We start from the raw sequence: 57671 nt of genomic DNA on the forward strand, positions 1-57671 counted from the left end.
TACATAGGGCTTATAGCCCTAGAGCAAACCACCCGTTTGACGGGTGGTTATGATTGTTTTAATCGTTCGAAAGAATTTATGAATAAGGCAAGGAGTGGCATGATGGATTTTAAAAAACAAGTAGTAAGTAGTCTTCAACAAGTATTACCAATTGAGTTAACAGCTGAACAACTGACCGCTTTACTGGAAATACCTAAGAACGACCAAATGGGAGATTTGGCTTTTCCTACCTTTATCTTAGCGAAGTCACTGCATCAGTCGCCGGTCAAAATTGCAACTGATTTGGCAGAAAAAATTGATCAGTCTAAGTTTGAAAAAGTACAAGCTGTTGGTCCTTATTTGAATTTCTTTTTAAATAAACAGCAATTAGGTGAGCAGATTTTAAAAACGGTTTTACAGCAACAAGCAGCTTATGGTGAACAAGATTTAGGGCATGGTGGTAATGTTCCGATTGATATGTCATCACCTAATATTGCTAAACCAATGTCGATGGGACATTTACGTTCAACAGTGATTGGTAATTCTTTAGCTTATTTGTTAACTAAAGTAAATTATCATCCGATTAAGATTAATCATTTAGGTGATTGGGGAACACAATTTGGTAAGTTGATTACAGCTTACCAAAAATGGGGTTCCGAAGCTGAGGTCAAAGCTGATCCGATCAATAAATTATTGGCTTATTATGTTCGTTTTCATCAAGAAGATGTCGATCATCCTGAATTAGATGATGAGGCTCGGGCTTGGTTCAGACGACTAGAAGCTGGAGATCCGGAAGCAATTAAGTTATGGAAATGGTTCCGTGAGGTTTCATTACAAACTTTTATGAAAGTTTATCAACGGCTGCATGTCGAATTTGATTCTTATAATGGCGAAGCTTTTTATAATGATAAAATGGCAGAAATTGTTGAAATTTTAGAAAAAAAGCAGTTGCTTAAGGAAAGTCAAGGAGCCCAAATTGTTGATTTAAGCAAATATGATTTGAATCCAGCATTAATCAAAAAAACAGATGGAGCAACACTTTACATTACTCGTGATTTAGCAGCAGCTTTATATCGCAAGCGGACTTATAATTTTGTTCAGTCACTTTATGTTGTTGGCAATGAACAAACCAATCATTTTAAACAATTAAAAGCAGTTTTAAAAGAAATGGGTGAAGATTGGGCTGATCAAGTACATCACATTCCATTTGGTTTAATTACCCAAGGAGGTCATAAGCTTTCAACTCGAGCTGGCAGGGTAATTTTATTAGAAAAAGTACTGGATGATGCTGTGGAATTAGCACAGCAGCAGATCGAACAAAAAAATCCATCACTTAAAAACAAGGCAGCGGTTGCCGAAGAAGTTGGTGTGGGTGCGGTTATTTTCCATGATCTTAAAAATGAACGTTTAAATAATTTCGATTTTAACTTGGATGAGGTTGTTCGTTTTGAAGGAGAAACTGGTCCTTATGTTCAGTATTCGCATGCACGTGCGCAAAGTATTTTACGTAAAGCACAAGCGTTAGATGCCAAACCAGCCGCTGCAACTGCCAACATAGCCATCGCACCAACTGCTGACACTTGGAGTGTGCTTAAACAACTGAATGATTTTCCGATGATTATTCAACGAGCAGTTAAAGAATACGAACCATCAGTGGTTGCTAAATATGCACTTCATTTGGCAAAGGCTTTTAATCAGTATTATGCACATACTAGAGTTTTGGAGCAAGATGATCAATTAACCAGTCGTTTAGCATTGGTTAAAAGTGTTGCAATTGTATTGCAGGAAGCGTTACGGTTATTAGGTGTAGCAGCTCCTGACGAAATGTAATAACAACTTTTAGAATGTTTTCTTAAAAGCAGCTTTTCAAGCTGCTTTTTTTGGTAATTATATTTAAAAAGGATGGTGATTGAGTAATTAGCCTTAATTTATTTGAAAAAATATTAGTAAAATTATGAAAAGGGTTTCCAAGTGGCCTGCTTTTTGATAATATTTTATATATAAAAGGGCTGGAGGAACATTTTATGATAAATAACACTGAAAATCGACTTACAGTTGAAAAATTGGAATTTTTTAACTTGCTTGATAAAAAAATGCAGCAAGAGTTTATTAAAAATGCTCGTTTACAAAGTTTTAAAAAGGGAGAATGTATTAATAATAAGCTTGATTTAGGCAAAAATGTCATTATTGTTTTAGAAGGAAAATTAGTCTGCAAAAGATTTCATGCTAATGGCGAGGGTTACTCAGTGTTTTTCTTAAAAGAAGAAGAACACTATCCTTTCATTGATAAAAACCTAAGTGAATATTTAGATGTTTATTTAATTGGCAAAACTAGTGGCAAGTCTTTGATTTTGACGACTGAAATGTTTGAGCAGCTTAGAATAAATCATGTTCAAATCGACGAAATATTGTTAAGCAAAATTAATTGGCATTTTTATTTTGCAGTTTCAATGCGATGTGTATTTCCAGTAACTAATGCCTGCGAAAGAGCCAAACGAGTAATATATTTGTTTAACCGTGAATTTGGTGATCGCCAAGCTGATGGGTCATCTTTTTTCCCAAGATGGATAAATCATTATGAAATTGCTTTGTCAGCTGCAACGACTCGTGAAAGAGTTAGTCAAACGATCAGTCAGTTACGGCGAGAGGGTATGGTTGAAAATCGTGGGCATTTGTTGATTTTAAAACCAGCATTTTTAGAACAATTAAAACAAGAAATTAATTTGGAACCGCATAGAATTACTTGAATAATAAATAATTTTTAATTATTGTGCTAATTCAAGTCGGTGGTTCGAAAGCTGTTGCTTTTTTTGTTATAATTAGAAAAAAATACGAGGGATGAAAATGAAAAAAGAAATTAGGCAGGCAACAATCGAACAATTGATTTCACAACAGGAGATTTCAAACCAGGAAGAATTGATGCAAGCTTTAAAACAGAAAGGAATTAAAGCAACCCAAGCAACTATTTCACGAGATATTCGTGAGTTGCGAATCGTCAAAGAACAGGGAATTAGTGGTAAATTGCATTATGCTGTTTTTAAAGATGATCCCGTTTCAGAAAAAGAACAGCTTTACGCGAATATTACCGAAATGGTAATTGAAGCGACCCAAGTGCAATTTTTAAATGTTGTTAAGACACTGCCACATAGTGCTAATGTTTTGACGGCAATTATTGATGATTTAGAATTGCCGGAAGTTGTTGGAACAATGGCTGGGTATGATACGATTATTATTATTAGTCGAGATGAACAAGCAGCAGCTCAAGTAAATCAAATATTTTTAAATCATATGCAGCAATCTGAATAGTGGTTTTATTCTTACTGATTGTAATTAAGGATTGATATAACAGAAATGAAAGAAAATTCCGTATTGAAAAAGGGCTGGAGAGCATTTAAGCGCTGGTTGCACCCATTGCTAAGTTGGTTACACAAACAATGCAAGCAATATTGTGTAGGGCGCATAATTTTAATTTGTTTTTTAAGCTTGTTTTTAATTGCCAGTTGTTATTTAGTTTATGTGGCTAAGACTGCCAAAGTTGGAAATTTAAAAGCAGAATTGGAACAGTCTACAGAAATTTATGATTATCAGGGTAAACAAGCTGGTTATTTATATTCACAAAAAGGAACTTGGAAACCACTAAATCAAATATCAGTTAATATGCAAAATGCAGTTTTGTCAACTGAAGATCGTAATTTTTATCACGAATACGGATTTTCTTTTAAAGGAATTGCTCGTGCCGGTTTATTGTATATTCGTAATAAATTGTTAGGAAGAAACTATATTAGCGGTGGCGGTAGTACTTTAACGCAACAGTTGGTCAAAAACGCTTTCTTATCCCAAGAACAGACTTTCTCACGTAAAGCTAAGGAAATCTTTATTTCAATGCAAGTTGAAAACGAGTATACGAAGCGGGAAATCTTAACAATGTATTTAAATAATGCTTATTTTGGTAATGGGGTATGGGGCGTTGAGGATGCTTCTTTGAAATATTTTGGGGTTCATGCTAGTCAGTTGAGTGTTGCGCAGGCAGCAACTTTAGCTGGTATGTTGACAGATCCGGGTGGGTATAATCCATTAGATCATCCGCAAGCTTCTAAGCAAAGAAGAAATACCGTTTTACAGTTAATGGTCGAAAATAATAAACTTTCTGCCAGCGAAGCTAAAAACTACCAGCAAACGGCAATGGTAACCGATGATCAATATCATTATCAGTCTGGTTATAAATACCCTTATTATTTTGATGCTGTAATCAATGAAGCGATAAAAAAATATGGTCTAAGTGAAACCGAGATTATGAATGGCGGTTATAAAATTTATACAGCGTTAAATCAAAATTATCAAAAACAACTGCAAGCTGATTATACTAATAGTGAATTGTTCCCTTATAATGCAGCAGATGGTACTCAAGCTCAAGGCGCTTCAGTAGCTCTTGATCCTAAAACCGGTGGGGTGGCTGCTTTGATTGGTGGTCGTTCTGGTTCTCATGTTTTTCGCGGCTATAATCGAGCAACCCAGTTAATCCGCTCTCCTGGCTCAACGCTTAAACCGATTGCGGTTTACGCGCCAGCCTTGTCAGCTGGGTATCATTATGACTCTTACTTACAAGATGAATTGCGTTCATATGGTACAAATAAATACACACCACATAATTATGATAACGAGTATACCGGCAAGATTATGATGTATAAGGCTTTAGCTGAGAGTAAAAATGCCGCAACTGTTTGGTTATTGAATAAAATTGGTGTCCAGCGCGGTTATGATATGGCTAAAAAATTTGGCTTGAATGTAACTTCAAGTGACAATAATTTGAGTTTAGCTCTGGGAGGATTGAAAAAAGGTGAGTCGCCTTACCAAATGGCTAGTGCTTACACGGCTTTTGCTGATGGCGGCAATTTGCATTCACCGTACCTAATAACTAAAATTGTAGATGCTTCTGGTAAGGTGATCGTTAATAATCCGCAGACTTCAACTAAAAGAGTTTTAAGCAAAAAAAATGCTGACGAAATGACCAGCATGATGATGGATGTATATAATGATGGGACTGGCGTCAATGCCAAGCCCAGTGGCTATACGATTGCTGGAAAAACTGGCACGACTCAAAGTGCTTCGGGTTCAACGGCCGATCGTGATCACTGGTATATTGGATATACACCGGATGTAGTTTTAGCAACTTGGGTAGGTTTTGATTCAAATAAATATTCATTGCTTGATGAAGGAACTCGTGGTGGATCAGCATTGTTCAAGACGGAAATGGAAGGAATTTTGCCGTATACGAAGGGAACTAGTTTTAAAGTTAAAAGTGCTGCTTCCCGGGTAACAGCAACTCAAGCAAATAGTGGCAGTGACTTTTGGAACGATGTGGGAAATGCCGGCAAGAATCTTAAAGATAATGTCTCACAATCCGCTAAAGAAGCACAGGCGAAAGCGGCTGAACTTTTCAGTGAAGGCAAACAAAAATTACAAAGTATTTTTGGGAGATAATTAAGAACGGTTTTTTGTTTGAAAAGTGTTAGAATTATGAAGTACAATGTTCTACCCAAAAATTAACTATTGGAGGAGAAACAATGATCAATATCTATGATACAGCAAATCAGCTGGAAGAAGATTTAAGAAAGACAGATGAGTTTATAGCTTTGAAGGGAGCTTATGCTCGTCTGAAGCAAGACCCGTTAGCTTTTACGATGTTTAAGAAATTCCAAAAACGGCAAGTTGAATTTCAGAAAAAACAAGCTGATGGTAGTTTGAAAGATAGTGATTTAGAAGAACTTAAAAAATTAGGCGAACAAGTCGAAAAAAATCCAGCTATTATGGAATTAATGACAAAAGAACAACAATTAGCAAAATTAATGGACGAAGTTAATCAAATTATGTTTAAACCAATTAATGAACTTTATCAAGATTAGAATCAAAAGATTATCAAAAATCCCATCAGAATTTACAAGGGGGGATTTAGATGAGTGTTAAGAAGATTTATGATTATCAAGTAGATGAAAAACTAGAGTTATTTGTACTGATAAAGTCCGCTAATGTCCGAATTGCTAAAAATGGTAAAAAATTTATTGCTTTTATGCTGGCTGATTCTTCGGGTGAGATAAGTGCTAAATTTTGGGATGCCAGTGATAAAGAAATCGCAGCTTTTCAACCGGGGAAAGTTGTGTTGATTAAAGGTAAACGTGAAATCTATCAAGGAAATCCGCAAATTAAGCTGTTTTTTGTTCGCTTGGCGACAACGGCTGAACCGCATGAGCCAGCAGCCTTTGTCAAACGAGCACCGCTGAAGGCTGCTCAAATGGATGATGAGATTAATCAAATAGTTTTTGCAATTACTAATCCTGATTGGAATCGGATAGTTAGATTCTTATTGAAAAAATTCCATCAGCAATTTTTTACTTATCCAGCAGCTAAAAAAAATCATCATGCTTTTACGGGAGGCTTAGCGTATCATAGCTTATCCATGCTGCGCTTGGCGCAAGCTATTGCGCACGAGTATCCAGTAATTAATGCTCCCTTACTTTATGCTGGTGTGATTTTGCACGATATGGGCAAAACGATCGAGCTTTCAGGGCCGGTAGCAACCAGCTATACGACAGCCGGAAATTTGATTGGTCATATTGTTTTGATTGATGAACAAATTGTGTTGGCATGCCATGAATTGCAAATTGATGAAAATACGGAAGACGTTTTGTTGCTGCGGCATTTGATTTTATCGCATCATGGTTTATTGGAATATGGATCTCCAATCAGACCACATTTACTAGAGGCGGAGGTTTTACATCAAATTGATCAAATCGATGCTTCGATTCAGATGCTGTCAGGTGTTTTGGAACATACTGCTCCAGGCGAGTTTTCGGAAAAAATTTTTGGGATGGATGGTCGCAATTTTTATCGACCACAGTTGGACAATAATTCATCAAAATAGATCTGTTGATTTTTAATAATCTAATGCTGTGTATGTAAGAAGCTGCCTGTTTGAATAAAACAGACAGCTTCTTTGTAATTTAGAGTAATCAGTGTTTGAGATTAAGAATCAAGAAATCAGCATAGGGATGCAAGTAATAATTATAAAATTGAATTTAGCAATTCAAAATAAAAAACCAGTAATCTTATCACTGATTGCTGGTTTTAAATCATTAACTTAATTTAAATTAGTTTTAATTACTTGAACTTGAGCTGGTGGAGCTTGAAAGGTAGTTTGACAAAATGTCTTTCAAGTCATTATCCTTGATCGAAACATTGCCTTTCTTAAGGACTTTAGCAACTACACTTTGTAAAACAGTTGAATCGTTCATGTCATTATTAATAATCTGTTTTTTGAGTTCAGCTGTGTGATCAGACATTTTTCCTTTGGCTGGGTGTTTAATAGATTTAATGACATGGTATCCATAGCTAGTCTTAACCGGTGTCTTAGTATACTCGCCTTGTTTTAAAGCAAAGGCTGCTTTTTTGAAGGTAGAGTCTAATGAAGAATCCGTATTATCAAAGGCTGCTAATTTTCCACCCTTATTTTTGCTTGAAGAATCAGTTGAATATTTTTTAGCTAACTGGCTAAAGTTTTTCCCTTGATCTTTATTTAACTGATTAATAATATCTTCAGCAGTTGACTTTTTAGCAACTAAGATGTGTGCGACAGTCGTCTTCGGCTGATAACTCTTCCACTGTTTAACTAACTGTTTGTGAGTTACTTTTTCGTTAGCCTTAACTGCTTCTTTTAACAAAAGATTTGAACGAATTGACTTTTTGAAACTAGAAGCGGTCATGCCGTTTTGCGACAACACAGATGAGAAAGAAGAACCATATTGCTTTTTATAAGCATTGTACTGGCTGGTAACTTCTTTTTGTGAAACCTTGTCGCCATATTGTTTTTCCAAGACTTTATCAAGAATCATCTGTTCCAAAATTTGTTTTCCAGATGATGTTTTCTTCATGCTGTCGTAGTATTCACTTTCAGTGATTTTGCCACCTGAAGTTGTAGCAACTGTTTTTGAGCAGGCACTCAAAGTTGTTACGGTCAATAAAAGTCCAGCTGCTGCTAGTAGCCATTTTTTCATTCCTATAAACACATCCTATTCTGATTATTTAAACTTAAAGAAAGCTAACGGTTATTACTATAACACACTGATTAGATTTGGATAGCCAAAAAGGCAAAATTTACCAAAAATTTCATTCTTTATTCAATTTTAAAAAAAATGCTTACTGAAATTTTTGACTTAGCTGCTGAATTTTATTTAAGATTGGCTCAATTTGAAGTTGATATTCAGCTAAGGTTTGTGCTAGTTCACTAGAAAATTTTTGGTTGTTTAATTGCTCAGCCAATTGTTCGCTCAATTGTTTAATTTTGCGGATGGCAGTTTGAATACGGTGCATTTCAGCAACCAACTCTTCAGTGTCTTTTGTTTCAAAAGTTGTTGGCTGTTTTTGTTGCTGTTGGTACAACCAAATGCCACCTAAAATAATGCCGGCTGAAAGACCAATTAATCGTTTATGTTTCATAATTAATCCTCCAAATGATTTTTAATCGTCTGGGCAATTTGTTGCAACTGTTCAGTAGAGTATTTTTCCGAGTTATCTTTAAAAATCATTTTAAAATCATCATTTTCACTGTACCGTGGAATTAGATGAATATGTGAATGAAATACCGACTGGTAAGCAATTTTTCCATTATTATTGATGATATTCATTCCTTTGATTGCTGGATTGCTGGCTTTGATCGCCCGAGCAATTTTTGGTAACCGTGAAAAAACAGTTTTAGCCAGCTGTTCATCGTAAGCAAAAATATCCGCTATGTGCTTTTTCGGTACCAAGAGAGTATGACCTGGGGTTCCTTGCGAGATATCCAAAAAGGCTTTGACTGCTTCGTCTTCATAAACTGGAATACTAGGTATCTCACCAGCAATTATTTTACAAAAAATACAATCATCCATAAAATAGGACCTTCTTTCTAATTCTTTTATTTTAGTATACACTATCAAGTAGATAGTTGCTGAACAGCAGTCAGATAAATCTAATTTTCAGAAGGGATTTACATTATGTCATTAGAAGTTAAAAACTTAGTTGGAGGCTACTCACAGATCCCGGTTCTAAAAAATATTTCTTTTCAAGTTGAACCGGGACAAATTGTCGGTTTAATTGGATTAAATGGAGCTGGAAAATCGACAACAATTAATCATATCATTGGTTTGTTGCGACCACAGCAAGGTACAATTATGATTGATCAGGTTAGTTTGCAACAGAATCCGCAAGCTTATAAACAAAGTCTGGCATATATTCCGGAAATGCCGGTTTTATATACCGAATTGACTTTGCGCGAGCATTTGGATTTAACGATCATGGCTTATAAATTGAATCGACAGCAAGCTTGGAAAAAAGCTGAAAGACTATTAAAAATTTTCCGATTAGACAATAAATTAGACTGGTTCCCAGCTAAATTTTCAAAGGGAATGCGGCAAAAAGTGATGATTGTCTGTGCTTTTTTAAATGATAGTAATTATTATGTTATTGATGAACCTTTTTTGGGACTAGATCCGTTGGCTACCAGAGATTTGTTACACTTGATTGCGGCTGAAAAAAAGCGTGGGGCTGGAATTTTAATGTCGACCCATGTTTTAAGTACGGCTCAGACCGAATGTGATTATTTTATTTTATTACATGCTGGGAAAATTAAGGCTCAAGGGAATCTAGCTAAGTTACGGCAACAGGCTGGAATTACCAGCAATCAATTAGATGATATTTATTTTGCATTGACCGAGGAAGATCGTTATGATGAATGATTTGTGGAAGAAACGCAAGCAAAGCTATCAATCTTTCTTATTAAAATACTCAAAGTATGTGTTAAATGATCATTTCATCATTGCTTTACTGTTTTTTGCAGGTGGGATAGCATTAGCCTATTCTAATTTAGTAAGAAATTTACCGGCTACACCACTTTGGTGGGAAAGACCAGCAGTAATCATTGGTTTGTTGCTTTGGCTGCAACTGGGGCGTTCGGCTACCTTACTGAAACCGGCGGATATTGTTTTTTTATCGCCGCTTGAATATCAACTGCCAGTGTATTTGCGCCGGTCATTTAGATATTCTTTTGTCAGGGGCAGTTTCATTCAATTGCTTGGTTGGATCATAGCTTTACCGTTACTGTTACAAGGACTTCACTGGGATAGTTGGTTAGCGGGTGTTTTAGTGGTGCAACAATTACTGCTTAAATTTTGTTGGCAGCAATTAGATTTTGCTCAAGCTTATCAACCCAAATTTGCTCAAACCAGTTGGCGTTTCTTTGGACATTGGCTGTTCCCGCTGGTATGTTTAAGTTGGCTGATTTACTGGCAGAATTTTGGTAGTTTGTTAGTAGTGATGATTGGGGTAGTTTATTTAAGTTGGCAAATCAGTAGGCAACGGCAAAGAGCTGCTTTTGCCTGGCAGTTGATGATCACTGCTGAGCAGCAGCGGCTGCAGGCAGTTTATCGTTTGATTAATTTATTTATCGATGTGCCCCAAGTTAAGGGAAGCATTTGGCGATTACGCTGGTTTGATCGTTGGTTACCGTCAGCAGATAAAACAACTAATGGATTTGATTTCTTATTTATTCGTAGTTTTTTACGTCGCAGTGAGTATAGTGGATTATATATAAGATTACTGTTGCTGATGATCTTTTTAGAAGTAATGTTTCATAATTTTTGGTTGCAGACGGCAGTTATTTTGATTGGAATGTACTTAATTGGTTTTCAGCTATTTCCGTTGTTCAATGTTTTTGAAGAAAATGTGTTTATTCATTTATATCCTTTGACGTTGGCACAACGAAGTGCAGCATTTAGTAAATTGTTGCAAAAAGTCTTATTGTTGGCGTTAGTTGTTGGTATCGTTAGTGGACAAGCGGCTTACTTTTCACTGGAAGGCTTGGTTTTGCAGCTCGGCTTGGGTTTAGTTGAGGTTTGGATACTGAGCAAACCTTTCTGGCGGGCGCACCTCAGAAAAAATGCTTGACACTCAGAAAAGAGATTTGTAGACTTAGAAATAGTTAGGTGTACATGTAGAAGGGGACTGGCCATAATGGATCTTAGATTAAATGATGGCTGGCAGATCAGACCAATTGGCGGTAGTACCGGAATGGCTTATATGGGTATTAAAGAACATCAAAAGCTGTTCATTAAACGGAACACTTCACCTTTTTTAGCAGCGTTATCACTTGAAGAAATTACGCCGCGATTGGTATGGACAAAACATATTTCAACTGGGGATACATTGACGGCTCAAGAATGGTTGAACGGCCGTTGTTTAAGTAAAACTGAGATGCCGCAAAAAAATGTTGCGGCATTATTAGCCAAAATCCACAGTTCAGCATTGTTGAAAAAAATGTTGAAACAAGTAGGCGGAACTTATGTTTTTCCAAGCGATCTGTTAAGCGAGTATTTCCGCGGACTGAGTAGCGATCTACGACAGCATCCGTTATTGAAAAAAGTTGCCAACCGTTTGCGTTCACAGCAACCGGAACTTAAATGGCAGGATTATCGTGTCAGTCATGGTGATTTGAATCACAAAAACTGGCTTTTATCGGATAGTGGACGTTTATATCTGGTTGATTGGGAATCAGCTTCTTTAGCTGATCCAGCACTGGATTTAAGTATGTTAATGCGTCAATATGTTCCACGTCAGCAATGGCAAACTTGGCTACTTGAAAAATACCAAGTCCAAGCAACTCCACAATTGCAGCAGCGATTGGAATGGTATGGGTTATTGAATTTATTGCTGGAAATTAAAGAATTTCATCAGCGTGGTCGTTTCTTTGAAATGAACCGAGACATATTAGATTTAGCAGAGTTAGTTAAACAAGAACATTTTATTGATTTATAAATTCTTAATCAGTTAATTTCTCATTAAAGTGGACATGTTCGAACTGAATATGCGCCGCTTTTTATTTACAAATTAATTAATTTAACCTGAAAGAAGGAAGCAAGCAATGCGTTTACGTAATAAGCCTTGGGCCAAGCCGCTGATTGCTGCCAATCCAGATTTAATTGTGACTGATCCGGCAGCATTAAAGGGAACTTGGCAAAGTCGTTTTTCTCGGTCAGCACCGCTGTATTTGGAAATCGGCATGGGTAAAGGAAATTTTATTATTGAAATGGCTAAACAACATCCAGAAAATAATTATCTTGGGATGGAAGTTCAAACAACAGTTGCGGCGATCGTTTTAAAAAAATTGTTGGCGCAATCAGCACCGTTGCCAAATTTACAGCTAATTGTTGGTGATGGGCGATTGTTAACGGAATTTTTTGCTGAAAATGAGATTACAGGAATTTATCTTAATTTTTCTGATCCATGGCCTAAAAAAAAGCAAGCCAAACGTCGGCTTACTTATCACACTTTTTTGCAACAATATCGCCAAGTTCTTGTTAAAAATGGTCAAATTGAGTTTAAAACTGATAATCAAGGATTATTTGAATTTTCACTGCAAAGTATGAATAATTTTGGCATGTATTTTGTTGGAGTTTGGCTGAATCTTCATCAAAGTGAGGAAAACGAGAATAATGTTTTAACTGAGTATGAAGCTAAGTTCAGCCAAAAAGGTCAGCCGATTTACAAGGTGACTGCAAGGTTTAATTGCTCAACTGAGCATTGAAGTTATTGCGTTTCAATTCCAATACACTACCGGTAGTTGCATCAGCTAAAAAGTCGTATTGAATCAATTGCTGATCTTCCAATCTGGAGACACCACCGTGATAAACAAAAGTTTTGAGGGCAAACTTTTGGAAAGGTTCGGGGCGCGTACTGATCCATGAATCTTGAATCGGTGTTTCTCTCTGAAATTCTTGGCGAACACGAGACAAGATTTGCTGCGGAGTAAGTCGTTCAGACTGGTGAAGAAATCCGCTAGCTTGTAAACCGCTAATGAACCCGGCAATGGTTCCAATTAATAATGGAAAGAAACTTCTGCTTTTGATATTCATTTGGAAGACCTCCTTTATTAGTTAGTTATATGCTGAGTATAGCACAATTGATTAAACAATGAGTTAAGAAAGCTTGAATAATAATTGTTTCAGTTACTTTTATTTTAGCAGTAGCTTGTCTTATAATAAAATAAATACAGATGGAGGTCATTTAAATGAAAAAATTAGAAAAAATTGATTTGACGAACCTCGAAAAAAAATTCAGTAAGGGAAATTATGTTTTTTTCTTTGAAGCTGGATGGTGCTCAGATTGTCAATTTATCAAACCAGCAATGCCAGAAATTGAAAAAGATTTTCCACAGTTCGAATTTATTAAAGTAGATCGTGATGAAAATATCGATCTTTGCCAAGAAATGGGAATTATGGGAATCCCTAGTTTTGTAGTGTATCAAAATGGTCAGGAAGTTGATCGGTTTGTCAATAAAGATCGGAAAACTAAAGCAGAAGTTGAAAATTTTTTAACACAGTCAGTTTAATGTAAGAGGAGTTTTTGTTAATGTTGATCACCTGTTATAATCCTACAGAATTAGGAGATATTTTACTCGTTGTTTTAGCGGCTGATGTTTCCGAACAAAAAATTAGCCAAAAAAATAACATTATTCAGTTTTCAGATTCGGTTAGTGGCCAACCAATTGGCTACAATATTTTACATGCTTCGGAATTATTGCCTAATTTGACTGGAAATGGTCGCATACAGTTGAATAACGAGCAATTACAGTGTTTGAATGCGGCACTGCAGCAAGCTGGTTTTAACACCGAAGTGAAGTTTGATCAGCGACCGCGCTTTGTTGTTGGCTTGATTGAAAAACTCGAAGATCATCCTAACTCAAATCACCTGCATGTAGCTCAAGTTCAAGTTGAAGATCAACATAAATTGCAAATCGTCTGTGGGGCACCTAATGTGGCTGCTGGTCAAATAGTAGTTGTGGCAGAACCGGGAGCGATGATGCCTAACGGCGAAATTATTTGGCCGGGTGAATTGCGCGGAGTAGCTAGCGCAGGGATGATTTGTTCAGCTCGGGAATTAGGCTTGCCAAATGCACCGCAAAAACGGGGGATTTTAGTTTTACCAGCTGATGAATATCAACCGGGGACGCCATTTGATTTAGCGAAACACCAAGCAGTCAAATAATCTGTAAGTTGCTCGGCTTTTATTTGGAAAAATTGATTTTGGGTCCAGCAAGCTGACTAACTTGAAATAAATTGAGTTTAATATTTTTAATTGATCAGGCTGCGGCAATTATTTTTGTCACAGCCTGATTGGTTGTTCAGTTGTTTTACTGTTATGATAAAATGATTAAGACTGAGTAGTCAGTTTGTTTTACGGTAAAGCAAAAAGAAGTTATTGGAGGAATTTATTAATGAAGCATTATGATGGACCGGCTTTTTATCGTTCAAAAAAGAAGCTGCCAAAACAAACGAGCTTCATTCACAGTTATCAGTCAAGTAAAAATAATAATACGGTTGAAAAAACTACAAAAAAAAATAATTCACATATTTTTCACCCAAGTTATGTGCCACCATCTTTGCAGTCGTTAACGGATCATTATCGACGCCGAAAATATCAAGACTTGATCCAAGACTTGCAAAAAACTCAGTCAAGTTATCTGTTGTTTACAACAGAAAATACTACAGAGTCTAATTTGATTGACTTAGATCAACTAGAAGATAGTTCGACTGAGACAATTACAGCAACTGTTCCAGAATCGACCGAAACAGTTGCACCGAAAAAAGGAATGATAACAAACGTTAATCAACCCGAGCAAAAAACAACAACAGTGGTTGAAAATAAACTGTCAGTTAAAAATTCTGACTCCTCAGCAGCACTTGTTGATGAGCAACCGAAATTGCCAATGGTTACCAGTAGTCAAAAGGCTGATGTCAACACTAGCGAAAAAAACAATCAGCAAATGAGTTCAGGTGAAACTACAGGAAATTATCATCAAGAAAAGACGGTTCAAACTGTTAAAGCAGTACCCAAAAAGGCTGATTTTGAACAAATTGCAGCAGTTGATTCAGCTGCTGCAACAGAAAAAAAGACACTAGCAACAACTGATAAATCAGCTGTTCAAAGAGAAAATTCAAAATCGAAAGCAAATTTGACAGTCACTGCAGCGGTAGCTAAAGAACAACTACTAGCTGCTAAACCAGCTGACAAGCAAATTTCGACTGCAGCTGCTAAGGCACAGTCAACAGCAACAAACAACTTATCAACGACTACAACAGCTGACAATTCAAGTAAACATGCAATTGAATATCATTTTCCATCTTTAGATTTATTACCAATGCCAATTGATAAAAATGATGATTCAATGGATGAGTGGGTCTTGAAAGAAATTGATGTTTTAAATGAAACACTAAAATCTTTTCGAGTTCAAGCTAGTGTTAGCGATTGGACAATTGGACCGACAGTTACTCAATTTGAAGTTAGTTTAGCGCGTGGAGTCAAAGTCAGCAAAATTACCAATCTGGTAGATGATTTGAAATTGGCACTTGCTGCCAGAGATATTCGAATTGAGGCACCGATCCCGGGTAAGAGCACCGTTGGAATTGAAATTCCTAATCTTCATTCCCGTCCAGTGATGTTAAAAGAAGTTTTGCAATCCAGTGCCTTTAAAACGGCTGCCTCTCCATTAACTGTTGCTTTGGGAGTAGATTTATTCGGCCAGCCGCGGGTGATGGATCTGCGTAAGATGCCGCATGGTTTAATTGCGGGGGCAACCGGTTCTGGAAAATCGGTTTTTATCAATAGTTTATTAGTATCTTTATTATATAAAGCAACCCCGAATCAGGTTAAATTATTGTTGATCGATCCCAAAACCGTTGAAATGGCGCCTTATCAAGGCCTGCCGCATTTATTAGCTCCGGTTATTTCTGATCCGACGGCCGCGTCAGCAGCCTTAAAATGGGTCGTCGAAGAAATGGAACAGCGCTATCAGCGATTAGCAGCAGCGGGGGTTCGTAATTTGGAGAGCTATAATCAAAAAGCTGCTGCACATGGGGATTATGGTTTGCAGTTGCCATATATTGTAATCGTAATTGATGAATTGGCTGATTTAATGATGGTTGCAGCTGCTGATGTTCAGGATTATATTGCCCGGATCACACAAAAAGCACGAGCAGCCGGGATTCATTTACTAGTTGCTACCCAGCGGCCAAGTGTTGATGTTGTGACCGGAACGATAAAAAATAATATTCCGACACGAATTGCGTTTATGGTTGCAAGCCAAACTGATTCGCGGACAATTTTAGATACTTCAGGAGCAGAGCGGCTATTGGGCAAAGGAGATTTACTGTACTTAGGAAATGGTTCAAGTCAGCCGTTGCGTTTGCAAGGAACTTACATTGGTGACGAAATTGATCAAGTTACTGATTATTTAAAAGAACAGCAGCAACCAGATTATTCTTTTGATCCGGCTGGCTTAAAAGCCCAAGTTCAAGCTCAAGAACGTGAAGATGAGTTATTTCCGCAAGTAATGGCGTATTTAGTAAATGAAGAAACAACTTCAACTTCTAAATTGCAGCGGGTTTTTTCGATTGGTTATAATCGTGCAGCTGGTTTGATTGATGAATTAGAGGCACGTGGTTACATTTCAGCAGCACGTGGTTCCAAACCACGCCAGGTTTTTTTGAAAGAATCGGATTTGGAAAATGAGTAGCTACCGTAAAGCTTAACACATTTATGCGAAATTTTATGTTAAACTAAGCAAGGGTTTAAACATAGGTAAAGGGGATAAATTATCATGAATGCAGACACAACCTATTTTTTTGTTGGTATTAAAGGTACAGGGATGAGTTCATTGGCTCTTTTATTACATGATAAAGGTCTTAAAGTCATTGGCTCTGATATTGAAAAATATACTTTTACCCAGCGTGGATTAGAGCAAGCCGGGATTAAGATCTTACCGTTTGATGAAAAAAATATTCATGCAGGGTTAACAATTATCGAAGGTAATGCTTTTGGATCAGACCATCCAGAAATTAAGCGGGCTCATGAGTTAGGCTTAAAAATCTTCAGTTATCCGGCAATGGTTGAAAAAATTATTGCTGAAAATACTAGTATTGGAATTGCCGGCTCACATGGGAAAACCAGTACTACTGGCTTATTAGCCCATGTTTTAAGTGGTGTTTCAGCTACTAGCTATTTAGTTGGTGATGGTTCTGGCAAGGGCGTGCCTAACTCAAGATTCTTTGTCTTTGAAGCTGATGAATATCGCCGTCATTTCGTTGCATATCATCCAGATTATGTAATCATGACCAATATTGATTTTGATCATCCAGATTATTTTACTGGAATTGAAGATGTCTTTGATGCTTTTACTACTTTGGCAAGCCAAACCAAAAAGGGAATTTTTGCTTGGGGAGAAGATAAATATCTGCGGAATTTAAAAGCACCGGTACCGGTCCATTATTATGGGACTAGTGAAGATGATGAATTTCGAGCTGTAAACATTAAACGGACAACTAAAGGTTCAACTTTTGATGTTTATCGCGAAAAGCAATTCTTGGGTACATATCAAATTCCATTGTTTGGTGAACATAATGTGCTAAACAGTTTAGCGGTAATTGCAGTTTCTTATTGTGAAGCTGTTCCGCAAGATGAAATCAAACGTGAACTACTGAGTTTTAAGGGAGTAAAGCGGCGTTTTACCGAAAAAATAGTTGCCGATATGACAATTATCGATGATTATGCTCATCATCCATCAGAGATTAAGGCTACTTTAGATGCTGCTCGGCAGAAATATCCTAAAAAAGAAATTATTGCTGTCTTTCAACCACATACGTTTAGCCGTACAATTGCTTTGATGGACGATTTTGCAACTAGTCTAAATTTGGCGGATAAGGTATTTTTGACCGATATTTTTAGTTCCATTCGTGAACATAATGGGAATGTTTCCAGTGATGATCTTGGCAGCAAAATCACCAAGGGCGGTGAGGTACTGAAATTAGATAATATGTCGCCGTTGCTTGATTTCCATGATGCGGTCGTGGTATTCATGGGTGCTGGTGATATTCAAAAATATGAGTATGCTTATGAACGTTTATTAAGCAATTTGAGCTTTAAAAATAATTAATATCCAGCTAAATAAGCAAGCCATAATATTAAAATGGCTTGCTTATTTTTAAATGATCTGTTTAAAAGTTTGAGATTGCCTGATAACTATGCTAAAATACTACCAAAGTAATTTAAAGTAGTGTACTTGCTAAGCAATGTTAAATTTGGCAAAGTAATTTGGCATAAAAGTTGAGAAGTTAGAGCTTTTCGAGTAGAATTTTAATAGAGGTGAAGTAAATGGATAATAATGGGCAAAGAGTAGTAATTAATCCAGAAAAAGCTGGTTTAAATGGTTTTTTGACTAAAATGTATGCATTCATGGCTGGAGCGGTTGCTATTTCGGCTGTTGTAGCATACTTAGTTGCAAAAGTATTTTATGCACAAGTTATGACAACAATTGCTCAGCATAGTTTCTTGATGTGGTTGTTGTTTGGAGTTCAATTTATAATTGTTTTGGGAATGTCATTTAAAGCGGATCGCTCTCCACTAATGACAGCCACTGGTTTAGTTTCCTTTGCGGTAATTGAAGGTTTGTTCTTCGGCATTATCGTGACGGCCTATACTGGTACAGATGTAACGATGGCCTTTATCGGTGCAGCTTCAGTGTTTATTGCGATGACGGCAATTGGATCAATTACTAAACGTGATTTGTCAAGGATTGGTACGCAAGCTTTGGCGGCATTAATTGGATTAGTGGTTGTTTCGATAATCAACATTTTTCTTCAGAGTGCCATGATTCAATTTGTCTTCTCGTTTATCGGTGTGATTATCTTTACTGCTTTGACAGCTTGGGATGCACAAAAGTTCAAGCAGCTTTATATGCAGACAAGTGGTCAGGTAAATGAAAATAATTTGGCTATGATGGGTGCTTTACAGCTTTATCTCGATTTCATTAATATATTTATTAGTTTGTTAAATATATTTGGTGGCTTTAGTAAAAATTAATTAGTTTATTTAGAACGAAAGCAGTCTGATTTTAGGCTGCTTTTTTAGTTTGCTGGATTTTATTTTCACAAAAAAATCAAGCGAACTCACCGATCAAGCAGATAAACGATAATTTTTGTTGAATCATTAGAATAATTAAGAGCTAAAATTTGTTCGCAATAATATATGCTGCTGCAAGTTTTTTGAATGGAGACAGCGCTTGGTTTTTAGCGATAAGCTGTTACTTACGATATATCTCTGTTAAAATAAATTTAGCAGATATTGAAGGAGTTAACAAAATGGATAAAGCGAAGAAATTATTATTGATCGACGGCAACAGCGTAGCCTTTAGAGCCTTTTTTGCTTTGCATCAATCCTTAGATAGGTTTGTAAATCATGATGGACTTCACACGAATGCGATTTATGGTTTCAAAAAAATGTTGGATAATATCTTGACTCAAGTTCAGCCAACTCATATCTTGGTTGCTTTTGATGCCGGCAAGAAAACTTTTCGGACTAAAAAGTATGCTGATTATAAGGGTGGCCGATCTAAAACTCCCAGTGAATTAAGCGAACAATTTCCTTATCTCAAAAAATTATTATCAGGTTACGGAATTACTAGTTATGAACTTACTGATTATGAAGCCGATGATATTATTGGAACATTAGCTCAAAAAGCAGAAAAAAATGGTTTTTCCGTGACCATTGTAACTGGTGATCGAGATTTGACGCAATTGGCGACTGAACAAACAACGGTTGCAGTTACTCAAAAAGGTGTCAGCGAAGTAGAATTATATACACCAGCTCACGTAAAAGAAAAATATGAATTAACACCACAACAAATTGTTGATTTAAAGGGCTTAGCTGGTGATAATTCGGATAATTATCCAGGTGTTGCCAAAGTGGGACAAAAAACTGCCTTACGTTTATTACATCAGTTCGGTTCAGTAGCTGGGATTTACGAACATTTAGATGAAATTAAGGCTTCTAAAATGAAAGAGCACTTGATTGAAGATAAAGCAACGGCATTTCTTTGTCGGGATTTAGCACAAATTAGGCAAGATGCACCGGTTACAGTTGAATTGAACGATTTAAAGTGGGAAGGTAAAAAGCAGTCAGAATTGCTGGATTTTTTTGAGGCAATGGATTTTCGTAGCTTTTTAACTGAATTACAGCCTGAAAATCAAGTGACAGAAGCTCAGGTTCAAGTGCAAGTTGAACAATTACGGGCAGAAGATTTAAAAAAATTGCCGCAACGACCACAATCTGTTAGTTTTTATTTAGAAATGAGCGGCGATAACTATCATACAGCGCCTTTTGTCGGTTTTGCATTTTTAGTTGATCAAAAGTTTTATGCTGCTCGAGATAGTAAGTTACTGCAAGCTGCGCCATTAAAAAACTGGCTGGAAAGCGAGCAGACACAAGTTAATCTGTTTGATGGTAAACGGACTTTGGTAGGATTGAAGCGTTTAGGAATTGATTTGCAAGCGATTGATTTTGATTTACTACTAGTTTCTTACTTGTTGGATACCAGCGATAACAGCAACGATTTAGGAAAATTGGCGCAGCAGCATGGTTACCAAGCAGTTGCAAGTGATGAAGAATTTTATGGTCGCGGAGCCAAATATCAAATTCCAAGTGATGACGCAGTTCTTTTTCAGCATTTGGCGCAAAAGGTTTTGGCAATTGATAAGTTAAAAGCACCTTTATGGCAAAAATTACAGACCAATCAGCAGCTTGATTTATATTTAAAAATTGAACGGCCATTATCATTAGTTTTAGCACAAATGGAAATTGCTGGAATTAAGGTCGATCAGCAGCGGCTAACGGCGATGGACAGCGAGTTTAAAGAACGAATTAGTGAACTTGAGGAACAGATCTATCAGGAAGCCGGAGAAAAGTTTAACTTAAATTCACCTAAGCAATTGGGAGTTATTTTATTTGAAAAACTGAAATTACCAGTTATCAAAAAAACTAAAACGGGATACTCGACAGCCGTTGATGTTTTAGAAAAGCTAAGAGGAATGGCGCCGATCGTTGATAATATTTTAAATTATCGCCAAATTGCCAAACTACAATCTACCTATGTAACTGGACTGTTAAAAGTTATTTCACCGAAAGATCAAAAGGTACATACGCGTTATACACAAACGCTGACAGCTACCGGCAGGTTGTCTTCAGTCGATCCTAATTTGCAGAATATTCCAATCAGATTGGCGGAAGGGCGAAAAATTCGCCAAGCGTTTGTTCCAACTCAACCGGGATGGCAAATTTTTTCATCTGATTACTCGCAAATTGAGTTACGCGTATTGGCCCATGTTTCACAAGACCAAAATATGCAGCAATCATTTAAAGACGGAGTTGATATTCATGCAAATACGGCCATGCAAATTTTTGGTTTAAGTGATGCTGATCAAGTAACGCCAAATATGCGCCGCCAGGCTAAAGCTGTTAATTTTGGGATTGTTTACGGTATTAGTGATTACGGTTTGTCGCAAAACATTGGAATTTCTCGGGCACAAGCCAAAAGTTTTATTGCCAAGTATTTTGAAGTTTTTCCTGGAGTGCATGAGTATATGAAAAAAATTGTAGTTGTTGCTCAAGAACAAGGCTACGTTGAAACAATTTTTAAGCGGCGCCGTTATCTACCGCAAATTAAAAGTCGTAATTATAATTTACGTTCGTTTGCTGAACGAACGGCGATGAACACTCCGATTCAAGGAAGCGCAGCCGATATTATTAAAGTTGCAATGATTCGGATGCAACGAGCTTTAAAAGAACAGCATTTGCAAGCAAAAATGCTGTTACAGGTCCATGATGAACTTATCTTTGAAGCTCCAGCAGCTGAAGTTTCGATTCTAGAGAAATTGGTGCCCAAGATCATGGACAGTGCTGTTTCACTAGCTGTGCCGTTAAAAGTGGAGAGTGCTTACGGAGATACATGGTTTGATGCTAAATAAAAGGAGAAATGTAGTTTGCCAGAGTTGCCAGAAGTAGAAACTGTTCGTCGTGGTTTAGTAAAATTAATTAAAAACAAAACAATTAAGCAAGTAAAAGTAATCTATCCTAAAATAGTTGTCGGCGATCCGTTGGAATTTGCGCAACAACTACAAAATAAAAAAATTGAATCAATTGGACGCCGTGGTAAGTTTTTATTATTTAATTTCAATCAGGGAGTGACGATGGTTTCGCATTTGCGAATGGAAGGAAAATATTTTGTTAAATCAGCTGATAAGCCACTCGAAAAACATACACATGTAGTTTTTTCCTTTACGGATGGTTTGCAGCTGAGATACAATGATGTTCGAAAATTTGGTCGGATGCAGTTGGTAAAAACCAATTCAATTGCACAATTGCCTAATTTGGCAAAGTTGGGACCGGAACCTTTGAGTGATCAATTTGTTTTGCCAGATTTTGTGCAGAAATTGGCTAATAAGAAAAAAGCAATTAAAGCAGTTTTGTTGGATCAAACAGTAGTTGCGGGGTTGGGAAACATCTATGCTGATGAAGTTTTGTGGTTAAGTAAGATTCATCCATTGACGCCGGCAGCCAAATTATCAGTCAAACAGATCTCGGTATTGCGTCAGCAGATAATTACTGAACTAACTGCTGCTGTAAAAGCTGGTGGAACAACTGTTCGTAGCTATACAGATGCATTTGAACATTCCGGTAATTTTCAATTTGATTTGCACGTTTATGGAAGACAAGGGCAGCCTTGTCAGCGTTGTGGCAGTCAGATTGTGAAAATTCGGGTAGCACAGCGGGGAACTCATTTTTGCCCAAATTGTCAGCAGGTGATCAAATGACCTATGTTTTAGGTTTAACGGGTGGAATTGCTTCTGGAAAATCAACTGTTGCTAAAATTCTTTCAGAAAATGGTGCTGAGATTATTGATGCCGATCAAATTGCGCGTCAAGTTGTTGTTCCGGGAACAATTGGCTTGAAGCAGATTACGCAAGTGTTTGGTACTAAAATTTTAACGACTACTGGACAATTGAATCGAAAAAAGTTAGGTGAAATTGTTTTTTCCAATCCAGATGATTTAAAAAAATTGACTGCCATTACGGCTCCTTTAATTCGCCGTGAGTTAAAGCTACAGTTAGCAAAATTGCAGCAGCAACAGGTAAAATTAGTTGTTTTAATGATACCGCTATTATTTGAAACTGGTTATCAAACTTGGTGTGATGAAACACTGAGCGTGACTTTACCGTTAAAACTGCAATTACAACGTTTGCAGCAGCGGGATCAGTTAACAACGGCGGCGGCTCAAGCAAGAATTGCTACTCAAATGTCAGGTAAGAAACGAGATCAATTGGCAGATACAGTAATTGACAATTCACAAGGAATTGGCGCTTTAGAAAAGCAAGTGATAAAATGGCTTCAAGAAAGAAATTTAACATGATGAGAAATAACGGGGTGAAATAAATGAGATGTCCTCATTGTCAGCATAATGGTTCGCGTGTAGTTGACAGTCGGCCAACCGATGATGGTAAGGTTATTCGGCGTCGACGAGAATGTGAAGCGTGTGGTTTTCGTTTCACAACATTCGAACGAATTGAAGAAACTCCGCTGCTGGTAATTAAAAAAAATGGTGATCGAGAAGAATTCAGCCGGGAAAAAATTTTGCGCGGAATTATTCGTGCCGCGGAAAAGCGACCGGTCGCGATGGAAGAAATCACTAAAATTGTTGATGAAGTAGAAAGTAAAGTTCGCACACTTGGAGAAAATGAAGTTTCAACGCAGCTGATTGGTGAGTACATTATGGGTTTGCTGGCTGATGTTGATGAGATTTCTTATATTCGTTTTGCGAGTGTTTACCGTCAGTTTAAAGATATGAGTGTTTTTATGAAAGAATTAGAAGAAATGATGGCTCGCGATAAAAAAAACAACAACGCAGCAGATCAAGAAAAAAAAGAAAAATAAGGTGAAATGGCAGGTGTTATTGAATGGATAAACAGGAATTTAAGCTGTCACCTACGACTCATTTTATTGCAACAGCCCAACAACGGTTATTTAGCAGCGATTTAGAGATAGTACTCTGGCTTTATCAGCCAATGTTGGGAGCGGCAGCAGCGGCTGTTTATAATTTATTGCACTCATTAGCACAAGTAACGACTGAAAAGCTGGAAATTAAGCGTTTATTGGAACAATTAGCTATCGGTTTGCCTGATTTTGCTAATTCGCAGTCACAATTAGAGGCCTTGGGATTGCTTAGAACTTTTCAAAAAAAAGCCGCTTTTGATGAGCAAGTATCATTTTGGGTCCAACGTCCGGTACAACCGGAAACCTTTTTTCAAGACGACTTGTTGCGCAGCCTATTGTTGGAAACTGTTGGTGAACCGGCTTATCGCCGTCTTTACCAACATTTTTTTAAGACAGCACCTGATCCAGCAACTGCCGGAACTGAAATTTCTAAAAGCTTTTTAGAAATATATCAAGTTAATCAAACGGAGCTGTCTAATGCACAAGTCAATGACTTAAAATTACAGTTACAGCCACCGGCAGTACCACTTATTAAGGGTTGTTCATTGGATTTTGCTTTTTTGAAAACATTATTACAGCGGTCATTTTTGGATACAACTCAGATCTGGCAGCATCGTCGTTTTTTAGCAACTGCCAATGTGGTCTATGGGCTTGATGAACTATCTTTGCTTAAACTGCTGGAAAATGCTGCTGATATGCAAACAAACCAAGTGGACTTTAAACTGTTTGCGCAGTTGCTACACCAAAATAATCGATCAAAGAATTCACGATCTTCTGAGACAAGTATCAGCAAAACGACTGAAAATAACAAGGTTGCATCAGCGGCAGTTCAAGCAGACGATCAACCCTTATTAACGGCTTGCCAAGCATATGCACCGTTGGAGTTTTTGCAGACGCTTAAAGACGAAGAAGGAAGTTTTGTTACTAATTCAGAGCAACACTTGATTGAAAATTTTGTTCAGCTGAATTATTTTTCACCTGAGGTTATCAATGTTTTGATTCATTACATGATTGTTGATCGGGGGATGACTAGTTTAAATCGCGCGTTTTTTGAAAAAGTAGCGGCTGATTGGAAGAAAAAAAAGATTTCTTCAGCTGTTCAGGCCATTCAGCAAGTCAGACAGGTCAATCAACCAAAATCACCAGTACAGCAAACAAACAGACGTTACTCAGCAAAAAAAATTGTCCAAAAAGAAAAATTGCCTGATTGGGCACAAAATGATTTTAAACCAGTGAAAGAAGCAAATTATTCTGCTGAGGAACGCCAAAAATTGCAACAAAAAATTAATAAACTTACGCGCAAAAAATCCTGATATTAAAGGAGGTGGCGATTGATGAAAGATATCGGCAAGGAATTCGGCAAAGAATTAGCCAATCACCATTGGAATGAAAACTATCGACAACTGGTAAAACAAGCCTTTGCTGATCCTGAAGTTCAAGCATTAATTGCAAAACACCGTTCTGAATTAACCAATGAAGAATTAAAACGCAGTGCCAGCAAGGTTTATGAGTTCGTAACAATTAAAAATCAGCTTAAGCGTGGTGAATCGACTTTAGCTCCAGGATATGAACCTAAACTCAGTGTAGTTAATCATACTTTTGAAGTTGCTTATGTTCCCAGTCAGCAGCTGCTGGTAGAGCGGAAATTAGCTGAAGTTCACTCGCGAGTCAAGTTGTTGAATCTGCCTAAGTCTTTACGCCAAGCAAGCTTGGCTGACTTTGAAATTGCTGGGCGCGAGCGAGCTGCTAATGCGGCCACTGAGTTTATTCAACAGTATTTGGCGACACCGCATGAATTTCATCAAGGTCTCTATTTATCGGGTAGTTTTGGCGTTGGAAAAACTTATTTATTAGCAGCAATTGCAAATCAACTGGCAGCGGAAAATATAATTTCGATGCTGGTTCATTTCCCTTCATTTGCGGTTAAATTGAAAAATTCAATTGGGACCAGTCAGAATACACCATTGATTGAAACAGTTAAGAAAGTTCCGGTGTTGATGCTTGATGATATTGGTGCCGACCAGTTGTCCAGTTGGATTAGAGATGACGTTTTAGGTGTAATTTTACAATATCGAATGCAGGAACAATTGGCGACTTTTTTTAGTTCGAATTTATCACAGCAGCAGTTGCTGGGTGAATATTTGACCGTTAATAATCGTGGAGAAGCTGAACCGTTAAAAGCCCAACGAATCATGGAACGGGTACGTTATTTGAGTCGGGAAATTGTAATGATCGGTCAAAATCGACGCAGACAATAAAAATTTAAATTAAAGCTTGTTTTTTTAAAAAGCGAGTGGTTTAATAGTAAGTAATTGATGTGGAAGATAAACGACCGATAACTACAGGGATGGCAGTAGTTGATTGAGAAGCTGCCTTTGATTCGGTTTACCACTTCCATTTACTGCTCAATGAAAAGTTGGGTCGGGCCGTGACCGTTAAGCACGGACTAGAGAAGATTGGTTTGACCAATCTTGAAGTTGGGTGGAACCACGGATAAACGTCCCAGATATACAAATTGTATATCTGGGTTTTTATTTTCCAAAAATTTAGGAGGGTTTAGCATGTCAAAGATAAAAATTGAATTTCCTGATGGTACTGAAAAAGAATTTTCGATTGCAACAACAGTTAAAGAACTTGCGGCATCAATCAGCAATAGTTTAGCTAAAAAGGCTGTTGGAGCAAAATTTAACGGGCAAGTAGTTGGACTAAATCATCAGTTAATAACTGATGGTAAAATTGAAATTTTAACCAAGGATGAACCGGCAGCTTTGCCGATTCTTTGGCAAACGGGTGCAGTTGTTTTGGGGGCTGTTTTGCAGCAGTTATACCCTAAAATGTATTTTGGCGAAAGTAATGTTACTGAACATGGTTTCTTTTTAGATACCGACAATCGTGAAGGCCAAGTAGCGGAAACAGACTTTGAAAAGTTGAGTCAGCATTTTCAAAAGATTGTTAAGCAAGCAGTACCGTTAGAAGAAGTTGAATTCGATGTCCAAGCAGCACTTAAATTGGTTGGCGATGACCCATACCGAAAAGAGTTAATCAATGAACAGGCTACTGCGAATCAAAAAATTACTGCGATCAAACTGGGTGATTACTATGATTTTTCAGTAAAGGCAGTTTTAGGGAATACGAGTGCTTTAAAAGTCTTTAAGTTGTTATCAGTAGCTGGTGCGTATTGGAAGGGTGCTTCAAGCAATCCGATGCTGCAGCGGATATACGGAACAGCTTTCTTCAAGCAAAAAGATTTGGACGCTGAATTGGCTCGCCAAAAGGAAGCACATGAGCGTGATCATCGGGTAATTGGTAATGAATTGGATCTATTCTTTGTTGATCCTAAAGTTGGAGCCGGCCTTCCTTATTGGATGCCTAAAGGAGCGACAATTCGCCGAACGATTGAACGTTATATTGTTGACAAAGAAGTTGCCGATGGCTATCAACATGTTTACACACCCGTATTAGCTAATTTAGACTTATATAAACAATCCGGCCATTGGGATCATTATCGGGAGGATATGTTCCCACCAATGGATATGGGCGATGGTGAAATGCTGGAGTTGCGTCCGATGAACTGCCCTTCACATATTCAGATTTATAATCATCATATTCGCTCTTATCGTGAGTTGCCATTGCGAATTGCCGAATTAGGTATGATGCATCGTTATGAAAAATCTGGTGCGTTGACCGGTTTGTCTCGAGTTCGCGAAATGACTTTGAATGATGGTCATACATTTGTAGCACTTGATCAGATCGAATCTGAATTTAAGAAAATTTTACAGTTAATGGTTAGTGTCTATGCTGACTTCGATATTACCGACTATCGTTTCCGGTTGAGTTATCGTGATCCAGCTAATAAGCGCAAGTACTTTGATGACGATGAGATGTGGGAAAGATCTCAGCAGATGCTTAAATCAGCAATGGATGATTTGGGATTGGAATATTTTGAAGCAGAAGGCGAAGCAGCTTTCTATGGTCCAAAATTAGATGTTCAAACCAAAACAGCTCTTGGCGGTGAAGAAACTTTATCAACTATTCAGTTAGACTTCTTACTGCCAGAAAGATTTGATTTGCATTATATTGGTGCAGATGGTCAAGAACATCGTCCGGTCATGATTCATCGCGGAATTGTGTCGACAATGGAACGATTCACTGCTTATTTGACCGAAATTTATAAGGGAGCTTTCCCAACTTGGTTAGCTCCACAGCAAGTGGCAATAATTCCAGTAAATAATGATTTGCATTTGGCTTACAGTCAAAAATTGCGTGATCGTTTAGTTGGTGGTCATGTTCGGGTTCAGATTGATGATCGGAATGAAAAAATGGGTTACAAGATTCGCCAAGCACAGGTTAATAAGATTCCGTATACCTTAGTTGTGGGGGATAAAGAAGTTGCTGCCGATCAGGTAACCGTCAGAAAATACGGCGAAGAAACTACGACAACTATGTCAGTTACTGATTTTATTAAAGAAGTTACAGAAGATATTGCAAGTTACAGTCGCGAAAATAATTAATTCCAAGAGATTGCTTGACTTTTAATTTGAAAGTTGGTAACCTATAGAAGTTGAGAAAAAAGCAGAAGCGCCCGCTTCTCGCCTAGCAGACATGAGCCTGTGGGCCGATGAACGATTTAATATTCAATTTTAAGCGGGGAACTGTGAAGAGTTTCCCGCTTTTCTGCTGCATTTCTCTGAAATTTTAATGGAGGTGAAAGACCATAGCAATTGATAAAATGGTTAACGAAGGCATTCGTGCCCGTGAAGTTCGGCTGATTGCCGGTGATGGTTCGCAATTAGGAGTTAAGTCTAAGCAAGAAGCATTAAAAATTGCTGAACAAGAAAGCTTAGATCTCGTGTTAGTTGCCCCTAAGGCAAAGCCACCAGTTGCCAGAGTCATGGATTATGGAAAGTATCGTTTTGAGTTGCAGAAAAAGCAGCGTGAAGCGCGAAAAAACCAAAAAATTGTTAACGTCAAAGAAGTTCGATTGAGTCCAACAATTGATATTAATGATTTTAATACCAAAATGAAAAATGCTCGTAAGTTTATGGCTAAGGGTGATAAAGTTAAAGTTTCGATTCGGTTTAAGGGTCGAGCAATTACCCATAAGGAAATTGGTTACGGGGTTTTGGATCGCTTCGCTAAAGCGACAGCTGATATTGCTGTTGTTGAATCTAGAGCTAAAATGGACGGCCGGAGTATGTTTATGATGCTTACTCCTAAGACTGAAAACAAAGCTTAATATTTAGGAGGAAGAATAGGTTATGCCAAAACAAAAAACACATCGCGCATCGGTTAAACGCTTTAAGCGGACAGGAAATGGTGGATTGAAGCGTTCAAATGCTTTTACCAGCCATCGTTTCCACGGAAAAACAAAGAAGCAGCGCCGTCAATTGCGTAAAGCATCAATGGTTTCGAGTTCAGATATGAAGCGGATCAAACAGATGCTGTCACAAGTTAAATAATTTTCATAAAATGAAAGTGGTGCAAAAGTTACCAGTCTTTGAACTTTAATGCGAAAGTACCTACCAGTTTGTAGAGTTAACTGTGAGTAATTTGGATTAAGTGAAAAAGTCTGACTTTTGAGACACGTTTGTTCGCAAATATCAATAGAACTGAATAAAAGATTGATTTTATTGCAGTTCTCAGCAGGGCTGCTCGATTTCATCGGGCAATTTTAAGGGAGGAATTATTATGCCACGTGTTAAGGGCGGTACAGTTACGCGTCAGCGTCGTAAAAAGATTATTAAATTAGCTAAAGGATATCGCGGTTCAAAGCGAGTTCTATTTAAATCAGCTAAAGAACAGGTTTTAAAATCATACCAATATGCATTTCGTGATCGTCGTAAAAACAAAACTAATTTTCGTAAATTATGGATTGCACGGATCAATGCTGCTGCACGGATGAACGATATTAGTTATAGTCAATTGATGCATGGATTGAAGTTGGCTGAGATTGAAGTCAACCGTAAAATGCTTGCTGATTTAGCAGTTACTGATGAAGCTGGTTTTACAGCAATAGTTGCAGAAGCAAAAAAGGCATTAGCTAAGTAAGATGTTTTATTGGAGATAAAAACTGTAAAGGCCGGGACAAAACTTTTGTTTTGATCCAGGCCTTTAGTTTTAATTGCTATAATAGATTTAAATCAATAAAGCATGTTTGACTTTGTTTTGCGTATTATGTTGTTTTTGACCTATAATAAAGGTCAAAAGAAAATGGGAGTGTCACGTATGTTTACACGGTTAAAACCAACCTGGATGTTAGAATCAATTTTTGATTTAACACCGCAAGACTTGGAGGCCCAAGGAATCAAAGCAATCTTAACCGATTTGGATAACACTTTGATTGCTTGGAATCAGCCAAACGGATCGCAGCGGTTAAAGACTTGGCTTAAGCAAATGAAAACTGCTTCAATTCCAGTAATCATTGTTTCAAATAATAGTCGGGTTCGGATCGCGGCTTTTGCTGCACCACTCAACTTGACTTTTGTTGCTCGGGCAATGAAACCTTTGGGAGTGGGTGTTGAGCGCGCAGTCAAAGTTTCTGGTCTAAAAAAGCAAGAAGTTGTTTTAATTGGTGATCAATTATTAACAGATGTTATTGCGGCTAATCGTGCCGGTATTCGCAGTGTTTTGGTCCGACCTTTAGTCGAAACCGATGCTTGGAATACTAAAATTAACCGTTTTTTTGAAAGAATACTGAAACATTATTTGCAGAAGAAAAATTTAATGGCAAGAAAATGGGGGAAGAAACTCGATGGTCGCTAAAGCGCAATATTGTATTGGTTGTGGAGTTAAGCTGCAAACAACTGATCCGCAAGGACTAGGATTTGTTCCTGAAAATGTTTTAGAAAAAAGCATTGCAGCTGGCAACAACGAACTTTATTGTCAAAGGTGTTTTCGTTTACGGCATTATAATGAAATGCTGCCGGTCTCATTAACTAATGATGATTTTTTACAGATATTGACAAAAGTTGGTCAACAGCAGGCATTGGTAGTCAATGTGGTTGATATCTTCGACTTTAATGGATCGGTTTTAGCATCTTTACCGCGTTTTGTGGGCGATAATCCAATTATATTAGTTGGCAATAAAGCCGATTTACTGCCTAAATCACTTAAAAGAACTAAAATTAAAGAGTGGCTGCGGCAGCGGGCCTATGAAATCGGATTGCATCCGGTTGCGGTAGTACTAATTAGTGCGGCTAAAAACTTGGGAATTGATGATTTACTAACACAAATCAATAATTATCGTCAAAAAAGAGATGTTTGTGTGGTTGGTGTAACTAATGTCGGCAAGTCAACACTGATTAATCGTTTAGTAGCGCGTTCTGGTGGTAATGATGACTTATTGACGGTTTCGCGCTTCCCAGGAACAACTTTGGATATTATCAAATTACCTTTAGATGATGGTGGCAATTTGTGGGATACTCCTGGTATTGTTCAAACTAAGCAGCTGACTAATCGTCTAAGTCCCAAAGAATTGAAGTATGTGCAACCAGCAAGCGAGTTAAAGCCGAAAACTTATCAGCTTAATTCGAATCAGACTTTGTTTTTAGGCGGACTGGCACGTTTTGATTATTTGAGCAGCGAGAGCAAATCAGTTGTTGTTTATTTAAGCAATCGGTTGTTAATTCATCGAACAAAGACTGCCAACGCTGATAGTTTTTTTGAACGGCATTTAGGTGGTTTGTTGCAGCCGCCATTCGAACAAAATACTGCTGAGTTTGCCCATCCCAAACGGCATATTTTTAAAGCAGAACAAAAAAGTGACATTGTATTAGCTGGATTAGGTTGGATAACAGTGTCAGCTAATACAACGGTTGCAATTTGGACAGCAGCAGGAGTCGGTGTTTCAATTAGGAAGGCAATGATTTAAAATGAGCTCAGAAAATTTAAATAATAAACAAAAAAAATGGCTGAAAGCCCAAGCACATACTATGCGACCAGTAGTGCAAGTAGGTAAAGAAGGTTGTTCACCAGAGTGGCTTGAACAGCTAAAGCTAGCAATTGAGAAGCGAGAATTGTTAAAAATTTCAGTTTTAGCCAATGCGGCAGTTGATGAATTGGAAACAAAAGAATTTTTAGAAGCAAATTCAAAAATGCAGGTGATTCAGATTTTAGGCCATGTTTTAACGGTTTATTGTCCAGCCAAGAAACTCGCTAATCGGAACTTTTCGACGCAATTAAAGCAACTAGCGTCGACTAAGGAGTGAGCAATTTGACAGTAGTTACCTATCAAAAACCGATCGTTAAACCTGTTTTGCAGACTGAATCAGTTCTCAACAAAAAACGAATCGGAATTCTAGGTGGAACTTTTAATCCGCCGCATATTGGTCACTTGATTATTGCGGAACAGGTATACGAGCAATTGGGATTGGAAAAAGTTTTGTTCATGCCGGATGCTAATCCGCCACATGTTGATCATAAAGAGGCAATTGCGGCCAATCATCGAAAAGAAATGGTCCAGGCAAGTATCGCTGATAATCCGCATTTTGAATTGGAGACTTGTGAGTTGAAACGCGGTGGCATCAGTTATACTTACGATACCATCAAACAACTGTTGGCTAAGCATCCAGAATATGAAATATACTTTATCATTGGTGGCGATATGGTTGCTTATTTGCCTAAATGGCATCGAATCGATGAATTGGTTAAATTAGTGCATTTTGTCGGCGTAAAACGTGCTGGCTTTTCTTTGGAAAGCATTTATCCAATTATGTGGGTTGACGTTCCGCTGATTCAGATTAGTTCAACCGAGATCAGGCAAAAGGTTGCTCTGGGTCAATCGATTCGTTATTTGGTACCGGATAATGTTAATCAATATATTCAAAAAGAAGGTCTTTATCGTGAAAGAAATTGAATATCAGCAGCATTATTTTCCTGGTTCCCGCCAAGAATTGCTGCAAGCGGTAAAAAAAAGTGTTAAAGCAAAACGTTATCAGCATATTTTAGGTGTTGAGCAGGCTGCTTTAGCATTGGCTGCTGCCAACCAAGTTGATTTAGAACAGGCTAGTGTGGCGGCTTTAGTGCATGATTATACTAAAAACCGTTCGGATGACGAATTCAAGCAGGCTATCAAGCAATATAAACTAGATCCGGATTTGTTAAACTGGGGTAATTTTATTTGGCATGGAGTTGTTGGAGCTGAGATCATCAAGACTGAATTAAAAATTACCGATACAGCAATTTTAAATGCTGTCCGCCGGCATACAGTTGGTGCTAAAACAATGACTACTTTGGATAAAGTAATCTATGTAGCCGATTTTATAGAACCGGGAAGGGACTTCCCGGATGTTGCGATGGCACGTGCTATTGCTAAAAGTGATTTGGATCAAGCGGTAGCATTTGAAACCAAGCATACTTTAAACTATTTATTAAATGCCAGCCAAACAATTTATCCGGGAGCGATGGATCTTTATAATCAGTTAGTTGTAAAAAATTAAGGGAGTTGAATTATTAATTTGAAAAATTTAAAATTATTAAAAACAATTGTTAATGCAGCGGATGATAAACATGCTGAAGACATCGTAATTTTGGATGTGCAGCAATTAACAGCAGTAGCAGATCAATTTGTGATCATGCAAGCAGACAGTCAGCGACAAGTTCAAGCGATAGCAGAAGAAATTGAAGAAAAGGTGACTGCCGAAGATTATCAAATTAGTCAAATTGATGGTAAAAACAGTAAAAGTTGGGTTTTAATTGATTTAGGTGATGTGATCGTTCATATTTTTCAAACCGAAACTCGTAAATTTTATAACTTGGAAAAACTTTGGTCGCAGGCACCGCAGCTTGATTTAGGTCAGTTGACAGAATAATTGCATGAAATAGGTGAAGAAAATGACGGTTGTGGGAATCATAGCTGAATATAATCCGTTTCATAACGGACATCTTTACCAGCTACAAACAATTCGCCGCCATTTTCCTAAGGCGGTAATTGTAGTTGTTATGAGCGGCAATTTTTTAGAAAGAGGCGAGCCAGCTTGTGTTGATAAATGGACGCGGGCAAAGCAAGCTTTGGCGGCAGGAGTCAATTTAGTTATTGAATTACCAGTTGCATATTGTGTACAGCCGGCAGATCGTTTTGCCGATGGGGCAATTAAATTGCTTAAAGAGCTGAGAATTGATTATCTGGCTTTTGGAGCGGAGCATGCCGACTATGATTTTTTAGCAATGGCTAAAAAAGTTCAGCGGGTCCATGGTGATTTTCGGCAATTTAATGAGTCTTATGCAGCAGCTTATCAGCGGGCAGTTACTGATAAATTAGGCCACTCAGTTGATCAACCTAATGATTTACTGGGGTTAGCCTATGCCAAAGCAATCTTAGCTAATCAGGCAGCTATCAAAATATGGCCAATGCAGCGAATTGGTGCAGCTTATCATGAACAGCAATTGCCAGCTGGTCAGGCGATTGCTAGTGCATCAGCTATTCGTCGTGCTTGGCAGCATGATCCTCATAAAATCGTTCCATATTTGCCTGCAACCAGTCGAACAATTATCCAAAGAAAGCAGCCAGTTAGTTGGGATGATTTTTGGCCATTACTTCGGTATCAACTGTTGGTTACACCGCTAGCCCGCTTACGTCAACTTTATGATGTTACGGCAGGAGTAGAGTATCGCTTACTTCAACAGTTGGAATTTTTAAATGACTCACCAATTACTTTTGAAACATGGTTAAAAAAAGTTAAGACTAAACGGTATACTTATACGCATCTTAGTCGTTTAGCGGTCATCATTTTGTTGCAGTTGACCAGTCAAGAAGTTGAACAGCAGTGGCAGCAGCCGTATTTACGGATATTAGGTTTTGATACTGCGGGTCAGCGCTTGCTTCATTGTGTCAAAAAAAATAGTCTTTGGCCGCTGATTGCTAAAGTATCGCAAGATGAAAAAAACGGAATTATGCAAAATGATTACAAAGCAGGCCGGGTTTATGCAACTATTTGGCATGAACAACAGGATCTAAAACGTTCACCAATAATTTTAGATCGTTAATCAGCTGTCAAGTAAAAACCATTGACATTGCTTTAGTTGCCCGGTATAATCAATCTTGTTGTATTGGAGGAATCTTTTTGATAAAATGGACGCTTGATGAATTACGCCGAAATTGTACAGAACCGTTGGCGTTGAATGAAACGGTCGATATTTCATCGTTAATTAAAAGCAAAAATGAGAATGTTATCTCAGTTTCTCCGGCTAAAGTTAACGGCTTTTTTTCATTAGATCAATTAGGACTGTTGGGAACTTTTAAAATCAAAATTAAGCTGGTTTTACCATCAACACGCTCATTACAACCGGTAAACACTGAGCTTTCATTTACAGTTAGTGAGTATTACGTTGATCATCAAACTGATAATTTGGCAGAATTTGGCAAAAATGACGTTGTTATTTTTTTGGCGGATGGTTTGTTGGATTTGAGCGAAGTGGTTTGTGAAAATGTTCTAGCGCGTTTGCCACTAAAGGTTTTGACACCGGAAGAAGCTGCTGGGAAAACCGAATTGCCAAAGGGAAATGATTGGCAAGTAGTTGAAGAAGGCAGCTCAGCGAATGCTAAGGTGCAAGTTGATCCTCGATTAGCTAAGCTTAAAGATTTTTTTAAGGATTAATGGCAGTGTTGGTTGCAAAAATGCAGAATAACCGGTACAATTTTGTTTGTTGAATATTTATTTTAAAGGAGGTGGCTTTAATGGCTGTTCCAGCAAGAAAAACTTCGAAAACACGGAAACGTCTTCGTCGCACCCATTATAAACTTCAAGTACCTGGCTTGAGTGCTTGCCCAAATTGTGGTGAATTAAGAAAATCACATCGTGTTTGCCCAAGTTGTGGTTATTATGATGGCAAAGAAGTTGTTAAAGTTAAGTAATTAAGTTTATTCAATTTGTAATAACGGGTGTTCTAAGTAAAAGCTTGGAGCGCTTTTTTGTTTTTAAATTGTATTAGCCAGTGTTCGAAAATAAGTGCAGTAAAATTAGCAATATAATTTTACTGCACTTTTTGCGTAATGGTTGGATTTAGTAAATTTTTTCGATTACCGAAATCTCGCTGCCCTATTTATTATTTTACGTGAAAAGTGGTTAGATTGGGCAATTAAAAAAATTTACTAGCGGGTCTTTCATTCTAAGAAAAAACTAGTAAAATTAATTATAGATAACATAAACCTTTCTTATTCGCAGTAAATTGAGTTGGAGATTGAAGATGAAAGTGTGAGCTTCATCTTCTTTTTTCGGCTTATTACTGAGCAATCTGGAAAATTATGATAGAATTTAAATTTGGAAGGTTGGTGCATAAATGAAAACACATCAAATTGAATTGCAAATCAGTGCAGTTGGACCAGCACAGTATCCAGGAGATCAATTGCCAGAGATTGCTCTGGTTGGCCGTTCAAATGTTGGCAAGTCTTCGTTGGTCAACTCGTTGGTCGGCAGAAAGGGATTTGCTCGAACTTCAAATCAGCCCGGGAAAACGCAAACGCTAAATTTTTATACGATTGATCAAAAATGGCGGTTGATCGATGTTCCTGGCTATGGGTATGCTAAGGTTTCAAAAAAACAGCGAGCTGATTGGGGGAAAATGATCGAGAATTATTTGACACAGCGTGAAAACTTACGCGGCGTTATATCATTAATCGATGGTCGTCACCAGCCGATGGAACTGGATAAGCAAATGGTAGAATTTTTGCGTTACTATCAATTGCCGGTTTTGGTCGTTGCAACTAAAACGGATAAAGTTCCTCGTAATCAAAGAAATAAGATTAATTCAGTATTTAAACAGCAGCTGCAAATCGCCAAAAACGAAGAGTTGATCCTTTATTCAACAGTTGAACGTTATGGTCAAGCTGAAGTTTGGAACTGGCTTAATCAACAGCTAAATTAAGAGGATAGGTGGTATAAATGGAATTTAACGAATATCAGCGAGCAGCTAATCGCACGCTTTATGGTAACGAACAAATTTTAACGAATTGTGCTCTGGGGTTAGCCGGAGAAAGTGGACAATTGATTGATTTAATTAAAAACTATACTTTTAAGGGCAAAGAATTAGATCGCAAAGAAATGATTAAAGAAATGGGCGACGTGCTTTGGTATTTATCCCAAATCGCACAATGGGCAGATGTTCCTTTCGAACAAGTAGCAAAAACCAATATTGCTACTTTAAATAAACGATATCCACATGGTTATTCGGCTGATAAATGAGTGGTTGAAAGATTTGCAAGCTGATTTTGATTTGTTGAAAAGCTGGTAAAACCGAAACTTGCAAGTTAAAACAGAAATAATAGAGTGATATTATATACGCACGTTAAGGTAACTAGATTTGAAGGCAAATATTACTGCGGTAGTTGGGATTTTTGCTTAGACTTAGTTTTTCTGAAAAATAAGAGGTCACCAGTTTAACTGGTGGCCCTTTTTGTTATTTTTTATCTTTAGTAGTTTTTTTGCTGTCTTTTTCAGTTTCTTCTTTTTTTGCAGTCGGTTTAAGCGGATCAGCGGCAAATTTATCAAATAACTGGTCAAGTTGGTTTTGACGATTAATGGTAAGTCCCATATTGCTTTTCAACCTCCGTCTTTATATAAATAAGTCTTTAACATTATTCTAGCAAAGATGATGAATTTTTTCAAACATCGCAAACGTAACTGGCTTTTATTAACTAAAGTGCATAAAAATAATTAATTTCTGTTTTTTATTGCATAATAATACTTTTTAAAGTATACTAACTTTATTAAGTTAAGTTGAATAAGGGGTTAGAGTTATGAAAATTAAAAAGTTGCTGCTCATGCTTGTTTTTTTAATGCTGGGAATGTTGATCAGTTTTGGTCATGTTCAAGCGGCTGGGGATAATTATTTGCAGAAAGTTAAGCAAAAGGGAACGTTGGTAGTTGGGACCAGCGCTGATTATCCACCATATGAATTTACCGTTAAAAAGTCAGGAAAAACAAATTATGTCGGCTTAGATGTGGATGTTGCAAAAAAATTTGCAAAAAATCTAGGAGTTAAACTGGAAATTAAGAATATGGATTTTGATTCTTTATTAGTTGCCCTAGAAACGCATAAAGTTGACATGGTCATTGCTGGCATGAATCCGACACCGGAGAGAAGAAAAAGTGTTAATTTCTCGCAACTTTATTATCGTGGCAATCAGTATATGCTGATCAACAAAAAGGATGCGGCTAAATATAAAAATATTCATAGTTTTAAAGGCCAGACCATTGGAGCTCAGACCGGTTCTTTGCAGTATCAGCTAGTTAAGGAGCAGATGAAGGGCAATAGTATTAAGGGACTAGCTAAACTAAATGATTTGGTAATTGCATTGCAATCAGGAAAAGTCAACGCTGTTGCAATGGAAGAAGCAACTGCTAAAGCCTTTGCGGAGAACAACCGGTCACTAAAAGTTATTAATCCGCATTTTGATGTTACCTCAAGTCAAACTGGTTCGGCAATTGCTTTTCCTAAAGGTGCAGACAGTATGGTAACAGCTGCTAATAAAACAATTAAGCAGATTAAACAGCAAAATTTAATTAACAAGAAATATATCCCGCAAGCCGGTAAATATATGACGTCGAATACTAAGAAAAGCACGATGTTGAATTATTGGACTTATTTTGCTAAGGGAATTGAATATACTTTGCTGATTACAGCAGTATCAGTTTTCTTTGGTTTTCTTTTAGGAACGCTTTTCGCATTGATGAGATTATCACATGTTAAAATTTTTCATCTGATAGCAGTTTGGTATATTGAATTTGTGCGGGGAACACCTTTGATGGTTCAAGTGATGTTTGTTTATTTTGGGATTGGGACAATAATTCAATCATTGCCGGCGTTAGTTGCCGGGATTATTGCAGTATCATTGAATTCAGGTGCTTATGTTGCAGAAATTATTCGTTCTGGAATTCAATCAATTCCTGTTGGTCAAACTGAAGCAGCTCGCAGCTTAGGAATGTCACAGCGTGAAGCTTATCGTTATGTAGTAATTCCACAGGCGTTGAAAAATATTTGGCCGGCACTGGGCAATGAGTTTATTACCTTAATCAAGGAAAGTTCAATCGTATCAATTATTGGAGTTGGAGATTTGATGTATCAAATGCAGTTGGTCCAAGCAGCAACCTATAAGGGCGTCTTGCCAATCTTTATCGCGATGGTTTTGTATTTCATTATGACCTTTGGTTTATCTAATGTACTTGGACATTTTGAGAGGAAGATGAAGCATGCTTAAGGATAAAGAACAGACTATTATTGAAGTACAACAATTAAAAAAGTCTTTTGGTGATGATGTCGTCTTAAAAGACATTAGTGAAACTGTTAAAGCGGGTCAGGTAATTTGTGTCATTGGACCTTCTGGAGCCGGGAAAAGTACCTTTTTACGCTGTTTAAACGTTTTAGAAGAACCTACTTCGGGTAAGGTTTTATTCGAAGGAAGTGATTTGACGGGAATTAAGGAAGAAGAGCTGAATCATCTGCGACAAAAAATGGGGATGGTTTTCCAGAGCTTTAATTTATTTCCTAACTTAACAGTTTTGGATAATCTGCAATTAGCACCGTTAAAAGTTCGCCGCTTGTCAGCTGACCAAGCGCAAAAACAAGCGCACAAATTGTTGACGCAAGTCGGTTTGGCAGATAAGGCGGCTGAATATCCGGCTAGCCTTTCGGGAGGTCAACAACAGCGAGTTGCAATTGCGCGTGCTTTGGCAATGGATCCAGAAGTTATGCTTTTTGATGAACCAACATCAGCATTGGATCCAGAAATGGTTGGCGAAGTTTTGAAAGTTATGCGTGATTTAGCCCATTCAGGGATGACCATGGTAGTGGTGACCCATGAAATGGGGTTTGCCAAAGAAGTTGCTGATCAGATTTGGTTTATGGCTGATGGCTATATTCAAGAAAAAGGCAAACCAGAAGATTTCTTTGCTCATCCGAAGACAGAACGGGCGCAAGATTTTCTTTCTAAAATTCTTAGTTAATTAATTGTGCCGGATGAAAATGGGTCAATAATTGCAATTGCGATTATTGACTTTTTTTTCTGAAAATACCATTTTAAGTGATAAAATTAAAAACATAAAGTAGTCTTTTTGAATTTATTGTTAGCCTTGAACTGCTTCTTGGCATATAATACAAATGATATCTAAGCGTGAAGGGATTTAGAATGGCAACACAACATATTGAAAATAAATTGAAACTGTTACCGGATTTGCCGGGATGTTATTTGATGAAAGACTTAAATAGTAAAATTATCTATGTTGGCAAGGCGAAAAATTTAAAAAATCGCGTACGCTCATATTTTAAAAGCAGCCATGAGGGTAAAACGGCGCGACTAGTTAGCGAAATTCGGGATTTTGAAACGATCGTCACTTCAACTGATAAAGAAGCTTTTTTATTGGAAATTACTTTAATTCGAAAGCATAAACCTTATTATAATATTAAGTTAAAACGTGGTACAGGCTATCCGTATATTAAAATTACTCATGAAAAAGATCCACAGTTAAAGATCGTCAGTCAAGTCGAGCACGATGGCGGATATTATTTTGGACCTTATCCCAATGTATATGCTGCTGATGAAACAATGCAGCTGCTGCAAAAAGTTTATCCTTTAAGACGCTGCAATGGTTATCAAAAGCGTCCATGTTTGTATTATCATATGGGACAATGTCTTGGGGCTTGTTTTCAAGAGGTCCCACCAGAAAAATATCAACGGCAGATTCGTAAAATCAAATCATTTTTGAATGGCAATGTTGGTAATATTAAGCGCGAATTACAACATAAAATGACTACTGCTGCCAATAAATTGGAATTTGAGCGGGCAGCTGAGATTCGAGATCAAATTCATTATGTTGAAGTAACCGTTGAGAAACAGAAAATTATTTCCAACGACAATACACCGCGTGACCTGTTCAATTTTTATATGGACAAAGGCTGGCTTTCATTGCAGGTCTTTTATATCAGACAGGCAAGATTAATGAAACGTGAAAAACGGCTGTTTCCATGTATTGATACACCAGAAGCTGAATTGGAATCTTTTATTTTGCAATTTTATAATCAGAAAAATAAAATTTTGCCACGTGAAATTTTAGTACCTGCTAAAATTAATCATCAGGTTTTAAGTGAGATCTTACAGGTTCCGGTTCGAACGCCGCAGCGTGGACAAAAACGCGAATTATTAGAATTAGCGCAAAAAAATGCCCAGCTGATTTTGGATGAAAAGTTTCGTTTAATGGAGTTGGATGATCGGAAGACAATCGGGGCAATGAGTCAAATTATGCAGGCACTTAAACTGCCTCAGGGGCATCGCATTGAAGCTTTTGATCACTCGCATATTCAAGGAACTGATTTAGTTTCGGCAATGGTTTGCTTTATTGATGGGCGAGCAGAAAAAAGTCAATATCGTAAGTATCGTTTGCGAACAGTTGATCATGCTGATGAGGCTGCCAGTACTCGTGAAGTGATTCGGCGACGGTACGTGCGACTGCTAAAAGAAAAGGCACCATTGCCGGATCTGATTTTAATGGATGGAGCAGAAATTCAAATTGAAGCTGCACAAGATGTTTTACAAAATGAATTAAATTTAACTATCCCGGTAGCCGGAATGGTTAAAAATGAACATCATAAAACGGCTGATCTGATGAACAGCCGTTTTGAAAAGTTAGCACTTGATCCAAAAAGTGAAGGATTTTATTTATTGCAGCGAATTCAAGATGAAGTGCACCGATTTGCAATCACTTTTCATCGGCAAACTCATTCAAAACATTCGCTGGCTTCAAGACTGGATTTAATTCCTGGGGTCGGTCCTAGGACACGAGTTAAATTATTAAAGAAATTTGGTTCAATTAAGAAAATTTCTGCAGCTTCACTTTCAGAACTGCAAGCATTAGGGATTTCGCATAAGGTTGCTCAGACAATCAAAATTAGTCTGCAGGCATCTCAGTGACTATTTAATTCATTTGGCCGCTGCGGCTCATAATCAACATCCCATGGCTCTACATGGACATCAGTATCAAGTACATTGAATTTTCGGCGTAGTAGACTTTCAACCTTTTCAGTTATATGGTGGCTTTCACGCACGGTCATTTGCGGATCGACCCAGATGATAATGTCAACGAAAACATTAGCTCCGTAAGTTCGTCCTTGAATATTGTGGACTCGTTCAACACCGGGAATCTGATTAACTGCAGCAATATACTGTGCCAGCAAATCATCATCAAAACCATCAGATAAGGCGAAAGCACTGTCGGAAAGGATATCGTAAGCCGTTTTCAGAATTAAGCCACCAATCAGTAAAGCAACAATATTATCTAGGCGTGGGAAATGCAGGTTAGCGGCAATAATAGTCAAACTGGTTCCAAAACTAGTCCAAGCGTCATTACGGGTATCCTTGGCAATTGCCAGCAGAGAAGAAGATTTGAGCTTTTTAGCAATCCGAGCGTTGTGTAGGTAAATCGCATACATTAAACCACCGCTGAAGAGACCGACAAACAAGGCATAAATATCAGGGGTCGAAGTTTGGTTTGCTAAGATGCCTTTGATTGAAGAATAAATGACACTTCCACCAACCAACAGCATTACTAATGAGGTAGCAAAGGTGGCGATTGTTTCAGCTTTCCAATGGCCGTATTGATGATGCTCATCAGGTGGTCGGCGGGCAAGATGGAGTCCATAAATGATAGCTATTGATGATAAAATGTCAGTCAAATTATTTGAAGCATCAGCTAATAAAGTGGCTGAATGACTTAGTTGACCAACGACCAGTTTTAACATTGCTAAAAAAACATATGCTAAGGAGCTGATCATGACCCAGTGTTGAGCAATTTTTAAATTTCGATATTTTTCTTGCAAAGTAGCAACATCCTTAATTAATAATTAATTTGTTCAGTAAGAAGATTATAAATGGTTGATTGAGAAAAACCAAATAATTAATTTGTTTGGTTTTTATAATAAATTAGAAAATAATCGGGGCTTTTTTGACCGCTTTTGGAAAAACTGTTATAGTTGTGCATGTAGTTTCAAGATATATAATATCAGAATATATAACATAAGATAAGTAAAAAAAGGAGGCGCAGAGATGTTTGTTGACCAAGTCAGAATTAACGTAAAATCTGGTAAGGGTGGCGACGGAATGGTAGCATTTCGGCGGGAAAAATATGTTCCAAAGGGTGGCCCCGCTGGCGGCGATGGTGGTCGCGGCGGTAATGTAATTTTACAGGCGACTAATGATCAGCGTACTTTATTGGATTTTCGCTATCATCGGCATTTTAAGGCAACCAGCGGCGGTAAAGGAATGATTAAGGGAATGTACGGCCGGGGAGCTAAAGATCTAATCATTAAAGTTCCTCGAGGGACGACTGTTTCAGATGCCGAAACACAGCAAGTCTTAGGTGATCTAACCGAGGATGGGCAACAGCTAATTGTTGCTAAAGGCGGTCGCGGTGGCCGAGGAAACATACATTTCGCCAGCCCTAAGAATCCGGCACCGGAAATTGCTGAAAATGGTGAACCGGGAATTGAAAAAGTGCTGCAGTTGGAATTGAAAGTTTTGGCTGATGTTGGTTTGGTAGGTTTTCCTTCGGTCGGCAAGTCAACGTTGTTGGCGGCAGTAACCAGTGCTAAGCCCAAAATTGCAGCTTATCATTTTACGACCCTGGCACCTAATCTGGGGATGGTTCGTTTAAATGACGGTCGTGATTTTGTAATGGCTGATATGCCGGGGTTAATCGAAGGAGCAGCTCAGGGAGTCGGTTTGGGAATTAAATTTTTACGCCATATTGAACGAACGCGAGTCTTACTGCATTTAATTGATATGAGCAGTACTGATGGTCGCGATCCTTTTACCGATTATCAGAAATTAAATCAAGAACTGCAAGTTTATGATGAATTGCTGCTGAAACGACCGCAAATTATTGTTGCAACTAAAATGGATTTGCCTGATTCAGCTGAAAATTTGGCTGCTTTTCGGCAAAAATTACAAAAAAGTACTTCTGAATCTCCGCAAATTATTGAAATTTCGGCGGTTACACATCAGGGACTGACAACTCTGTTGCATCAAGCGGCTGATTTGTTAGCAACTGCACCGATTTATCCGACTTTAGCAGAAAGAAAACGACAACAACAAGCTGAACAAGGTGTTGGTGCTGAAGAAACTGAATCCTTATTCACCATTACCAGAGATGACGATGCTGTCTGGATTTTAAGCGGTGAAAAGATTGAAAAAATGTTTGATATGACTAATTTGGAACACGATGAAAGTTTAGCTCGTTTGGCGCGTCAATTGAGACATTTGGGGGTTGATGATGCGTTACGCGAACGGGGAGCTAAAGATGGGGATCTAGTACGGCTTAAAGACTTCACCTTTGAATTTGTTGATTAATTTTTTAAGACTGATCGAGGGTTTATATCATGAATCAAAGATTAAAAAAACATCGTTATATCACTGGATTTGATGGTGTTAGAACACTAGCAGTTGTAGCGGTTATTATGTATCATCTAATGCCGTATAATATTCAAGGCGGTTATTTAGGGGTACCGATTTTTTTTGTTTTATCAGGTTATTTGATTACCGATTTGCTAAATCAGGAATGGCATCAAAATGGAAAAATTGATGTTTGGGCTTTTTATCAACGACGAATTCGCCGGTTGTATCCTGGACTAGTAACAATGGTAGTTGCAACTGCCGCATATATTACCTTATTTCAAAGAAATCTTTTGTTTAATTTACGGGCAGTAGTAGTTACAAACTTTTTATACGTTTATAATTGGCTGCAAGTTCATCAAGGACAATCGTATTTTGATCGTTTTGGAACGCAGTCACCATTTGTTCATCTGTGGTCACTATCAATTGAAGGTCAGTTTTATTTGTTTTGGCCATTGATTTTGCTCTTTTTATGGGTAGTTGTGCGTCGAAGACAGCCAATCTTTGATATTATTTTTATCGGTGCTTTTTTATCGGCTTTGGCAATGGCACTGCTTTTTAGACATGGTCAAGATCCATCCCGAATTTATTTTGGAACTGATACTCGAATATTTTCAATTCTTTTAGGTGCCTCGCTTTCAATTGTTTGGCCTAGTGCATCATTAAAGAAAGATTTGCAAAACTCAGCTAGATTTTTCTTGGATGGTGTGGGAATTGCCGCATTGCTTTTGATTATTTGGATGTTCTTTCAGCTGCCAGGTGAAAGTGATTTGAATTATCGCGGTGGGATGTTCTTCTTTTCATTACTGTCGGTTATGTTAATTGCGGCTGTTGCTCATCCCGGAGCTGATTTAAATCGTTTGTTAAGTAATCGGCTTTTTTCTTGGTTAGGTAAACGGAGCTATGGAATTTACCTTTATCAGTATCCGGTGATGATTTTTTATGAAGCCAAAGTGACAAATATTGCGCAACATCCTTGGCTTCACGCCTTAATTGAAATTGCAATTATTGTTTTGGTTAGTCATTTGTCTTATACCTATATTGAACGTCCTTTGCAGCATTTTGATTATCATCGAACAAAAGAGGTTCTGCGGGAATTTGTTAAACGCGATTCACGCTATGGGGTAAAACGAATTTGGGTCGTCTTAGCAGCAGTTGTTTGTTTGACGGCAGCGGTTGGTTCATTTAGCACACAAGCAGCCCAAACAAAAGCAAAGGTTTCAAATCTGCAAGCTAAAATTGATGCAAACGAACAGGCTGTCAAAAAACATAATCAGGCTGTTGAGGGAAACAGCAAAAATAAGAATCAGGCTGATTCGGCAGCAACGATCAGTAGTTCGACGAGTTCAGCTAGCTCGGCAGCCAGCAGCTCTACGGCAGCAGATGGAGCTGAAAAGTTAACTGCTGATGAGCAGCAAAAAGCAACGACACTCCAGATCACAGCAGTAGGAGATTCGGTTTTAGCTGATGGATCAGTCAGTTTACAGCAGGTTTTCCCTAAGATGTATGTTGATGCCAAAGTTGGTCGACAAGCTAAAGATGCGATTGGTGTTTTGCAGGGATTGGCGCAACAAGGTAAATTGGCTCCGACTGTATTACTTAGTTTAGGGACAAATGGACCTTTTTCAGATGATCAATTACAACAAATTATGCAGATTATTGGGAAACAAAGAAAAGTTTTCTGGGTCAATACACACGTACCGACACGACGGTGGCAAGATCAGGTTAATCAAGCCTTGAATAGTGCGCAAAGCCGCTATTCAAATCTTAAAGTAATTGATTGGTATGCTTATAGTAAACAGCATAGCGATTGGTTTTATAGTGATAATGTTCACCCTAACGAGTATGGTTTAAAATTTTATAGCAGTTTTGTGGCTAAAAAAATTTTGCAGGGAGAATAATTAGCAAGTTAGCGGGATTGAACCGCTAACTTTTTTTAGCAAGGGAAAAATAAGTGGAAATAGTTTTCAGCCGAAATGAGTAAGCTGGATAATATTTAGAATAATGATAAAATAAAGCGTAGTCAGATTTATTGATGAGCTTTATAAAAATTAATGGAATGGAATTAATTATGGAATTAGAATTTTTAGGAACAGGAGCTGGATCGCCGGCAAAATCACGGAATGTCTCCAGTGTAGCATTGAAATTATTAGAAGAAATTAATGAAATTTGGTTATTTGATGTGGGCGAGGGTACACAGCATCAAATTTTACGAACGACAATTAAGCCTCGTAAAGTCAGCAAAATTTTTATTACACATTTGCATGGTGACCATTTATTTGGCTTGCCGGGCTTTTTAAGCAGCCGTTCCTTTCAGGGAGCACAAAAAAATGAACCACTGATTATTTTTGGACCGCAAGGGGTAGCAGATTTTGTTAAAACCAGCTTGCGAGTTTCACAATCCCGTCTGAGTTACCCGATCAAGTTTGTTGAATTAACGCAGGACGGTTTAATTTACGAAAATAATCGTTTTCGGGTTTACGCGGCGCATCTGAATCATCGAATTGAATGTTACGGCTATCGAATTGAAGAAAAAGATTATTCTGGTGAACTGTTAGTGGAAAAATTGATTGCAGACCAAGTTCCAAGTGGTCCGCTTTATGGTCAGCTTAAAGCAGGGAAAAAAGTTACATTAACTGATGGTCGGACTATTGATGGTCATGACTATCTTGGCCCAACTCGTAAAGGCCGAATTATTACTATTTTGGGTGATACGCGGCAAACAGCAGCAATTGAAAGATTAGCCGAGCGAGCTGATGTCTTAGTCCATGAAAGTACTTTTGGCAAAGGAGAATCACGCTTGGCTCATGATTATTATCATTCAACTTGTGTGGAAGCTGCGCAATGTGCAGTCCGCTGCCATGTGAAGCAGTTATTATTGACCCATATTTCGGCGCGTTATGTTGGAATTCAGGCTTTGCAATTAGCTAAAGATGCTGGTAAAATTTTTCCAAATACAAAAGTTGTTAAGGACTTTGATATCTTTGCCGTTCCATTTCCTACAAGAAAGCGAGGAGTTCATGCATGAAAGGATACAGTCAGCTTAAGGATTTACGTAATCGAATTGCAGTTGTTACCGGTGCTTCTTCAGGTTTAGGTGAACAAGTAGCTTATCAATTAGCTGAAAGAGGAGCAATCGTGGTCGTCTGTGCGCGAAGACTGGAACGTTTGCAACAAGTCAGTCAACGTTGCCAGCAGTTGTCAGGCCGCTTGGCTTTGCCGCTGCAGCTGGATGTCAGTGATCCCCAAGCTATTGAAGTGGCTGTTGCAAAAATTGAAAAAGAGTTGGGACCAATTGCGGTTTTAGTTAACGATGCCGGCTTTGGTTTAATGGAAGATTTTTTGGACTTTGATATGGCGATCACGGAAAAAATGTTTCGGGTTAACGTTTTGGGGTTAATGTACTTGGCCCGCTTTGTTGGAGTAAAAATGGCTGAACGTAAAATGGGGGCGATCGTTAATATTGCTTCGATTGCTGGGAAAATTGCTACACCTAAATCAGCTGTTTATGCAGCAACTAAAGCGGCAGTATTAGCTTTTTCAAATGCATTGCGCTTAGAGTTAAAACCACTGGGCATTTCAGTTTTAACAGTTAATCCGGGTCCAATTAAAACGGAATTCTTCTCAATTGCAGATCGCAGCGGTCATTATTTGGATAAGATTGGTCGCTTATCATTGGATGCCCCTGAAGTAGCTGAAAAGATTGTTAAAACAATTGGAACAAGTCGTCGTGAACTCAATCTACCGTATTTATTTGAAGCAGCGTTCCACCTCTATAATATGTTCCCTCAAGTCGGAGATTATTTAGCTGGCGGTCTATTCAATAAAAAATGAGAAAGGACCTAGTTATGAAAAATCAATGGCGTTTAATAAGTGCAATTTTCTTAATTTTGATAGTTGCAGTGTTTGCATTGCTTAATACCCAGAAGGTAAAAATCGATCTGCTTTTTTGGCGACCGGCATTTCCGTTGGTATTAGTGATTATTATGGCCGTTTTGTTGGGAGCTTTAATTGCAGTTTTGCTTTCTTTTGTTACAATTCATCAATTAAAAAAGGAAATTAAGAAACTTAAGGTCAACGAGTCAAACTTGGAAGCTGATTATCAGGAAAAATATGATAAGAAATTGGCTAAGGAACAAGCCGGGTATCAAAAGAAAATTAATGAATTAAAAAGTAAAATTGCTAAACAACAAGGAGAGCGTTTTTAGTGTTTGAGGCAAAATATCAATGGGTTCCGGCAAAAGCAGTTTCGAGTGCAGCAGTGGAACAATTAAGTAAAGAATTAAATTTGGCCCCCCTAACAACAAAGCTGTTGCTACAGCGGGGGATAACTACCCAGAAAGAGGCTGAAGCCTTTTTAAATCCAACGCTTGAGCAATTGGCTGATCCATTTGCATTGCATGATATGCAGCGCGCAGTGGAACGAATTAAACAAGCAATTGCCAGTGATGAGCAGATAACTGTCTATGGAGACTACGATGTTGATGGTATCAGCAGTACAGCAGTTGTTTATGAAGCTTTGATGGACTTGGGAGCCAAAGTAAATTATTATATTCCCGATCGTTTCAAGGATGGCTATGGTCCGAATCTGCAACGCTATCAGCAATTGATTAAAAACCAGACAGAGTTGCTGATTACCGTTGATAATGGTGTTGCCGGGTTTGCGGCAATTGAATTTGCACAAAATCAGGGAGTTGATGTAGTAATTACCGACCACCATGCATTGCCACCTAAATTACCACCGGCATATGCAATCGTTCATCCACGTTATCCGCAGCACGAGTATGCTTGTCCAAATTTGGCGGGAGTCGGAGTGGCCTTTAAATTAGTTTGTGCTTTATTGGATGAAATACCACAAGAAATGCTTGATTTAGTTGTTTTGGGCACCATTGCCGACCTTGTCGAGCTGACTGGAGAAAATCGGGCCTTAGTTAAATTTGGATTACAAGCTTTGCAACAAACACAACGACCGGGGTTGATTGCTTTGGCAAACAGTGCGAAACTCGATTTAACTCAAGCTGATGCTGAAACAATTTCTTTTGGCTTGGCTCCGCGGTTAAATTCGTTGGGTCGCTTGGCAACTGGTCAAATTGGCGTAGAATTATTAACCACTTTTGATGAGGATCAGGCAGCCGAGATTGCTGCTAAAGTTGAAAAACTCAATCAAAAAAGACAGCAAGAAACAGAAAAAATTGCTACTGCGGCTTGGGGACAATTGGAAACAGCTGACCAGCATCTGGTAAATGTAGTTGCTGGTGAAGGCTGGAATACTGGGTTAGTTGGGATTGCTGCTAGTCGTTTGGTTGAAAAAAGTCAACGGCCAACACTGGTTTTAGGAATTGATCCAGTAACTAAAATTGCTAAAGGGTCTGGTCGCTCGGTTGCTGCTTTTGATTTGTTTGCAGCCCTTGATCCACAGCGGCAGCTGTTTGAAGCTTTTGGCGGTCATCAACAAGCTTGTGGTTTAACGATAAAGGTCAGTCAACTGCCAGAATTGCAAAAAGTCTTAGATGCGGCTGCTCAGCAGCAGCATTTGGACACAGCGGGAAAAGAAAAATTGGAAATAGCAGCAACTTTACCACTTAGTTCAATCGATCAGAATTTGATTGATCAGATAAATTTGTTGCAGCCATTTGGACCGGGAAATCCGGCACCAACATTTTCTTTTACCGATTATCAGCTGGTCCAGCCGAAAATGATTGGCAAAAAACAGAATCATTTGCAATTTAGATTGCAAAATGCGCAACAGCAAGTTGCTGCAATTGATTTTTTCGCCGGTGAGCAGGGGACTGCTTTTATAAAACAACCGGCTGCTTTTAAATTTGTAGGTCATTTGACACTTAATAAATGGAAAAATCAAGTGAAACCGCAAATTATGGTGGCTGATTTAGGAAGCAGCGGACCGCTGGTGATTGATCGGCGGACCCCTAAGCTGTCACGACAACTGTTTGATCGTCCAGCAACGTTTTTCTTTTTTGAACAGCGGCATTATTCAGTCCTTAAACCATATTTTTCAGCAGATTCTAATCTGGTAATCGGAGAAAAACAATTATTGCAGCAGAAATCTTTTTCAGAATTAATTTTGGTGGATTGTCCGCCTTCTTTAAAGGAATTTGCACAATTGTTTGCACAGCTGCAAGTTGAGCAATTAGAAGTGATTTTTTATCCATTTACTATTAAAGCAGGAGTTAAAGTACCGACTCGAGCTGAATTGGCCCGCGTTTATCGGTATGTTTTAAAGCATCAGCAAATTAAATTAGCCGAAAATCTTGAACCACTTGCTAATTATCTGGAGTTAAAACCGCAACAATTGAATTTTATCTTACAGATGTTTTTTGAAGCTGGATTTGTTAAAATAGATAAAGGACTGATGACTGGTTGCGTAAGTCGCAAAAAAATTGATTTGACAAAAATGGTCAGTTACCGTTCAAAATTACAACAGCTTAAGTCGGAAAAAATTTTGATTCAAGGCAAATCAGCTGACTTAACCAACTGGATCGCACGACTTTTGACTAATTAAGGGAGCGTTTTATAAAATGGCAGTAGATTTAACAAAATACGTTGCAAGTATTCCGGATTTTCCTGAAAAGGGAATCATTTTTCGCGATTTATCTCCATTAATGGCTGATGGAACGGCTTATAAACAAGCGACTGATCAAATTGTTCAATTTGCTCGGGATAAAAATGTTGAAATGATCGTTGGGCCTGAAGCACGAGGATTCATTGTCGGCTGCCCGGTAGCATATGAATTGGGTGTTGGTTTTTCACCAGCGCGTAAAAAGGGAAAATTGCCGCGTGAAACTGTTAAAGCCAGTTATCAACTAGAATACGGAACAGCGGAATTGTATCTGCATCGTGATGCCGTTAAACCTGGACAGCGTGTATTAGTTGCAGATGATTTATTAGCAACTGGTGGGACGATCAGTGCTACAATTGATTTAGTTAAGCAGTTAGGCGGTGTAGTTGTCGGCTGTGCATTCATTATTGAACTAGATGCTTTAAAAGGTCGAGATCGCATCAAAGATTATGATGTCTTAAGTTTGATGCATTATTAAATTTCAACAGTCGATTAATTTTGACAGGAAATCCAGCATGGTGATGGTTTCCTGTTTTTTTGTAAAGTAAAAGAGTAAGTCAGGGGGGACATTTTTGACAAAACAAACATTTGCAATTATCGGATTAGGACGATTTGGCAGCAGTGTCTGCAAAACATTAGTTGACGGTGGTGCTGAGGTACTTGTAATCGATAGAAGTGAAACCAAAATCAATAATTATAAAAAAATTGCAACCCAGGCAATTATTGCTGATGCACAAGACGAAAATGCATTAAAATCAATTGGAATTCGAAATTTTGATCACGTCGTAGTAGCCATTGGTGAGGATATTCAAGCCAGTATCTTAGTTTCAATGATGGTTAAAGAAATGGGAGTTAAGCATGTTACAGCTAAAGCACAAAATAAATACCACGCACGAGTTTTAGAAAAACTCGGCGTGGATAAAGTTGTGCGACCAGAACGCGAAATGGGAAAACGAATCGGTAAAAGTTTATTGTCAAAAAATATGTTAGATTATCTGAATTTGTCACCTAATATTCAAGTAGCCGAAATCAAAGTAACTGAACCAGCTTTGGCTGATAAAGATTTAGCCAAATTACGATTCCGCAATCATTATCATTTAAATGTAATTGCGATCAAACGAGATGATGATATAATCATTTCTCCGCGTGCGGATCAAGAGCTGAAATTAAATGATAGTTTATTAGTTGTTGGGCAAACGGCTGATGTTGATCGTTTCAGTCAATCAATGAACTAACATTTATTGCCGCATTTTCCTGTGCTTTTTCCGATACCAATAATAAGAAAACAAGATTATCAGTGAAATCAAGGAAATTAGCAAGCCGGTTAGCAGGTAAGGCGGTCGATAAGTCAAAATAATTTTTTTGTGTCCAAGTCCCTTGGTTTTGAGCGCAAGAAACATTTTTTGAATTTTAATGATTTTTACGCTCTTGCCATTGACCTGAGCATGCCAGCCGACGTTATAAGGAATCGTAGTTGCTACCAGCTGCTGCGACTTTTTTTGATTGTAAGTAACACTAAGCTTGCTTTCGGATAACTTTTTAACTACAGGCTGTTGTTTTTTTAATTGTGCTAATCTTCGATCGACTAATTGATTATTCATCTGGTATAAAACAAAGTGATTAAGCCAGAGTGAGCTTTTTTTAAAGACAGCAGTTAAAACAATTTCTTGCCCTTTAGCATGCGAAGCAAGGTTAACAATGACTGTATGCCGGAAAGTACTATACTGATTTAATTGACGATTTCCTAGATAAAAAGTGACATTGTCGCTGTCAAGCGGGGCACCAAGGGTTAAATAATAAGAATTATTAGTTGTTGGAACAAATTTAAAAATAATTTTTGATTCCTTAGCCAAATTTTTCTTTTTAAAAATTGTGTCGGTTAGCCGTAATCGCTGACTAACATTTTGAAAGACAACTTCGTTAAAGTTTTGCGGAACAAAATATTGATCATTTTGATGACCAACAGCACTTTTCAGCCAATTGGTTTGAAAGTTTGTCGGATCATCATAAAATGTTTTCATTGTTGTCAGCTGATTAGAAGCCAAGTAAGCTAATGGCAGACTCTGATCGTTTTGATATGTTTCAGTCAAGTTGCTGGTAGCAACGGAATGATAATTTTTTAGATCTGGTTTTTCAGTCAATTGAGTCAATGGTTGTTGTTGATTGCCACTTAAGTTTGTTTTGGGAGTAATGAAGTACTTCATTCCCAATAAAGCATCAGAAATAACCGTTCCGTTTGAATAAGTGACGTAGTTGTCACCATCTGGATTGCCCAGCATACCATAAAAATCAGGCATGTTTTTTTCTAAAGCGGAACTAAAGTAAGAGCCGGTATTCAAGTCATGTGCTAAGCCGTCATTTTTAGTTCGACTATAAACTTGACCAGTCCGAAAAAGATTTTTATCATGATTATGAATCCAAGTGGCATCTTTGGTTAAAGCCGCCGTTGGTTGTGCGTATTCTTTTTCACTTAGATAACTTAAATTGTTTAGCGAAAGAACTGCATTTACAGAAACTTCAACAATTACTGCGATGCTGAGCAGTAAAATTTTGGCTGGTTGGTATTTAAAATCAGTTGGCCAAAACAACAGTAACCAAATCAGGCCTGCGAAAACAGCAGACATGATTAAATTGTTGCTTGAAATAAAGCTGAGTTTTTTAAGATTAAAGAAAACATATACAATAATTCCAACATAAAGCAACAAACTAAAGCCGGCAGCAGTTTTCCAATGAGTTGCCGTTTTCAATTCGATCAAGGCACGTCCAGCCAGCAAAAGCATCCAAAAACTAACAATAAATGAAAAGCGGTAAGGATACCATACCGGAAACTGCATCCCATGCCAGAAAAGATCTAAGGGTTCAAAACAGAGCGATAGTAATAAAAACAGGGTTATTATTAGTGAAGCAATTTTTTCTTTCCAAGCAATTTGGCGTAAGAAAAAATAGGTCAAAAAACCAATTAAACCGAGTGAACCAATGAAAATGTTAGGCAGACCACTGGGCATTTGTTGAAAATTAAAACTGCCACTGATTAGTTTGGCCAGCATTTTAGGTGGAAAGTATTCAAACTTGTAATGAATCAATTGTTGAGTATACTGTCCTTTGCTTCCAATTAATGAATAAAAAGTTGGTACCAGAATAATCGCTGCTAGTCCGCCGCCTAGAATTGAATTGCCGGCAAAAGCAATGATTTGCCGGCGCAATTTACTGAGCGACTCGTAGTGGCTGCTGATCAGCCAACCGCAGTATAAAATCAAGAAGATGCTGATCATATATCCAGTATAGTAGTTGATGATCAGCGCTGCGGCTAAAGTTAGTGGATAACCTAGTTGGTACCGTTGTTTTAATAGCAGCTGATTTAAAAAGTAACAGATCAGTGGTAATAAGATAGCAGCATCCAGCCAAAGCAGGTTTAATTGATAGGCGACAAACCAGCCCATTAAAGCATAACTGACGCTAAGCATGACAACTTTTAAGCCACGTAGTTTTTGCGTTGCTTGAATAAAGAAGGCAAAACTTAAACCAGCGCAGCCGTATTTAAGGACGGTCATCAAAAAGATTGCCGCATTGATATTTTTAGCCGGGAAAAGCAGCAGCAAAAGATTAAACGGGCTTAAAAGATAGTAAGCCCATTCACCCAACATACCTCCGCCTAAAGCTTTACTGAATGAGTAAAAGAAACTAGTTGGATGATGCAGTAGGGTATTGCGAAAAAAAGCATAGAAATCGACATACTGCTGACCAAGATCAACTGTTAAGAGGCTGCTGCTGCCGAAAGGATACATATTTCGTGAGATAAAGTAACCACTCATGATTAAAAAAGGCAGCCAAAAACTTAGCAGCAGTGAATAATGACGTTTAATAAAATTAACAGTTTTTACTTTCATAAAATAACTCCTTAATCAAGTTGCAAGTTTAATTTTATTATACCGTGCATTTATAATAAAATATGGTGAATTTATTAAAGTTTAGTATAAGGGTTCAGCAAAATCAACTTGTCTATGTTAGGATTAAAGAGTATGGTGAAATAGTTGCGAAAAAGTCAAAATTATAGACTAATAAGGAGTCAGGATCAGTGAAGTTTTTACGGAGAAATCAAGTTAAACGACAGAAAGTTCAATCATCAATTCCTTTTCGGCTGAATTTTCTTTTTTTTATTGTTTTCCTGCTGTTTGCAGCTTTGATTGCGCAATTAGCTCATTTACAGATTAATCAGCAAAAAAAGTTTACATCTGAGGTCAATAGTACGGATACCAAAGTTGAGACCAAAAATGTTCAACGGGGAATGATTTATGATTCTACCGGCAAAGTGCTGGTTGCTAATGATGCTTCTAGGGCTATCACGTATACCAAACCACTAAATGTTTCTTCATTGAAAATGTATCAAGTTGCCAATCAATTGGTTAAGTCTGTTAAAATCAGTACCAGTGGCTTGACCAAGACAATGGAGGCTCAGTATTATTTAGCGGTACCTTCACGGTTGAAAAAAGTTGATAAGCAGGTAAAAAAACTTAAGGGAAGTTCATCAGGCTCCAAGCTTTATCAAGCTGAAGTTAAATATGTTAAACAGAAAAAATTAACAGCAGATTTGACGTCTAAGCAAAAGCAAGCCGCAATCGTTTATTCAAAAATGAGCGGAGCGTACTCTTTGTCGACGATTTATTTAAAATATAATGATGTAAGTGATCAGGAAATGGCTGAAGTTGGTGAAAATTTGACTTCAATGCCAGGAATCAAAATTGGTACCAGCTGGTCACGAAGTTATCCATATGGCAAATCAGTTAAGAGTGTAATTGGAACGGTTACCAGTCGTAAGCAAGGTTTGCCAAGTGACCAAATCAACAGCTTGTTAAGTGAAGGATATGCACGTGATGATAGTGTTGGTTCAAGTTATATTGAATCGGAATACGAAAATGTGCTTAAGGGTTCTAAACAGATTATTACTTTGGAAACACAAAATAATAAAATAACTAAAGAAGTAAAAACCTTTGGCGGCCAGAAGGGAGATAATCTGGTTTTAACAATCAATGCGGATTTTCAGCAGAAAGTTCAAGATATTATTAAAAGTGAAGTTGAGAGCCTTGCGGGTGGTAATCCATACCTTCCCGGAGCTTATGCAGTTGTTATGAATCCGAAGACAGGAGCGATTTATGCGCTGGCCGGCGTTAGCCGCAATTTAGATACCGGTAAGATTACTGAAAATGCTTTGGGGACAATTAATCAGACTTTTGTTATGGGGTCTGTTGTCAAGGGAGCAACGGTTATGGGTGGTTTGTTGTCAGGTGCAATTAGTCCTAACAGCAATACTTTGACTGATCAGCCGATTAAATTAAGGGGAACGGCTACCAAAGCTTCTTGGTTTAATAAGACTGGTGCTCAGGATATGCCATTAACAGCTTCTGATGCTTTAATGGTTTCTTCCAACTCGTATATGATGCAGGTCGCAATGTTGGAAGGTGGATTTCATTATAGTCCTGGAGCTGCGTTGAGTTTACCAAACTCAATTTTTGGAAAATTGCGGGGTTACTTTAAGCAATTTGGTTTAGGTGTTAAAACAGGAGTTGATATCCCAGGAGAATCATCCGGTTTTGAAGGAAAATCAGGTCAGGCTAATATTGGTAAAGCATTAGACCTTTCATTTGGAAACTATGATTCGTATACTACTATGCAATTAGCACAATATATTTCAACGATTGCTAATGGTGGTTATCGGCTACAGCCACATATTTTACAGTCTATTCGAACTTCAAATAATGATGGCAAGTTGGGTCGAACAGTTTATGAATTTTCGCCCAATGTTTTGAATGTTGTGCAGGCTAATCAGGCACAATGGGGAGTAGTTAAGGAAGGGTTATGGAAAGTAGTTCATGGTACGAATTCTTTACGGACCGGTGGACTGTTAAACAATGCCTCACCAGCAGTTGCTGCTAAAACTGGTACGGCTGAAACCTTTCATGGCTCAACAGAAACAGAAACTGATAGTAGCGTCAGTTATGCGCCAGCTGATGATCCACAAGTTGTTGTTGCATTGGCATTTCCAGGAATGGCCAGTGGTAATCAGACGCATGTAAGTACTCAAACAGCAGATACAATTTATAAAGCTTACTGGAAAATGGTTCAATCTGATCAAGGGCTTAAATAATCGTGTCAAGTAAATTTACTTAACGTTATCAGAAAAAATACTGGCGTTAACCGGGAAAAAATGATATTATTAAAAACGTTCAAAGTCGCAGGGCTTTTAGAAATAAAGTGCCGAGGAGGGTCAAGTAATGCGTGTTAATATTACAATGGAATGTACTGAATGTCATGAACGGACATATCTTACAAGCAAAAACAAACGGAATAATCCAGACCGCTTGGAATTAAAGAAATTTTGTCCGCATGATAACAAGGTGACATTGCATCGGGAAGTTAAGTAATAACAGGATTTTTCCTGTTTTTTTTTGGATTTTTTAACGGAAGCGTTATCTAAAATGGATCAATAATTAATTGCAGTTAAGCATGGTTTTGCTGGTTGCTGTTTATTAATTGAATTGAGAAAGGAATGATTAACGAAAACCGGGTTTAAAAATCCAAGTTTTTTTCTTATAATAAATGGAGGATGTCAGCGTGAAAACACTCTATGATGTGCAGCAGCTTTTAAAAAAATTTGGAATTTTTGTTTATGTTGGCAAGCGCTTATGGGATATTGAATTGATGGCTTTGGAATTGGATCACTTGCATCGGTCCCAAGTAATTGATGATCAAATTTTTATTAAAGCACGAATGGTTTTGACACGTGAACATCGTTTAGAGGAAAAAAGAGCAGCTAAGGAGGAGCAAAATCGTGGAAAAAAAGTT

Annotated in this window: 58 protein-coding genes and 1 other annotated feature (2 of these 59 only partly in view); of the genes, 51 read left to right on the forward strand and 7 right to left on the reverse strand. The window is 37.9% G+C overall.

The genetic code is table 11. The features are described from left to right. Nucleotides 1–102 precede the first annotated feature (102 nt). The 6 genes from argS to FC89_RS01670 all read left to right on the forward strand — a co-directional run bounded on the left by argS (nt 103) and on the right by FC89_RS01670 (nt 6898). On the forward strand, nt 103–1809 hold the full coding sequence (gene argS / locus FC89_RS01645) for an arginine--tRNA ligase (RefSeq protein WP_057870811.1): 1707 nt from the start codon (nt 103–105) through the stop codon (nt 1807–1809). A gap of 194 nt (nt 1810–2003) precedes the next feature. Continuing rightward, a complete protein-coding gene (locus FC89_RS01650) occupies nt 2004–2726 on the forward strand; it encodes a Crp/Fnr family transcriptional regulator (protein WP_057870812.1) in 723 nt (240 codons plus the stop codon). 97 nt (nt 2727–2823) lie between these two features. Further along, nucleotides 2824–3285, forward strand: coding sequence for an arginine repressor (locus FC89_RS01655; protein WP_057870813.1), 462 nt, complete (start codon nt 2824–2826; stop codon nt 3283–3285). Between the two features lie 45 nt (nt 3286–3330). Beyond that, nucleotides 3331–5460: a PBP1A family penicillin-binding protein gene (locus tag FC89_RS01660; protein WP_057870814.1), complete on the forward strand. Its 2130-nt coding sequence runs from the start codon at nt 3331–3333 to the stop codon at nt 5458–5460. A gap of 83 nt (nt 5461–5543) precedes the next feature. Continuing rightward, nucleotides 5544–5882: a YlbF family regulator gene (locus FC89_RS01665; RefSeq protein WP_057870815.1), complete on the forward strand. Its 339-nt coding sequence runs from the start codon at nt 5544–5546 to the stop codon at nt 5880–5882. Nucleotides 5883–5932: 50 nt separating this feature from the next. Further along, a complete protein-coding gene (locus tag FC89_RS01670) occupies nt 5933–6898 on the forward strand; it encodes a 3'-5' exoribonuclease YhaM family protein (protein WP_057870816.1) in 966 nt (321 codons plus the stop codon). Between the two features lie 232 nt (nt 6899–7130). On the opposite strand, the gene FC89_RS01675 is transcribed toward FC89_RS01670, so the two are convergent. The 3 genes from FC89_RS01675 to FC89_RS01685 form a co-directional block, all read right to left on the reverse strand. Beyond that, a complete protein-coding gene (locus tag FC89_RS01675; protein WP_057870817.1) occupies nt 7131–8027 on the reverse strand; it encodes a peptidylprolyl isomerase PrsA in 897 nt (298 codons plus the stop codon). Nucleotides 8028–8169: 142 nt separating this feature from the next. Then, entirely contained in the window at nt 8170–8469 is a 300-nt protein-coding gene (locus tag FC89_RS01680) for a phosphoenolpyruvate-utilizing N-terminal domain-containing protein (protein ID WP_057870818.1), read from the reverse strand. A gap of 2 nt (nt 8470–8471) precedes the next feature. Beyond that, on the reverse strand, nt 8472–8900 hold the full coding sequence (locus tag FC89_RS01685; protein ID WP_057870819.1) for an HIT family protein: 429 nt from the start codon (nt 8898–8900) through the stop codon (nt 8472–8474). A 105-nt stretch (nt 8901–9005) separates the two neighbouring features. Between FC89_RS01685 and FC89_RS01690 the strand changes: the two genes are divergently transcribed. The 4 genes from FC89_RS01690 to trmB all read left to right on the forward strand — a co-directional run bounded on the left by FC89_RS01690 (nt 9006) and on the right by trmB (nt 12589). Further along, nucleotides 9006–9746 carry an ABC transporter ATP-binding protein gene (locus FC89_RS01690; protein ID WP_057870820.1) on the forward strand — a complete coding sequence of 247 codons (741 nt, stop codon included), beginning with the start codon at nt 9006–9008 and terminating at the stop codon, nt 9744–9746. Beyond that, nucleotides 9736–10953, forward strand: coding sequence for an ABC transporter permease (locus FC89_RS01695; protein ID WP_083485380.1), 1218 nt, complete (start codon nt 9736–9738; stop codon nt 10951–10953). The genes FC89_RS01690 and FC89_RS01695 overlap by 11 nt, the downstream gene beginning before the upstream one ends. 66 nt (nt 10954–11019) lie before the next feature. Beyond that, nucleotides 11020–11820 (forward strand): phosphotransferase family protein, encoded by an 801-nt coding sequence (locus FC89_RS01700; protein WP_057870822.1) that lies wholly within the window; start codon nt 11020–11022, stop codon nt 11818–11820. 106 nt (nt 11821–11926) lie between these two features. After that, the gene (trmB, locus tag FC89_RS01705; protein ID WP_057870823.1) at nt 11927–12589 is read left to right on the forward strand and encodes a tRNA (guanosine(46)-N7)-methyltransferase TrmB; all 663 of its coding nucleotides are present in this window, start codon (nt 11927–11929) and stop codon (nt 12587–12589) included. Here trmB and FC89_RS01710 read toward each other — a convergent pair. Further along, nucleotides 12567–12917, reverse strand: a complete 351-nt coding sequence (locus tag FC89_RS01710; RefSeq protein WP_057870824.1) for a hypothetical protein — start codon at nt 12915–12917, stop codon at nt 12567–12569. The genes trmB and FC89_RS01710 overlap by 23 nt on opposite strands. Nucleotides 12918–13072: 155 nt before the next feature. Between FC89_RS01710 and FC89_RS01715 the strand changes: the two genes are divergently transcribed. The 26 genes from FC89_RS01715 (at nt 13073) to FC89_RS01840 (ending at nt 37058) form a co-directional block, all read left to right on the forward strand. After that, on the forward strand, nt 13073–13393 hold the full coding sequence (locus FC89_RS01715; RefSeq protein ID WP_057870825.1) for a thioredoxin family protein: 321 nt from the start codon (nt 13073–13075) through the stop codon (nt 13391–13393). Between the two features lie 20 nt (nt 13394–13413). Then, nucleotides 13414–14049 (forward strand): YtpR family tRNA-binding protein, encoded by a 636-nt coding sequence (gene ytpR, locus FC89_RS01720; protein WP_057870826.1) that lies wholly within the window; start codon nt 13414–13416, stop codon nt 14047–14049. A 229-nt stretch (nt 14050–14278) separates the two neighbouring features. Then, nucleotides 14279–16576, forward strand: coding sequence for a DNA translocase FtsK (locus FC89_RS01725; RefSeq protein WP_057870827.1), 2298 nt, complete (start codon nt 14279–14281; stop codon nt 16574–16576). A gap of 84 nt (nt 16577–16660) precedes the next feature. After that, nucleotides 16661–17992: a UDP-N-acetylmuramate--L-alanine ligase gene (gene murC / locus FC89_RS01730; RefSeq protein ID WP_057870828.1), complete on the forward strand. Its 1332-nt coding sequence runs from the start codon at nt 16661–16663 to the stop codon at nt 17990–17992. Between the two features lie 218 nt (nt 17993–18210). Then, complete coding sequence (locus tag FC89_RS01735; protein WP_057870829.1) at nt 18211–18918, forward strand: Bax inhibitor-1/YccA family protein; 708 nt, start codon at nt 18211–18213, stop codon at nt 18916–18918. 278 nt (nt 18919–19196) lie between these two features. Next, a complete protein-coding gene (gene polA / locus FC89_RS01740) occupies nt 19197–21857 on the forward strand; it encodes a DNA polymerase I (protein WP_057870830.1) in 2661 nt (886 codons plus the stop codon). Between the two features lie 15 nt (nt 21858–21872). After that, nucleotides 21873–22703 carry a DNA-formamidopyrimidine glycosylase gene (gene mutM / locus FC89_RS01745; RefSeq protein WP_057870831.1) on the forward strand — a complete coding sequence of 277 codons (831 nt, stop codon included), beginning with the start codon at nt 21873–21875 and terminating at the stop codon, nt 22701–22703. Then, nucleotides 22700–23299 (forward strand): dephospho-CoA kinase, encoded by a 600-nt coding sequence (gene coaE, locus FC89_RS01750; protein ID WP_057870832.1) that lies wholly within the window; start codon nt 22700–22702, stop codon nt 23297–23299. The genes mutM and coaE overlap by 4 nt, the downstream gene beginning before the upstream one ends. A gap of 23 nt (nt 23300–23322) precedes the next feature. Continuing rightward, complete coding sequence (gene nrdR / locus FC89_RS01755; RefSeq protein ID WP_057870833.1) at nt 23323–23820, forward strand: transcriptional regulator NrdR; 498 nt, start codon at nt 23323–23325, stop codon at nt 23818–23820. A 23-nt stretch (nt 23821–23843) separates the two neighbouring features. Then, a complete protein-coding gene (locus FC89_RS01760; protein ID WP_057870834.1) occupies nt 23844–25193 on the forward strand; it encodes a DnaD domain protein in 1350 nt (449 codons plus the stop codon). Nucleotides 25194–25214: 21 nt separating this feature from the next. Further along, nucleotides 25215–26138, forward strand: a complete 924-nt coding sequence (gene dnaI, locus FC89_RS01765; protein WP_057870835.1) for a primosomal protein DnaI — start codon at nt 25215–25217, stop codon at nt 26136–26138. Between the two features lie 303 nt (nt 26139–26441). Then, complete coding sequence (gene thrS, locus FC89_RS01770) at nt 26442–28391, forward strand: threonine--tRNA ligase (RefSeq protein ID WP_057870836.1); 1950 nt, start codon at nt 26442–26444, stop codon at nt 28389–28391. A 53-nt stretch (nt 28392–28444) separates the two neighbouring features. Continuing rightward, nucleotides 28445–28562 (forward strand) — a sequence feature (ribosomal protein L20 leader region). A 47-nt stretch (nt 28563–28609) separates the two neighbouring features. Next, a complete protein-coding gene (gene infC / locus FC89_RS01775; protein ID WP_057870837.1) occupies nt 28610–29116 on the forward strand; it encodes a translation initiation factor IF-3 in 507 nt (168 codons plus the stop codon). 22 nt (nt 29117–29138) lie between these two features. Then, nucleotides 29139–29339 carry a 50S ribosomal protein L35 gene (rpmI, locus tag FC89_RS01780; protein ID WP_057735940.1) on the forward strand — a complete coding sequence of 67 codons (201 nt, stop codon included), beginning with the start codon at nt 29139–29141 and terminating at the stop codon, nt 29337–29339. A gap of 229 nt (nt 29340–29568) precedes the next feature. Continuing rightward, nucleotides 29569–29928, forward strand: coding sequence for a 50S ribosomal protein L20 (rplT, locus tag FC89_RS01785; RefSeq protein WP_057870838.1), 360 nt, complete (start codon nt 29569–29571; stop codon nt 29926–29928). A 177-nt stretch (nt 29929–30105) separates the two neighbouring features. Next, nucleotides 30106–30642, forward strand: coding sequence for a YqeG family HAD IIIA-type phosphatase (locus tag FC89_RS01790; protein ID WP_057870839.1), 537 nt, complete (start codon nt 30106–30108; stop codon nt 30640–30642). Continuing rightward, a complete protein-coding gene (gene yqeH, locus FC89_RS01795) occupies nt 30632–31750 on the forward strand; it encodes a ribosome biogenesis GTPase YqeH (RefSeq protein WP_057870840.1) in 1119 nt (372 codons plus the stop codon). Before FC89_RS01790 ends, yqeH begins: the two co-directional genes overlap by 11 nt. 1 nt (nt 31751) lies before the next feature. Further along, entirely contained in the window at nt 31752–32087 is a 336-nt protein-coding gene (locus FC89_RS01800; RefSeq protein ID WP_057870841.1) for a YhbY family RNA-binding protein, read from the forward strand. After that, entirely contained in the window at nt 32084–32734 is a 651-nt protein-coding gene (locus tag FC89_RS01805; protein ID WP_415589243.1) for a nicotinate-nucleotide adenylyltransferase, read from the forward strand. The genes FC89_RS01800 and FC89_RS01805 overlap by 4 nt, the downstream gene beginning before the upstream one ends. After that, nucleotides 32721–33317, forward strand: a complete 597-nt coding sequence (gene yqeK / locus FC89_RS01810; RefSeq protein WP_157060631.1) for a bis(5'-nucleosyl)-tetraphosphatase (symmetrical) YqeK — start codon at nt 32721–32723, stop codon at nt 33315–33317. The genes FC89_RS01805 and yqeK overlap by 14 nt, the downstream gene beginning before the upstream one ends. An 18-nt stretch (nt 33318–33335) precedes the next feature. After that, entirely contained in the window at nt 33336–33689 is a 354-nt protein-coding gene (gene rsfS, locus FC89_RS01815; protein ID WP_057870844.1) for a ribosome silencing factor, read from the forward strand. 22 nt (nt 33690–33711) lie between these two features. Continuing rightward, nucleotides 33712–34863, forward strand: a complete 1152-nt coding sequence (locus FC89_RS01820; protein ID WP_057870845.1) for a nucleotidyltransferase — start codon at nt 33712–33714, stop codon at nt 34861–34863. 77 nt (nt 34864–34940) lie between these two features. Next, the gene (locus FC89_RS01825; protein WP_057870846.1) at nt 34941–35474 is read left to right on the forward strand and encodes a YceD family protein; all 534 of its coding nucleotides are present in this window, start codon (nt 34941–34943) and stop codon (nt 35472–35474) included. Nucleotides 35475–35554: 80 nt separating this feature from the next. Further along, entirely contained in the window at nt 35555–35731 is a 177-nt protein-coding gene (gene rpmF, locus FC89_RS01830; RefSeq protein WP_057870847.1) for a 50S ribosomal protein L32, read from the forward strand. A gap of 425 nt (nt 35732–36156) precedes the next feature. Then, entirely contained in the window at nt 36157–36741 is a 585-nt protein-coding gene (yihA, locus tag FC89_RS01835) for a ribosome biogenesis GTP-binding protein YihA/YsxC (RefSeq protein WP_057870848.1), read from the forward strand. Nucleotides 36742–36758: 17 nt separating this feature from the next. Continuing rightward, nucleotides 36759–37058 (forward strand): nucleoside triphosphate pyrophosphohydrolase family protein, encoded by a 300-nt coding sequence (locus FC89_RS01840; RefSeq protein WP_057870849.1) that lies wholly within the window; start codon nt 36759–36761, stop codon nt 37056–37058. Between the two features lie 214 nt (nt 37059–37272). Here the strand turns inward: FC89_RS01840 and FC89_RS12880 are convergent, their stop codons facing one another. Next, on the reverse strand, nt 37273–37407 hold the full coding sequence (locus FC89_RS12880) for an SPJ_0845 family protein (RefSeq protein WP_268872013.1): 135 nt from the start codon (nt 37405–37407) through the stop codon (nt 37273–37275). Between the two features lie 205 nt (nt 37408–37612). On the opposite strand from FC89_RS12880, the gene FC89_RS01845 reads away from it, so the two are divergent. From FC89_RS01845 to uvrC, 3 genes are all read left to right on the forward strand, one after another. Next, a complete protein-coding gene (locus FC89_RS01845; RefSeq protein WP_057870850.1) occupies nt 37613–39073 on the forward strand; it encodes an ABC transporter substrate-binding protein/permease in 1461 nt (486 codons plus the stop codon). Continuing rightward, on the forward strand, nt 39066–39818 hold the full coding sequence (locus FC89_RS01850; RefSeq protein ID WP_057870851.1) for an amino acid ABC transporter ATP-binding protein: 753 nt from the start codon (nt 39066–39068) through the stop codon (nt 39816–39818). Before FC89_RS01845 ends, FC89_RS01850 begins: the two co-directional genes overlap by 8 nt. A 182-nt stretch (nt 39819–40000) precedes the next feature. Then, complete coding sequence (gene uvrC, locus FC89_RS01855) at nt 40001–41779, forward strand: excinuclease ABC subunit UvrC (protein ID WP_057870852.1); 1779 nt, start codon at nt 40001–40003, stop codon at nt 41777–41779. On the opposite strand, the gene FC89_RS01860 is transcribed toward uvrC, so the two are convergent. Beyond that, nucleotides 41773–42684 (reverse strand): cation diffusion facilitator family transporter, encoded by a 912-nt coding sequence (locus tag FC89_RS01860; protein ID WP_057870853.1) that lies wholly within the window; start codon nt 42682–42684, stop codon nt 41773–41775. The genes uvrC and FC89_RS01860 overlap by 7 nt on opposite strands. A gap of 226 nt (nt 42685–42910) precedes the next feature. On the opposite strand from FC89_RS01860, the gene obgE reads away from it, so the two are divergent. The 8 genes from obgE to FC89_RS01900 all read left to right on the forward strand — a co-directional run bounded on the left by obgE (nt 42911) and on the right by FC89_RS01900 (nt 52066). Next, nucleotides 42911–44212, forward strand: coding sequence for a GTPase ObgE (obgE, locus tag FC89_RS01865; RefSeq protein ID WP_057870854.1), 1302 nt, complete (start codon nt 42911–42913; stop codon nt 44210–44212). Between the two features lie 29 nt (nt 44213–44241). Beyond that, the gene (locus tag FC89_RS01870; RefSeq protein WP_057870855.1) at nt 44242–46155 is read left to right on the forward strand and encodes an acyltransferase family protein; all 1914 of its coding nucleotides are present in this window, start codon (nt 44242–44244) and stop codon (nt 46153–46155) included. A 170-nt stretch (nt 46156–46325) separates the two neighbouring features. After that, entirely contained in the window at nt 46326–47282 is a 957-nt protein-coding gene (rnz, locus tag FC89_RS01875) for a ribonuclease Z (RefSeq protein WP_057870856.1), read from the forward strand. Continuing rightward, nucleotides 47279–48088, forward strand: a complete 810-nt coding sequence (locus tag FC89_RS01880) for an SDR family NAD(P)-dependent oxidoreductase (protein ID WP_057870857.1) — start codon at nt 47279–47281, stop codon at nt 48086–48088. Before rnz ends, FC89_RS01880 begins: the two co-directional genes overlap by 4 nt. A gap of 14 nt (nt 48089–48102) precedes the next feature. Next, on the forward strand, nt 48103–48462 hold the full coding sequence (locus tag FC89_RS01885) for a LapA family protein (RefSeq protein ID WP_057870858.1): 360 nt from the start codon (nt 48103–48105) through the stop codon (nt 48460–48462). Then, nucleotides 48462–50774, forward strand: a complete 2313-nt coding sequence (gene recJ, locus FC89_RS01890; RefSeq protein ID WP_057870859.1) for a single-stranded-DNA-specific exonuclease RecJ — start codon at nt 48462–48464, stop codon at nt 50772–50774. The genes FC89_RS01885 and recJ overlap by 1 nt, the downstream gene beginning before the upstream one ends. A 16-nt stretch (nt 50775–50790) precedes the next feature. After that, nucleotides 50791–51309 (forward strand): adenine phosphoribosyltransferase, encoded by a 519-nt coding sequence (locus FC89_RS01895; protein ID WP_057870860.1) that lies wholly within the window; start codon nt 50791–50793, stop codon nt 51307–51309. Between the two features lie 94 nt (nt 51310–51403). Then, nucleotides 51404–52066 (forward strand): potassium channel family protein, encoded by a 663-nt coding sequence (locus FC89_RS01900; RefSeq protein WP_057870861.1) that lies wholly within the window; start codon nt 51404–51406, stop codon nt 52064–52066. Nucleotides 52067–52069: 3 nt separating this feature from the next. Here the strand turns inward: FC89_RS01900 and FC89_RS01905 are convergent, their stop codons facing one another. Then, nucleotides 52070–54718 (reverse strand): YfhO family protein, encoded by a 2649-nt coding sequence (locus FC89_RS01905; RefSeq protein ID WP_057870862.1) that lies wholly within the window; start codon nt 54716–54718, stop codon nt 52070–52072. A 188-nt stretch (nt 54719–54906) separates the two neighbouring features. On the opposite strand from FC89_RS01905, the gene FC89_RS01910 reads away from it, so the two are divergent. Next, the gene (locus FC89_RS01910; RefSeq protein ID WP_057870863.1) at nt 54907–56973 is read left to right on the forward strand and encodes a peptidoglycan D,D-transpeptidase FtsI family protein; all 2067 of its coding nucleotides are present in this window, start codon (nt 54907–54909) and stop codon (nt 56971–56973) included. Nucleotides 56974–57100: 127 nt separating this feature from the next. Then, nucleotides 57101–57250, forward strand: coding sequence for a 50S ribosomal protein L33 (rpmG, locus tag FC89_RS01915; RefSeq protein WP_057870864.1), 150 nt, complete (start codon nt 57101–57103; stop codon nt 57248–57250). Nucleotides 57251–57440: 190 nt separating this feature from the next. Then, nucleotides 57441–57671, forward strand: the 5' portion of a protein-coding gene (locus tag FC89_RS01920) for a YqgQ family protein (protein ID WP_057870865.1). 12 nt of this gene lie beyond the right edge of the window; 231 of the gene's 243 nt are visible here — the first part of the coding sequence; it begins with the start codon at nt 57441–57443; its stop codon lies beyond the right edge, outside the window. After that, on the forward strand, nt 57658–57671 hold the 5' end (the start) of the coding sequence (locus FC89_RS01925) for an ROK family glucokinase (protein WP_057870866.1). It continues 946 nt past the right edge of the window; only the first 14 of its 960 coding nucleotides appear in the window; it begins with the start codon at nt 57658–57660; its stop codon lies beyond the right edge, outside the window. Before FC89_RS01920 ends, FC89_RS01925 begins: the two co-directional genes overlap by 26 nt.

This window comes from Liquorilactobacillus ghanensis DSM 18630, from assembly GCF_001435235.1.
In the GTDB taxonomy this organism is placed as follows: Bacteria; Bacillota; Bacilli; order Lactobacillales; family Lactobacillaceae; genus Liquorilactobacillus; species Liquorilactobacillus ghanensis.

Bases quoted from the DNA above. Each gene is read 5' to 3' on its own strand.
- argS (WP_057870811.1), top strand. From the start codon at position 103: ATGGATTTTAAAAAACAAGTAGTAAGTAGTCTTCAACAAGTATTACCA.
- FC89_RS01650 (WP_057870812.1), top strand. From the start codon at position 2,004: ATGATAAATAACACTGAAAATCGACTTACAGTTGAAAAATTGGAATTT.
- FC89_RS01655 (WP_057870813.1), top strand. From the start codon at position 2,824: ATGAAAAAAGAAATTAGGCAGGCAACAATCGAACAATTGATTTCACAA.
- FC89_RS01660 (WP_057870814.1), top strand. From the start codon at position 3,331: ATGAAAGAAAATTCCGTATTGAAAAAGGGCTGGAGAGCATTTAAGCGC.
- FC89_RS01665 (WP_057870815.1), top strand. From the start codon at position 5,544: ATGATCAATATCTATGATACAGCAAATCAGCTGGAAGAAGATTTAAGA.
- FC89_RS01670 (WP_057870816.1), top strand. From the start codon at position 5,933: ATGAGTGTTAAGAAGATTTATGATTATCAAGTAGATGAAAAACTAGAG.
- FC89_RS01675 (WP_057870817.1), bottom strand. From the start codon at position 8,027: ATGAAAAAATGGCTACTAGCAGCAGCTGGACTTTTATTGACCGTAACA.
- FC89_RS01680 (WP_057870818.1), bottom strand. From the start codon at position 8,469: ATGAAACATAAACGATTAATTGGTCTTTCAGCCGGCATTATTTTAGGT.
- FC89_RS01685 (WP_057870819.1), bottom strand. From the start codon at position 8,900: ATGGATGATTGTATTTTTTGTAAAATAATTGCTGGTGAGATACCTAGT.
- FC89_RS01690 (WP_057870820.1), top strand. From the start codon at position 9,006: ATGTCATTAGAAGTTAAAAACTTAGTTGGAGGCTACTCACAGATCCCG.
- FC89_RS01695 (WP_083485380.1), top strand. From the start codon at position 9,736: ATGATGAATGATTTGTGGAAGAAACGCAAGCAAAGCTATCAATCTTTC.
- FC89_RS01700 (WP_057870822.1), top strand. From the start codon at position 11,020: ATGGATCTTAGATTAAATGATGGCTGGCAGATCAGACCAATTGGCGGT.
- trmB (WP_057870823.1), top strand. From the start codon at position 11,927: ATGCGTTTACGTAATAAGCCTTGGGCCAAGCCGCTGATTGCTGCCAAT.
- FC89_RS01710 (WP_057870824.1), bottom strand. From the start codon at position 12,917: ATGAATATCAAAAGCAGAAGTTTCTTTCCATTATTAATTGGAACCATT.
- FC89_RS01715 (WP_057870825.1), top strand. From the start codon at position 13,073: ATGAAAAAATTAGAAAAAATTGATTTGACGAACCTCGAAAAAAAATTC.
- ytpR (WP_057870826.1), top strand. From the start codon at position 13,414: ATGTTGATCACCTGTTATAATCCTACAGAATTAGGAGATATTTTACTC.
- FC89_RS01725 (WP_057870827.1), top strand. From the start codon at position 14,279: ATGAAGCATTATGATGGACCGGCTTTTTATCGTTCAAAAAAGAAGCTG.
- murC (WP_057870828.1), top strand. From the start codon at position 16,661: ATGAATGCAGACACAACCTATTTTTTTGTTGGTATTAAAGGTACAGGG.
- FC89_RS01735 (WP_057870829.1), top strand. From the start codon at position 18,211: ATGGATAATAATGGGCAAAGAGTAGTAATTAATCCAGAAAAAGCTGGT.
- polA (WP_057870830.1), top strand. From the start codon at position 19,197: ATGGATAAAGCGAAGAAATTATTATTGATCGACGGCAACAGCGTAGCC.
- coaE (WP_057870832.1), top strand. From the start codon at position 22,700: ATGACCTATGTTTTAGGTTTAACGGGTGGAATTGCTTCTGGAAAATCA.
- nrdR (WP_057870833.1), top strand. From the start codon at position 23,323: ATGAGATGTCCTCATTGTCAGCATAATGGTTCGCGTGTAGTTGACAGT.
- FC89_RS01760 (WP_057870834.1), top strand. From the start codon at position 23,844: ATGGATAAACAGGAATTTAAGCTGTCACCTACGACTCATTTTATTGCA.
- dnaI (WP_057870835.1), top strand. From the start codon at position 25,215: ATGAAAGATATCGGCAAGGAATTCGGCAAAGAATTAGCCAATCACCAT.
- thrS (WP_057870836.1), top strand. From the start codon at position 26,442: ATGTCAAAGATAAAAATTGAATTTCCTGATGGTACTGAAAAAGAATTT.
- infC (WP_057870837.1), top strand. From the start codon at position 28,610: ATGGTTAACGAAGGCATTCGTGCCCGTGAAGTTCGGCTGATTGCCGGT.
- rpmI (WP_057735940.1), top strand. From the start codon at position 29,139: ATGCCAAAACAAAAAACACATCGCGCATCGGTTAAACGCTTTAAGCGG.
- rplT (WP_057870838.1), top strand. From the start codon at position 29,569: ATGCCACGTGTTAAGGGCGGTACAGTTACGCGTCAGCGTCGTAAAAAG.
- FC89_RS01790 (WP_057870839.1), top strand. From the start codon at position 30,106: ATGTTTACACGGTTAAAACCAACCTGGATGTTAGAATCAATTTTTGAT.
- yqeH (WP_057870840.1), top strand. From the start codon at position 30,632: ATGGTCGCTAAAGCGCAATATTGTATTGGTTGTGGAGTTAAGCTGCAA.
- FC89_RS01800 (WP_057870841.1), top strand. From the start codon at position 31,752: ATGAGCTCAGAAAATTTAAATAATAAACAAAAAAAATGGCTGAAAGCC.
- FC89_RS01820 (WP_057870845.1), top strand. From the start codon at position 33,712: ATGACGGTTGTGGGAATCATAGCTGAATATAATCCGTTTCATAACGGA.
- rpmF (WP_057870847.1), top strand. From the start codon at position 35,555: ATGGCTGTTCCAGCAAGAAAAACTTCGAAAACACGGAAACGTCTTCGT.
- yihA (WP_057870848.1), top strand. From the start codon at position 36,157: ATGAAAACACATCAAATTGAATTGCAAATCAGTGCAGTTGGACCAGCA.
- FC89_RS01840 (WP_057870849.1), top strand. From the start codon at position 36,759: ATGGAATTTAACGAATATCAGCGAGCAGCTAATCGCACGCTTTATGGT.
- FC89_RS12880 (WP_268872013.1), bottom strand. From the start codon at position 37,407: ATGGGACTTACCATTAATCGTCAAAACCAACTTGACCAGTTATTTGAT.
- FC89_RS01845 (WP_057870850.1), top strand. From the start codon at position 37,613: ATGAAAATTAAAAAGTTGCTGCTCATGCTTGTTTTTTTAATGCTGGGA.
- FC89_RS01850 (WP_057870851.1), top strand. From the start codon at position 39,066: ATGCTTAAGGATAAAGAACAGACTATTATTGAAGTACAACAATTAAAA.
- uvrC (WP_057870852.1), top strand. From the start codon at position 40,001: ATGGCAACACAACATATTGAAAATAAATTGAAACTGTTACCGGATTTG.
- obgE (WP_057870854.1), top strand. From the start codon at position 42,911: ATGTTTGTTGACCAAGTCAGAATTAACGTAAAATCTGGTAAGGGTGGC.
- FC89_RS01870 (WP_057870855.1), top strand. From the start codon at position 44,242: ATGAATCAAAGATTAAAAAAACATCGTTATATCACTGGATTTGATGGT.
- rnz (WP_057870856.1), top strand. From the start codon at position 46,326: ATGGAATTAGAATTTTTAGGAACAGGAGCTGGATCGCCGGCAAAATCA.
- FC89_RS01880 (WP_057870857.1), top strand. From the start codon at position 47,279: ATGAAAGGATACAGTCAGCTTAAGGATTTACGTAATCGAATTGCAGTT.
- FC89_RS01885 (WP_057870858.1), top strand. From the start codon at position 48,103: ATGAAAAATCAATGGCGTTTAATAAGTGCAATTTTCTTAATTTTGATA.
- FC89_RS01895 (WP_057870860.1), top strand. From the start codon at position 50,791: ATGGCAGTAGATTTAACAAAATACGTTGCAAGTATTCCGGATTTTCCT.
- FC89_RS01905 (WP_057870862.1), bottom strand. From the start codon at position 54,718: ATGAAAGTAAAAACTGTTAATTTTATTAAACGTCATTATTCACTGCTG.
- rpmG (WP_057870864.1), top strand. From the start codon at position 57,101: ATGCGTGTTAATATTACAATGGAATGTACTGAATGTCATGAACGGACA.